The sequence below is a fragment of the Spirillospora sp. CA-142024 genome, assembly GCF_050942325.1.
In the GTDB taxonomy this organism is placed as follows: domain Bacteria; phylum Actinomycetota; class Actinomycetes; order Streptosporangiales; family Streptosporangiaceae; genus Spirillospora.
In genome coordinates this window covers 7,261,850-7,319,520 of record NZ_CP192077.1, presented here as the reverse complement: position 1 = coordinate 7,319,520, position 57,671 = coordinate 7,261,850, and the positions used below count along the sequence as shown (strand labels likewise).

Annotated in this window: 48 protein-coding genes and 2 pseudogenes (1 of these 50 cut by a window edge); 35 read left to right on the top strand and 15 right to left on the bottom strand. The window is 69.4% G+C overall.

Annotation, left to right across the window (positions count from 1 at the left end; all coding sequences use genetic code 11):
- Positions 1 to 291 precede the first annotated feature (291 nt).
- Complete coding sequence (locus ACQPZP_RS34555; protein WP_433473884.1) at positions 292 to 1,251, bottom strand: helix-turn-helix transcriptional regulator; 960 nt, start codon at positions 1,249 to 1,251, stop codon at positions 292 to 294.
- A 231-nt stretch (positions 1,252 to 1,482) separates the two neighbouring features.
- On the opposite strand from ACQPZP_RS34555, the gene ACQPZP_RS34550 reads away from it, so the two are divergent.
- The 14 genes and pseudogenes from ACQPZP_RS34550 (at position 1,483) to ACQPZP_RS34485 (ending at position 13,788) form a co-directional block, all read left to right on the top strand.
- Positions 1,483 to 2,703 (top strand): cytochrome P450 family protein, encoded by a 1,221-nt coding sequence (locus ACQPZP_RS34550; protein ID WP_433473883.1) that lies wholly within the window; start codon positions 1,483 to 1,485, stop codon positions 2,701 to 2,703.
- Between the two features lie 245 nt (positions 2,704 to 2,948).
- Complete coding sequence (locus ACQPZP_RS34545) at positions 2,949 to 4,250, top strand: amidohydrolase (RefSeq protein WP_433473882.1); 1,302 nt, start codon at positions 2,949 to 2,951, stop codon at positions 4,248 to 4,250.
- Between the two features lie 261 nt (positions 4,251 to 4,511).
- Positions 4,512 to 5,465: pseudogene (locus ACQPZP_RS34540) on the top strand (threonine synthase); the annotation flags it as partial.
- Positions 5,466 to 5,579: 114 nt separating this feature from the next.
- On the top strand, positions 5,580 to 6,362 hold the full coding sequence (locus ACQPZP_RS34535; protein ID WP_433473881.1) for an ABC transporter ATP-binding protein: 783 nt from the start codon (positions 5,580 to 5,582) through the stop codon (positions 6,360 to 6,362).
- Complete coding sequence (locus ACQPZP_RS34530; RefSeq protein ID WP_433473880.1) at positions 6,343 to 7,215, top strand: ABC transporter permease; 873 nt, start codon at positions 6,343 to 6,345, stop codon at positions 7,213 to 7,215. The genes ACQPZP_RS34535 and ACQPZP_RS34530 overlap by 20 nt, the downstream gene beginning before the upstream one ends.
- Positions 7,212 to 8,255 (top strand): ABC transporter substrate-binding protein, encoded by a 1,044-nt coding sequence (locus ACQPZP_RS34525; protein WP_433473879.1) that lies wholly within the window; start codon positions 7,212 to 7,214, stop codon positions 8,253 to 8,255. Before ACQPZP_RS34530 ends, ACQPZP_RS34525 begins: the two co-directional genes overlap by 4 nt.
- A gap of 91 nt (positions 8,256 to 8,346) precedes the next feature.
- Positions 8,347 to 8,787, top strand: a complete 441-nt coding sequence (locus ACQPZP_RS34520) for an SRPBCC family protein (RefSeq protein WP_433473878.1) — start codon at positions 8,347 to 8,349, stop codon at positions 8,785 to 8,787.
- Complete coding sequence (locus ACQPZP_RS34515) at positions 8,784 to 9,299, top strand: NUDIX hydrolase (RefSeq protein WP_433473877.1); 516 nt, start codon at positions 8,784 to 8,786, stop codon at positions 9,297 to 9,299. Before ACQPZP_RS34520 ends, ACQPZP_RS34515 begins: the two co-directional genes overlap by 4 nt.
- Positions 9,300 to 9,325: 26 nt before the next feature.
- A complete protein-coding gene (locus ACQPZP_RS34510) occupies positions 9,326 to 10,360 on the top strand; it encodes a hypothetical protein (protein ID WP_433473876.1) in 1,035 nt (344 codons plus the stop codon).
- Between the two features lie 320 nt (positions 10,361 to 10,680).
- On the top strand, positions 10,681 to 10,857 hold the full coding sequence (locus ACQPZP_RS34505) for a hypothetical protein (protein ID WP_433473875.1): 177 nt from the start codon (positions 10,681 to 10,683) through the stop codon (positions 10,855 to 10,857).
- Positions 10,858 to 11,175: 318 nt separating this feature from the next.
- Positions 11,176 to 11,877 (top strand): response regulator transcription factor, encoded by a 702-nt coding sequence (locus ACQPZP_RS34500; protein WP_433473874.1) that lies wholly within the window; start codon positions 11,176 to 11,178, stop codon positions 11,875 to 11,877.
- The gene (locus tag ACQPZP_RS34495; protein ID WP_433473873.1) at positions 11,878 to 13,329 is read left to right on the top strand and encodes a sensor histidine kinase; all 1,452 of its coding nucleotides are present in this window, start codon (positions 11,878 to 11,880) and stop codon (positions 13,327 to 13,329) included.
- A gap of 36 nt (positions 13,330 to 13,365) precedes the next feature.
- Positions 13,366 to 13,488, top strand: a complete 123-nt coding sequence (locus ACQPZP_RS34490; RefSeq protein WP_433473872.1) for a hypothetical protein — start codon at positions 13,366 to 13,368, stop codon at positions 13,486 to 13,488.
- 66 nt (positions 13,489 to 13,554) lie between these two features.
- Positions 13,555 to 13,788, top strand: a complete 234-nt coding sequence (locus ACQPZP_RS34485; protein WP_433473871.1) for a hypothetical protein — start codon at positions 13,555 to 13,557, stop codon at positions 13,786 to 13,788.
- Positions 13,789 to 14,126: 338 nt separating this feature from the next.
- Here the strand turns inward: ACQPZP_RS34485 and ACQPZP_RS34480 are convergent, their stop codons facing one another.
- Positions 14,127 to 15,056, bottom strand: a complete 930-nt coding sequence (locus tag ACQPZP_RS34480) for an ADP-ribosylglycohydrolase family protein (protein ID WP_433473870.1) — start codon at positions 15,054 to 15,056, stop codon at positions 14,127 to 14,129.
- Positions 15,046 to 17,931, bottom strand: coding sequence for a hypothetical protein (locus ACQPZP_RS34475; protein WP_433473869.1), 2,886 nt, complete (start codon positions 17,929 to 17,931; stop codon positions 15,046 to 15,048). The genes ACQPZP_RS34480 and ACQPZP_RS34475 overlap by 11 nt, the downstream gene beginning before the upstream one ends.
- Before the next feature lie 426 nt (positions 17,932 to 18,357).
- Between ACQPZP_RS34475 and ACQPZP_RS34470 the strand changes: the two genes are divergently transcribed.
- The 3 genes from ACQPZP_RS34470 to ACQPZP_RS34460 are packed head-to-tail and all read left to right on the top strand — an operon-like array spanning position 18,358 to position 21,811.
- Positions 18,358 to 20,013, top strand: coding sequence for an ABC transporter ATP-binding protein (locus tag ACQPZP_RS34470; RefSeq protein WP_433473868.1), 1,656 nt, complete (start codon positions 18,358 to 18,360; stop codon positions 20,011 to 20,013).
- Positions 20,010 to 21,581: an ABC transporter transmembrane domain-containing protein gene (locus ACQPZP_RS34465; RefSeq protein WP_433473867.1), complete on the top strand. Its 1,572-nt coding sequence runs from the start codon at positions 20,010 to 20,012 to the stop codon at positions 21,579 to 21,581. Before ACQPZP_RS34470 ends, ACQPZP_RS34465 begins: the two co-directional genes overlap by 4 nt.
- The gene (locus ACQPZP_RS34460) at positions 21,557 to 21,811 is read left to right on the top strand and encodes a hypothetical protein (protein WP_433473866.1); all 255 of its coding nucleotides are present in this window, start codon (positions 21,557 to 21,559) and stop codon (positions 21,809 to 21,811) included. The genes ACQPZP_RS34465 and ACQPZP_RS34460 overlap by 25 nt, the downstream gene beginning before the upstream one ends.
- Before the next feature lie 9 nt (positions 21,812 to 21,820).
- Here the strand turns inward: ACQPZP_RS34460 and ACQPZP_RS34455 are convergent, their stop codons facing one another.
- Positions 21,821 to 22,354, bottom strand: coding sequence for a CHAP domain-containing protein (locus ACQPZP_RS34455; protein WP_433479724.1), 534 nt, complete (start codon positions 22,352 to 22,354; stop codon positions 21,821 to 21,823).
- A gap of 99 nt (positions 22,355 to 22,453) precedes the next feature.
- Complete coding sequence (locus ACQPZP_RS34450; RefSeq protein WP_433473865.1) at positions 22,454 to 22,915, bottom strand: MarR family winged helix-turn-helix transcriptional regulator; 462 nt, start codon at positions 22,913 to 22,915, stop codon at positions 22,454 to 22,456.
- A gap of 53 nt (positions 22,916 to 22,968) precedes the next feature.
- Between ACQPZP_RS34450 and ACQPZP_RS34445 the strand changes: the two genes are divergently transcribed.
- Positions 22,969 to 23,844, top strand: coding sequence for an alpha/beta fold hydrolase (locus ACQPZP_RS34445; protein ID WP_433473864.1), 876 nt, complete (start codon positions 22,969 to 22,971; stop codon positions 23,842 to 23,844).
- Positions 23,845 to 23,857: 13 nt separating this feature from the next.
- Here the strand turns inward: ACQPZP_RS34445 and ACQPZP_RS34440 are convergent, their stop codons facing one another.
- The 4 genes from ACQPZP_RS34440 to ACQPZP_RS34425 all read right to left on the bottom strand — a co-directional run bounded on the left by ACQPZP_RS34440 (position 23,858) and on the right by ACQPZP_RS34425 (position 29,727).
- Positions 23,858 to 25,933: a serine/threonine protein kinase gene (locus tag ACQPZP_RS34440; RefSeq protein ID WP_433473863.1), complete on the bottom strand. Its 2,076-nt coding sequence runs from the start codon at positions 25,931 to 25,933 to the stop codon at positions 23,858 to 23,860.
- A gap of 72 nt (positions 25,934 to 26,005) precedes the next feature.
- Positions 26,006 to 27,826 carry a type IV secretory system conjugative DNA transfer family protein gene (locus tag ACQPZP_RS34435; RefSeq protein ID WP_433473862.1) on the bottom strand — a complete coding sequence of 607 codons (1,821 nt, stop codon included), beginning with the start codon at positions 27,824 to 27,826 and terminating at the stop codon, positions 26,006 to 26,008.
- 129 nt (positions 27,827 to 27,955) lie between these two features.
- Positions 27,956 to 28,564, bottom strand: a complete 609-nt coding sequence (locus ACQPZP_RS34430) for a hypothetical protein (RefSeq protein WP_433473861.1) — start codon at positions 28,562 to 28,564, stop codon at positions 27,956 to 27,958.
- On the bottom strand, positions 28,561 to 29,727 hold the full coding sequence (locus ACQPZP_RS34425; RefSeq protein WP_433473860.1) for an NlpC/P60 family protein: 1,167 nt from the start codon (positions 29,725 to 29,727) through the stop codon (positions 28,561 to 28,563). Before ACQPZP_RS34425 ends, ACQPZP_RS34430 begins: the two co-directional genes overlap by 4 nt.
- Positions 29,728 to 30,262: 535 nt before the next feature.
- Here ACQPZP_RS34425 and ACQPZP_RS34420 point away from each other — a divergent pair.
- The 6 genes from ACQPZP_RS34420 to ACQPZP_RS34395 all read left to right on the top strand — a co-directional run bounded on the left by ACQPZP_RS34420 (position 30,263) and on the right by ACQPZP_RS34395 (position 37,044).
- Positions 30,263 to 30,826, top strand: a complete 564-nt coding sequence (locus tag ACQPZP_RS34420) for a DUF6668 family protein (protein WP_433473859.1) — start codon at positions 30,263 to 30,265, stop codon at positions 30,824 to 30,826.
- A gap of 290 nt (positions 30,827 to 31,116) precedes the next feature.
- A complete protein-coding gene (locus ACQPZP_RS34415; RefSeq protein WP_433473858.1) occupies positions 31,117 to 31,425 on the top strand; it encodes a hypothetical protein in 309 nt (102 codons plus the stop codon).
- A gap of 74 nt (positions 31,426 to 31,499) precedes the next feature.
- Positions 31,500 to 32,525 (top strand): hypothetical protein, encoded by a 1,026-nt coding sequence (locus tag ACQPZP_RS34410; protein ID WP_433473857.1) that lies wholly within the window; start codon positions 31,500 to 31,502, stop codon positions 32,523 to 32,525.
- A 69-nt stretch (positions 32,526 to 32,594) separates the two neighbouring features.
- Positions 32,595 to 33,968, top strand: a complete 1,374-nt coding sequence (locus ACQPZP_RS34405; protein ID WP_433473856.1) for a hypothetical protein — start codon at positions 32,595 to 32,597, stop codon at positions 33,966 to 33,968.
- Between the two features lie 26 nt (positions 33,969 to 33,994).
- Positions 33,995 to 35,476: an SCO6880 family protein gene (locus ACQPZP_RS34400; RefSeq protein WP_433473855.1), complete on the top strand. Its 1,482-nt coding sequence runs from the start codon at positions 33,995 to 33,997 to the stop codon at positions 35,474 to 35,476.
- Positions 35,473 to 37,044 (top strand): ATP/GTP-binding protein, encoded by a 1,572-nt coding sequence (locus ACQPZP_RS34395; RefSeq protein ID WP_433473854.1) that lies wholly within the window; start codon positions 35,473 to 35,475, stop codon positions 37,042 to 37,044. Before ACQPZP_RS34400 ends, ACQPZP_RS34395 begins: the two co-directional genes overlap by 4 nt.
- Before the next feature lie 751 nt (positions 37,045 to 37,795).
- Here ACQPZP_RS34395 and ACQPZP_RS34390 read toward each other — a convergent pair.
- Positions 37,796 to 38,755, bottom strand: a complete 960-nt coding sequence (locus ACQPZP_RS34390) for a CU044_5270 family protein (RefSeq protein ID WP_433473853.1) — start codon at positions 38,753 to 38,755, stop codon at positions 37,796 to 37,798.
- Between the two features lie 23 nt (positions 38,756 to 38,778).
- Complete coding sequence (locus ACQPZP_RS34385) at positions 38,779 to 39,276, bottom strand: SigE family RNA polymerase sigma factor (RefSeq protein ID WP_433473852.1); 498 nt, start codon at positions 39,274 to 39,276, stop codon at positions 38,779 to 38,781.
- A gap of 655 nt (positions 39,277 to 39,931) precedes the next feature.
- On the opposite strand from ACQPZP_RS34385, the gene ACQPZP_RS34380 reads away from it, so the two are divergent.
- Both ACQPZP_RS34380 and ACQPZP_RS34375 read left to right on the top strand, forming a co-directional pair.
- Positions 39,932 to 40,357: a DUF1622 domain-containing protein gene (locus ACQPZP_RS34380; RefSeq protein WP_433473851.1), complete on the top strand. Its 426-nt coding sequence runs from the start codon at positions 39,932 to 39,934 to the stop codon at positions 40,355 to 40,357.
- Between the two features lie 95 nt (positions 40,358 to 40,452).
- The gene (locus ACQPZP_RS34375) at positions 40,453 to 40,623 is read left to right on the top strand and encodes a hypothetical protein (protein WP_433473850.1); all 171 of its coding nucleotides are present in this window, start codon (positions 40,453 to 40,455) and stop codon (positions 40,621 to 40,623) included.
- Between the two features lie 48 nt (positions 40,624 to 40,671).
- Here ACQPZP_RS34375 and ACQPZP_RS34370 read toward each other — a convergent pair whose 3' ends face one another.
- From ACQPZP_RS34370 to ACQPZP_RS34360, 3 genes are all read right to left on the bottom strand, one after another.
- Positions 40,672 to 41,610 (bottom strand): cyclase family protein, encoded by a 939-nt coding sequence (locus tag ACQPZP_RS34370; protein ID WP_433473849.1) that lies wholly within the window; start codon positions 41,608 to 41,610, stop codon positions 40,672 to 40,674.
- Between the two features lie 472 nt (positions 41,611 to 42,082).
- Positions 42,083 to 43,027, bottom strand: coding sequence for an NADP-dependent oxidoreductase (locus tag ACQPZP_RS34365; RefSeq protein WP_433473848.1), 945 nt, complete (start codon positions 43,025 to 43,027; stop codon positions 42,083 to 42,085).
- A 405-nt stretch (positions 43,028 to 43,432) separates the two neighbouring features.
- Positions 43,433 to 44,350 (bottom strand): NADP-dependent oxidoreductase, encoded by a 918-nt coding sequence (locus ACQPZP_RS34360; RefSeq protein WP_433473847.1) that lies wholly within the window; start codon positions 44,348 to 44,350, stop codon positions 43,433 to 43,435.
- Between the two features lie 324 nt (positions 44,351 to 44,674).
- Here ACQPZP_RS34360 and ACQPZP_RS34355 point away from each other — a divergent pair, with 324 nt between their 5' ends.
- Positions 44,675 to 45,319 (top strand): TetR/AcrR family transcriptional regulator, encoded by a 645-nt coding sequence (locus tag ACQPZP_RS34355; RefSeq protein ID WP_433473846.1) that lies wholly within the window; start codon positions 44,675 to 44,677, stop codon positions 45,317 to 45,319.
- 288 nt (positions 45,320 to 45,607) lie between these two features.
- On the opposite strand, the gene ACQPZP_RS34350 is transcribed toward ACQPZP_RS34355, so the two are convergent.
- Positions 45,608 to 46,552 (bottom strand): hypothetical protein, encoded by a 945-nt coding sequence (locus ACQPZP_RS34350; protein WP_433473845.1) that lies wholly within the window; start codon positions 46,550 to 46,552, stop codon positions 45,608 to 45,610.
- Between the two features lie 271 nt (positions 46,553 to 46,823).
- On the opposite strand from ACQPZP_RS34350, the pseudogene ACQPZP_RS34345 reads away from it, so the two are divergent.
- The 8 genes and pseudogenes from ACQPZP_RS34345 to ACQPZP_RS34310 all read left to right on the top strand — a co-directional run.
- Positions 46,824 to 47,119: pseudogene (locus ACQPZP_RS34345) on the top strand (transposase); the annotation flags it as partial.
- 409 nt (positions 47,120 to 47,528) lie between these two features.
- The gene (locus ACQPZP_RS34340; protein WP_433479723.1) at positions 47,529 to 48,941 is read left to right on the top strand and encodes a sugar porter family MFS transporter; all 1,413 of its coding nucleotides are present in this window, start codon (positions 47,529 to 47,531) and stop codon (positions 48,939 to 48,941) included.
- Positions 48,942 to 49,002: 61 nt separating this feature from the next.
- The gene (locus ACQPZP_RS34335) at positions 49,003 to 50,175 is read left to right on the top strand and encodes an ROK family protein (RefSeq protein WP_433473844.1); all 1,173 of its coding nucleotides are present in this window, start codon (positions 49,003 to 49,005) and stop codon (positions 50,173 to 50,175) included.
- A 375-nt stretch (positions 50,176 to 50,550) separates the two neighbouring features.
- Positions 50,551 to 52,134 carry a carboxylesterase/lipase family protein gene (locus ACQPZP_RS34330; protein ID WP_433473843.1) on the top strand — a complete coding sequence of 528 codons (1,584 nt, stop codon included), beginning with the start codon at positions 50,551 to 50,553 and terminating at the stop codon, positions 52,132 to 52,134.
- Between the two features lie 47 nt (positions 52,135 to 52,181).
- Positions 52,182 to 53,828, top strand: a complete 1,647-nt coding sequence (locus tag ACQPZP_RS34325) for a carboxylesterase/lipase family protein (RefSeq protein WP_433473842.1) — start codon at positions 52,182 to 52,184, stop codon at positions 53,826 to 53,828.
- 118 nt (positions 53,829 to 53,946) lie between these two features.
- Positions 53,947 to 55,476 (top strand): hypothetical protein, encoded by a 1,530-nt coding sequence (locus tag ACQPZP_RS34320; RefSeq protein ID WP_433473841.1) that lies wholly within the window; start codon positions 53,947 to 53,949, stop codon positions 55,474 to 55,476.
- 5 nt (positions 55,477 to 55,481) lie between these two features.
- Entirely contained in the window at positions 55,482 to 57,056 is a 1,575-nt protein-coding gene (locus tag ACQPZP_RS34315; RefSeq protein ID WP_433473840.1) for an alpha/beta hydrolase-fold protein, read from the top strand.
- A 321-nt stretch (positions 57,057 to 57,377) separates the two neighbouring features.
- Positions 57,378 to 57,671, top strand: partial view of a hypothetical protein gene (locus ACQPZP_RS34310; RefSeq protein ID WP_433473839.1) — the 5' portion only. Its footprint extends 135 nt past the window's final position; the window shows 294 of its 429 coding nt (coding positions 1–294); the start codon lies at positions 57,378 to 57,380; its stop codon lies beyond the right edge, outside the window.

Sequence of the window (57,671 nt, the reverse complement as noted above, 5' to 3'; positions counted from 1 at the left end):
TCCCTAATTGAGGGCACACCGGCGGCGAACGCCGTCCGGCACACCCTCGTTCGGCGATCTCTCCCGGGGAACGATCCATGAGGCACAGAGGACGTACAAGAGCAATGACTGACGTGACCGATTAAGGTCAAGTTCGCTGTGAGACGTTTCTCGTTGAAGCAGGTCCGACTTAACGGGGTTCCTGTGCGGATGTCACCGCAGGTCAACAGGGCAGGGGACCTGATCTTGGCGCCACCGGCCGAGCGGGCCCGGTGATAGACGGCGATGAGGCTGCCTGCACCTGAGCGGGATCTACGGGGAGGTGGGTGGGGAACTCGGGTCGCAGGACGCCGTCTCGCTGAGTCTGCGGCGGCGGAATTCTCGAGGGCTTTCGCCGTAGCGCGCCTTGAACGCCGAGGAGAACCAGGTGGGGGTGAGGCCTGCGCGGGCGGCGATCTCACTCACGCTGAGGTGGGTGCCGCCCGGGTCCTGGAGCAGGTCCCGGGCGGCTCGCAGTGTTTCCTCATTGCGTAGGTCGCGGTAGGTGGTACCGGTTTCGTGGAGGGCGTTGCGCAGCTGGCGTGGCGACCAGCCGAGCGCCTGCGCGACGGTGGCGAGCGGCAGCTTGCCGGCGCCGAGCTGCTGCCGGACGTATCGCCGGACGACCTGGGCGACCTCGGTGAGATGAGTTTCCTGCGGACGCGTGTCGTTGAGTGCGAGCATGCAGAACAGTTCGGTCATCCGGTCGCACACCGCGTGGAATTCATGGTCGGAAAGATTGTACTGTTCGACATGGGTGCTGCTTATGATTGTGCTGAGGATCCGGCCGAGTCCGGTGTTCAGGTCGAGGACGAGACGTAACGGCCTGGGTGAATTGATGTGGTTGTCTATTTCGGAGCGCGGCACCTGGAAAGCGTATGCCTGTGAAGCCGGAACGGAGAGCAGGCAGGATTCGTCCATGCTCATGGCGGAGGCGTATCCGGGAAAGGTTCGGGTTTCGTCCTGGTCATGCCTGACGGTGTACACGCCGCGTTGCGGCACGACGATCCAGTAGTGCTCGTCGGGAACTCTGCGGATGTGCGACGGCGTGCGGAGGGCGATCCGGTCTCCGTGCTGATCCCAGTGGAGCAGCCGGTAGTTGCCGCTTTCCTGGGCGGTGAGGTCCGCACGCCAGCTTCCCGGGGTCGGGAACCGGTGGTCCATCGGGAGGATGCTGTTGCTGAGATCGCGCCAGGCGTCGGTGTCGTCGGTGGTCCAGGACTGATACCTCATGGGCTTACCTCCGCCGCGAGCACACCCGTCGCTGGTGGCCACCGTGCCTGTCCACGACGCACGTCAAGTTTCGCACGCCGGCCCGGTCGAACCTTCGTTTTGTGACGTCCGACTTGTGGTTCGGGGCAGGATCGCCGGCCGGACCTACCCGGCGGGGCCGAGCCGGGCGAGACTCGGTGCCGGCCCACCCCAACGAGAGCCGCTGACAGGCGAGACACGAAGGGGAATCCGATGACGACAAGCCTTCCCGCGTTCCCTGCCGCAGGCGAGAGTCCGCTCGACACCTGCATCCGGCTCCGGGAGATCGCCCCCGTGGTCGAGGTGGAGTTCCCCGGTGGCGTGCCGGCCTACCTGGCGCTGACCCACAACGCCGTGCGCGAGATCCTCGCCGGGGACAACAAGACCTTCGCGCGGGACCCGGAACACTGGCCCGCCTTGTACGACGGATCGATCCCGCAGGACTGGCCGCTGCGCACCATCGTCCAGGGCGACCATCTGTCCACCAAGGACGGCGACGACCACCGGCGGCTGCGCGGCCTGGTCGGCAAGGCGTTCACCCCCGGCCGGGTGCAGGCGATGCAGCCGCGCATCCAGGAGATCGTCGACCGGTTGCTGGACGGCGTCGTGGTCGCCGGGGACGGCGTGGACCTGGTGCCCGCCTTCACCGAAGCGCTGCCGATGGCGGTGATCTGCGAGCTGTTCGGCGTGCCGGAGCCGGAACGGGCCCGGCTGCGGAAATGGACGGCCACTCTGCTGGCGCACACCACCCCGCCCGAGGAGGCGTTCGCGACCCAGAACGCCCTCATGGCGTACCTGCACGAACTGGCGGAGCGCAAGCGGCGGGAACCCGGCGACGACCTCACCTCCGGCCTGGTCCAGGCCCGCGACCGGGACGACAGGCTCACTGCGGACGAGCTGGTCGCCGTGCTGTGGCTGATGCTGGTCGCCGGTCATGAGACCACGGTCCATCTGCTGGGGCACGCCATCCTGGCGTTGTCGGCGCATCCCGACCAGCTGGCACTGGCCAAGGCCGAGGACCGCTGGGCCGATGTGGTCGAGGAGACCCTGCGGTATCGCCACTCGGTGATGATGACCAGCTTCCGCTTCACGCTCACCGACGTGGCCATCGCGGGCGTGACGATCCCCAAAGGCAACGCGGTCGGCGTGATGTACCAGGCGAGCGGTATCGATCCGGAACAGTACGGCGAGACCGCGAGCCGGTTCGACATCACCCGCGAGCAGATCGGCGGCCTCGGTTTCGGCCACGGCCCGCGCTACTGCATCGGCGCCCCGCTGGCGCGTCTGGAGAGCAGGCTCGCGCTCGCCTCGCTGTACCGGCGACTGCCGGATCTCAGCCTCACGATCGACCGGGGGGACGTCCCCTACTCGCCGTCGTTCTTCACTGTCGGCCCGCTGTCGCTGCCCGTCCGCCTCGGCACCGTCCGGCCCTGAACGGCCGAACCTACGACGGATGCCCGAGGGGGTGCGTGCACGAAGGAGCGATGGAGGCCCCGCCCCTGCTGTGTGACCGGCGAGGGGCGGGGCGGCCACCGGAACCCCGCTCCCACAGGGGGTGACCATCGGCGGCCGTGCAGCCAGCGGGGAGACCACCGATATCCCCTCAGCGCCACCGATCGCGGACATGTCACACCGTCGCCGAAAACATACTAATTTGATCGACAAGGTACGGTACGGGGATGGCCGATGTACCCGGCGGAGGCGGCCGCTACCTCGTCGACAAGCGCAGGCTGTTCCACGCGCACCCTGAGACGGCCTTCACGGAGTTCTGGACGGTGACCACGATCGCGGCGGAACTGCGTCGCCTCGGCTTGCGCACGCTGACCGGCCGGGACGCGATCGACCTGTCGCGAGCCCCGGCCCTGCCCGTCCAGGAGGAACTGGACGCGGCGGCCGGGCGTGCCCGAGCCTGGGGAGCGACCGACGCCGACCTCGTCCCCGTCCGGGAGGGACACACGGCGGCGGTCGCGGACATCGAGGGCACCGGCAAGGGCTCGGGCCCCACGGTCGCGGTGCGTGTCGACATCGACGCGCTGCCGCTGGCCGAGTCGGCCGACCCCCGGCACCGGCCCGCCCGTGAAGGGTTCGCCTCGGCCGACCCGGCGACCATGCACGCCTGTGGCCATGACGGGCACATCGCGGTCGGTCTCGAACTGGCGCGCCGACTGTCGTCCGGCGATTTCACCGGGCGGGTCCGGCTGCTCTTCCAGCCCGCCGAGGAGGGCGGACGGGGCGCGCGGGCGATGCTGGACGCCGGCGTCCTGGAGGGCGTCGACCGGCTGTACGCGCTGCATCTCGGGCTCGGCCTGCCGGTCGGCGAGGTCGCCGCCGGCACGCACGGCTTCTTCGCCAACGCCAAGCTGCGGGCGGTCTTCACCGGGCGCCAGTCCCATGCCGCCGCGGCGCCCGAAGAGGGACGCAACGCTCTGCTCGCCGCGGCACAGGCGACCGTCGGCCTGCATGCGCTGCCACGATTCGCCACCGCCGACACGCGCGTGAACGTGGGGGTGCTGCGCGCGGGCACCGCGCCCAACATCGTCGCGGGCCGCGCCGAACTGGCGCTGGAGCTGCGCGCGTCCGACGGCGACGTCTGCGATGAGCTGGAGCGCCGCGCCCGGACCGTGCTGGACGCGGCCGGGGCCGCGGGCGAGGTCGAGGTGCGCGTCGACAGGATCGGCGCGGCCACGACCGCCGTCTGCGACCCCGCCGCCGTCCGGGCCGTCGCCGGCGCCGCCCGGTCGCTGCCCGCCGTCACCTCGGTCCACGACGACCACCGGTTCGGCGCCAGCGACGACGCGACCCTGATGATGCGCGAGGTCCAGGCCCACGGCGGGACGGCGACCTATGTCGTCGTCGGCGCGTCCAGTCCCGCACCGCACCACAGCCCCGGGTTCGACATCGACGAGTCGTGCCTCGGCATAGCCGCGGACGTCCTGGAAAGGGCCGTCCGCGACGCACTACGCGACAAGGAGGGCGCATGACCTACAGCCGGTTGTCCCATCTGGAGTGCGGGCGGTGTGGCGCCCGGCATGACGCCGACGTGCCGCAGAACCTGTGCACCGAGTGCGGAAAGCCGCTGCTCGCGCGCTACGACCTGGACGCGGTGCGTTCCTCGGTGCGGCCCGAGGACGTCGCCGGACGTGCGTCCGACCTGTGGCGCTACCACGAGCTGCTGCCGGTCAGGAACCGGAAGTCGGTGGCGGGCCTCGGTGAGGGCATGACGCCGCTGCCGCCCGCTCACCCGCTACGGCGCGCGCATCGGGCTGCCCCGGCTGCTGATGAAGGACGAGGGCCTCGTCCCGACCGGCTCGTTCAAGGCCCGCGGCGCCGCGGTCGGGGTGTCACGGGCGGCGGAGCTCGGGGTGCGGCGGCTGGCGATGCCCACCAACGGCAACGCGGGCGCCGCCTGGGCCCTCTACGGCGCCCGTGCCGGGCTGACCGCCACCATCGTCATGCCGGTGGACGCGCCGCGGATCACCCGCCACGAGTGCGTGGCGGCGGGCGCTGACCTGCACCTGGTGGACGGGCTGATCAGCGATGCGGGGCGGATCGTCGGCGACCTGGTGGCGTCTTCGGGCGGCGCGGTCTTCGATGCCTCGACGCTGAAGGAGCCCTACCGGATCGAGGGCAAGAAGACCATGGGCATCGAGATCGCCGAGCAGCTCGGCTGGGAGTGGCCCGATGTGATCCTCTACCCGACCGGCGGCGGCGTGGGCCTGATCGGCATTCACAAGGCCATGCTCGAACTGCGGGAGCTGGGCTGGGTCTCCGGTCCGCCACCCCGGCTGGTCGCCGTCCAGGCCGAGGGGTGCGCGCCGGTCGTCCGGGCGTTCGAGCGCGGCGAACAGGAAACGCGGTACTGGGAGGACGCGACGACGGCGGCGTTCGGGATCAACGTGCCCAAGCCGCTCGGCGACTTCCTGATCCTGGAGGCGCTGGCCGAGACCTCCGGGACGGCGATCGCGGTCTCCGACATCGAGCTGCTGGCCGAGTTGCGGCAGGTCGCGGCCCTTGAAGGTGCGTTCGTCTGCCCAGAAGGCGCCGCCGCCTTCGCCGCCGCCCGCAGGCTCCGCGCGGACGGCCGGATCGGCGCGGACGAGCGGGTCGTGGTGCTGAACACCGGGGCCGGCCTGAAGTACCCCGAGACCGTCGCGGCCGGCGCGGCCGTCCTGGCGGCCGGCGATCGCATCGGCTGAGGTGGCGGGCCCCCAGGAGGCGATTGCCGTATTTCCTGGTTTTTTGGTAGACATAGTCTGTTATTGCACCCCGCCAGAGGAGTTGCACGTGCGAGAACGGCGAAGGGCGCCGCGGTGACACCCGGCGAGCGAGCACTGCTGGTCGACCGGGTCGCGATCGGCTACCGGCGGCGCGGCCGGCCGGTGCCCGCCGTGGCGGAGGCGAGCTTCGAGGTGCGGCGCGGCGAGAAGATCATGCTGCTCGGCCCGTCCGGATCGGGGAAGTCGACCATCCTCAAGGCCGTCGCGGGGTTCCTGCGCCCTTCCTCCGGGCGCATCGTCGTCGGCGACCGGGAGAACCCGGGTCCCGGTCCGGACCGCGCCTTCGTCTTCCAGGAGTTCGACCAGCTCTTCCCCTGGCGCACCGTGCTGGGCAACGTCGTCCATGCGCTGCGGGTCACCGGCGTGGACCGTTCCACCGCGCGGCGGCGGGCCGTCGAGCATCTGGAGCTCATGGGGCTCAAGGAAGCCCTCGACAGCCATCCCCACCAGCTGTCGGGCGGGATGAAGCAGCGGGTGGCGATCGCCCGGGCGCTGGCCGTGGACCCGCTCATGCTGCTGATGGACGAGCCGTTCGGCGCCCTGGACGCACAGACGCGAGGACGGCTCCAAGGCGAGCTCGCCGGGATCACCCGGCGCACCAACGCGACCCTGCTGTTCGTCACCCACAGCATCGACGAGGCCGTGCTGCTCGGCGACCGGGTCGTCGTCCTCGCCGGACGCCCCTCGCGCGTCGCGGAGATCGTCGACGTCTCCGGCCTCGACGGCCCGGACACGTCCGGCTTCGCCGAGGCGCGGCACCGGCTCCGGTCCCTGCTCGCGGAGGACGGTGAGGTCCTTGACGGCGTCTACGAATAGCCCCGATGTCCTCGACTCGTCCGGCGAGGCGCCGCCGGTGGCGGTGGCCGCGCGGACGGGCGGCCCCTGGTCGCGACTGCCGACCTGGCTGCGGCGCACGGTGGTGTTCGCCGGGCTGATCGGGCTCTGGCAGCTCTACGCGTCCGCGTCCGGGGTCAGCTCGTTCGTGTTCTCCGGGCCCTGGGAGGTGGCCAAGGCCCTCGCCGAGGGCGTCGCCAGTGGCGAGATCGTCACCTCCACGCTGACGACACTGCGGCTGCTGGGTGCCGGCATGGGCATCGGGATTCTGCTCACGCTCGTGATGACCGTGCTGGCGACGACCACAACGCTCGGGGACGACGTCCTCACGCTGGTCTCGTCCATGGTCAACCCGCTGCCGTCGGTGGCGATCCTGCCGCTGGCCATGCTGTGGTTCGGCCTGACCGACACCGCGCTGATCTTCGTGACCGCCAACGCGGTGCTGTGGCCGATGACCGTCAGCGTCGGCATGGGCATGCGCACCACCCCCGCCACGCTGGTCATGGTCGGCCGCAACCTCGGCCTGTCGGGCCGGCGGCTGACCCGCGAGGTCATGATGCCGGCCGCGCTCCCGCACGCCATCGCCGGGCTGAAGACCGGCTGGGCGTTCGGCTGGCGCACCATCATCGCCGCGGAACTGGTGTTCGGCGCCGCGGGCTCGGAGGGCGGGCTCGGTTTCTTCATCAACAACGCGCGCTACTACGCCCTGATCCCGGACGTGTTCGCCGGGCTCGTGGTGATCGCCCTGATCGGCGTGGCCCTCGACCTCGTCTTCAACCTGATCGAACGGCGGACCGTCGTCCGCTGGGGAATGAAAGAAGGAACATCCGCATGAGCCGGCCCCCCGTCCTGTCTCCCTTCCGCGGAACCCCCGCCGCCTCCACGGAGCCGTCCTACCGCCGGCGTGACGTGTTGCGCCTCGGCGCGACCGGGGTGGGCGCGCTCGCGCTGACCGCCGCGTGCGGCGGCTCGGGCGGATCCGGCTCCGGAAAGGAGATCGTCATCTCCCAGGGATCCGGGATCAGCTATACCGCGCTGATCATCATCCAGGCCAAGGGGTGGCTGGAGAAGGACCTGCCCGGCCGCACCATCACCTGGCGGACGGTCAGCGGCGGCAACGCCACCCGGGACGGGCTGGTGTCGGGCAGGCTCCATCTCGGCAGCAGCGGCCTCGGCCCCTTCCTGATCGGCTGGGGCGCGGGCATCCCGTGGAGGATCGTCAGTTCGCTGAACGACATGCCGCTCTGGCTGGTGGCCAAGGACAGGAGGTTCCAGAGCCTCAAGGACTTCAGGCCCGGAGACAAGATCGCCGCCATCGCCCCCGGTTCGATCCAGTCGGTCATGCTCCAGAAGGCGGCCCAGCAGCAGCTCGGCGACCCGCACGCACTCGACAAGAACATCGCGTCCATGGCCCACCCCGACGCCCTGCAGGCCCTGATCGGCGGACAGATCGCCGCCGCCTACACCGCGCCCCCGTTCCAGTTCCAGGCCGTCGAGCAGGGCGCCCGCAAGCTCGTCGACAGCTACGACCTCTTCGGCAAGCACGGCTTCAACGTCATGGTGGCGACGCAGGAGTACGAAGAGAAGAACCCGGACGTGATCAACGCCGTGCACCGCAACATCGCCAAGGCCAACGACCTCATCATCAAGTCCCCGGCGGAGGCGGCGCAGATCCTCTCGCAGGCCGAGAAGGGCAAGATCCCCGCCGCCAAGTACCGGGAGTACCTGACCTACCAGGGCATCGAGTTCACCACCACGCCGCACTCCCTGCTGAAGATCGGCGCCTTCATGAAGGAGGTCGGCGTCGTCAAGAAGGTGCCCGGCGACTGGCGCGAGACCGTCTTCGACACCGTCAAGAACGAGAACGGCTCCTGACCGGGACGCCGGGCACCAAGCGCTACAGCGGGCGGTCGCGTGGCGTGGGGGTTGGGCGACGTCGGGCCGGTGCGGTGAAAGGATGATCGGCATGGGACAAGTCGTGGTGACCGCAGAGAGAACCCTCAAGGCAGGCCCGGACCAAGTGCTCGCAGCGCTCGGCGACTACACGGGGGTGCGATCCCGCATTCTGACGGAGCATTTCAGCGAGTACGAAGTACGGGAAGGCGGCCAGGGCGAGGGCACGGTGGTGCACTGGAAGCTGGCGGCCACCAGCAAGCGGGTGCGCGACTGCCTCTTCACCGTGAGCACCCCCGCCAATGACCGCCTGGTGGAACAGGACGCCAACTCCTCGATGGTCACGACCTGGACGGTCACCCCGGCCACCGAAGGCGCGCGCGTCCACGTCACCACCACCTGGGACGGAGCGGGCGGCATCGGGGGCTTCTTCGAACGGACCTTCGCCCCCAAGGGCCTGCAGCGCATCTACGACGCCCAGCTGGTCAAGCTGGACTCCGAACTGGGCTCGTGACCAGCGCGCCGGCGGACGAGGTCTACCGGCGGCGCACCGCCCGTGTGCTGCTGGTGGACGACACCGACCGCGTCCTGCTGTTCCGCTGGCCGATGGTCGCCGGCAAGCCCGAAGCAGGCCACTGCTGGATCACTCCAGGGGGAGGCGTCGAGCCGGGCGAGACTCTGCGCGTGGCCGCCGCCCGCGAGCTGCGTGAGGAGACCGGCCTGATCGTCGCCCCGGAGGACCTCGGCAGGCAGGTCGCCCTGACCTCCGGTCACGCGGACCTCGGCTGGGCGCGTGGCCTGTTCCGGGACGACTTCTTCCTGCTCCGCACGCCCGCCCGCGATATCGACACCGCGGGGTTCACCCCGATCGAACGCGAGCATGTCGGCGCCCACCGCTGGTGGACGCTCACGGAACTGGCGAGCGCGGAAGAGCCGGTCTATCCGCTCATGCTCACGGAACTTCTCACCGGCCTCCTCGCGGGACACGCACCCTACGAGCCGGTCCGCCTTCCCTGGCACCATTGAGCGACTCGCCCCAAGGAGGACCAGCCGTGACATCCGTGAAACCGAGTGTGCACCTGTGCGGCAGCGTGCCGCTCGCCGACTCCGAGACCGTGTTCCGCACCGTGGCGTCCGCCCTCGACGGCCGGGTACGGCGAATCCCGGACGGCGAGCCGGGCGAGCGGGACAACTGGGTCGTCTGGCAGCTGCCGAAGCTTTCGGCACACCCGGATCTGGAAATGGCGCCGCCCCCCAGCCCGGAGTACGGGCCGAGCCTGCGAGCCCGGCCCAAACCCGGTGTCGACCCGGCGTCGGTGACCTTCGGGCCGTTGGGGTACTCGGCGGCCGCACTCGACTCGTGGGAGGTGTTCTCGCGCCTGCGCGCGGAGGGTGTCATCGCACCGGACGTACGCTTCCAGGTCAGCCTGCCGACACCCATCGCCGTGGTCGCCGCGTTCATCGGCGCGAACCAGGCGGAGCTGGAGGCCGCCTACGAGGCCCGCCTGCTGGCCGAACTGGACGAGATCCTGGCCGTGATCCCGCCCGCCGACCTGGCCGTCCAGTGGGACACCGCGGTCGAGTTCGCCATTTTCGAAGGGGTCTTCCCGGCCTGGTTCGGCGCCGGCTATCCGTCGCGGCTCGCCGAGATCGTGACCCGGCTGGTACGGCTCGGAAACGCAGTGCCGAGCGACGTCGAGCTGGGTTACCACCTTTGCTACGGCGACTTCGGGCACGAACACTTCGTCGAGCCTGTGGACACGTCCAAGCTCGCCGACGTCGCCGGCGGGCTCGCCGCCGGCCTCGGGCGGCGCCTGGACTGGGTGCACATGCCGGTGCCGCGCGACCGTGCCGACGACGCGTACTTCGCGCCGCTGACCGGCCTGTCGCTGCCGGCGGAGACCACCCTGTTCCTCGGCCTGGTGCACGCCACCGACGGTCTCGATGGCGCCCGCGCGAGGGTCGACGCCGCACGCCGCGCGGTGAAGACGTTCGGAATCGCCACCGAGTGCGGCATGGGCCGACGGCCGTCCGAGCAGATCCCCGCCCTCCTCACCCTGCACGCAGCAGTGGCAGACCTGCTCTGAGGGCTCGCTGCAGGCGACCCCCGCCGCAGTCGGCCGCGATCCCGTAGCGGCTGCGACGGGGGTTTGCTTATTGAACCCCCACTTGTCCTTTTTGGTGGCAGAGGTCAGGCCATTTCCCTGATTTACCGAACGAAGCCAATCTGAATGGGAATTCAGGGTGCTTCAGCCTGGACTCAGAAACATTCGTCAAGGTGATGTCGGTCGAGCCCTCGGCAGTCTGTCCGGAGGAGGAACCGATGACATCCCGCCTGGCGGTCCCTGTCCCTCGTACACAGAACCATGTCGTGGAAGGGAAATGGCGCTCTCACTGCCTGTGCTGCATGCGCGTGTGGGAGGACCTGTACGAGGCGCGGTACTGCGGCGACGCGGTCGCCTGGCACTTGGGCGGGATGCCCGTCCAGCCGCCGTGGGTCGATCCGGCCTGCCCGGGGTGCGGCAGCCTGGGAGTAAAGGTGTTTTCGGTCGGCCTCGCCGTCCGGCACGGCGCGGCGAGATGACGTGCCGGCAAGACAGGGATCAGCCGTCGTCCCTGTGGGCGCGGAAGTGATCTCGGCCGATCGCAGCGCCGTCGCCGGCTAGGCCGTCGGCCTCCCACATCAGATCCCGGCCGTTGTAGTCCAGCCAGGCCCTCGATGAGGCCGCCGGGCACCGCCTTCAGCGCGGTGCCGGCGGCCCGTTCCATGTCCGGACGTGCGGTGACCGGCTGGAAGCGGTCGTCGTCACCGACAGCGAGTACGGCGGCGGCACCTCACTTTGATTACACTGTGCAATCAATAGGTAGCTGTATGCAATGATGATGAAAAGGGCTGGGGCGTATGCGCCTGCTGATCGTCGAGGACGAGAAACGGCTGGCCAGGTCGCTGGCGCAAGGGCTGGCCGCCGAGGGATTCGCGGTCGACACGGCGCATGACGGCGCCACCGGCCTCAACCGGGCGCTGGAGAACGACTACGACCTGATCCTGCTCGACATCATGCTGCCCGGCATGAACGGCTACCGGGTCTGCTCCGCCCTGCGCGCGGCGGGCGACGACACCCCCATCCTGATGCTCACCGCCAAGGACGGCGAGTACGACCAGGCCGAAGGGCTCGACACCGGCGCCGACGACTACCTCACCAAGCCGTTCTCCTACGTGGTGCTGCTCGCCCACATCCGGGCCCTGCTGCGGCGCCGCACCCGGTCCGCCGCGCCTCTCTTCGAGCTCGGCGACCTCACCATCGACCCCGCCGCCAAGCGCGTCCTGCGCGCAGGTGTGCAGGTGGAGCTCACCGCCAAGGAGTTCGCCGTCCTGGAGCACCTGGCGGCCAACGCGGGCCTGGTGGTGTCGAAGACGCAGATCCTTGAGCACGTCTGGGACGGCGCTTTCGAGGGCGACCCCAACATCGTCGAGGTCTACGTGAGCGCGCTGCGCCGCAAGCTGGACGCCCCGTTCGGCCGCAGATCGATCACCACGGTGCGGGGCGCCGGCTACCGGCTGGCCACCAACGGGGGCGCCGCTCACCCTGGCGGGGGCGCCTAGATGCGGCGCCCGTTCAGCTCGGTGCGCGCTCGCGCCACGGTGGGCGCGACCGCCGTGGTCGCCGTTGCGCTGGCCGCCGCGGGACTGGTCGTGGTGTCCCTGCTGCGGGCGAACCTCGCCGGGCACGCCGATCTGCGTGCCGAGATGACCGCCCGGCAGATCGCCGTCAAGCTCGCCACCGGTACCCCCTACCGGCGGCTGGACCTGGACGACACCGAAGAGCGCCCGGTCCAGATCGTGGACTCCGCCGGCCGCGTACGGGCGGTGAGCGAAGACCTGCAGGCCATCAGCGGCTCAGGCGATCCCGCGACGATGCTCGTGCCGAGGACCGCGGTCCTCCTGCCGGGGGACGACGACCTGGACGAGGAGGTCCCCCGTCCCGGCCGGGTCTCCGAGGGGGTCCGGCATGCCGCGGGCCGTGCCACCGTGTACGGCCGCACCGCTCAGTACCGGTTCGCGGCGGTGGAGGCCACCACCCCCGCCGGTGAGGCCGTCACCGTGTACGCGGGCGCCGCCCTGTCCACCTCGCGCGACGCGGTCGCCGTGGTGGGCCGCGCGATGCTCGCCGGTCTGCCTCCGCTGCTGGGCGTGGTGGCGGGCGTGACCTGGCTGGTGACCCGGCGCGCGCTGCGCCCGGTGGCGGCCATCCGCGGCGAGCTGGTGGAGATCACGGCCTCGGGCGACCTGGCCCGCCGTGTCCCGGTGCCCAGGTCGTGGGACGAGGTGGCCGAACTGGCGGGCACGACGAACCAGACCCTGGCCGCGCTGGAACGATCCGTGACGAGGCAGCGCGGGTTCGTCGCCGACGCGGCCCACGAGCTGCGCACCCCGATCGCCTCACTGCGCACGCAGTTGGAGGTGGCCGCAGCGCATCCCCGGCTGCTGGACGTGGCCGAGCTGACCCACGACGTCGTCCGGCTCCAGCACCTGGCCGCCGACCTGCTGCTGCTCGCCCGTCTCGACGCCGGGGACGAGCCCGCCCCGCCGGAGCCGGTGGACATGGCCGAACTGGTGCGCGACGAACTGCGGCGCCGTCCCGCGGGCGCGCGCGATCTCGCCATCGAGGCCGACGTCGCGGACGCCCTCCGGGTCCGGGGCAGCCGCGTACGGCTGGCCCGCGTCCTGTCCAACCTCCTCGACAACGCCGAACGGCACGCGGCCGCCAGGGTTCGCGTGCGGCTCGGCCCTCAGGGCAACGCGGCGGTGCTGCGGGTCTCCGACGACGGCGCCGGGGTGCCGCCGGACGACCGCGAGCGGATCTTCGAGCGTTTCGTCCGGCTCGACGAGGCCCGCAGCCGCGACGACGGCGGCGCCGGCCTCGGGCTGGCCATCACCCACGATCTGGTCCGGGCACACGGCGGGAGGATCACCGTCGGTGACGCGCCCGAGGGCGGTGCGCTGTTCGAGGTGCGGCTCCCCACCATGCACCCCCGTCCGCCAGCGGGGCCATAGCCGGCCACGCGTGCGGCGCCCGCCTGGGCGGGGTTGATGGCGGTCCTGCTCGCACTGCTGGGGAACATGGCGACCAATACCGTGGCGGTCCATGGCAAGGGCGTGCCGCTCGTGTGGGGCGCACTGGCCCTGGCCGCGGTGGTCGTGGTGGTCAGGTAGGACGGGGCGGCGTCCGGCGAGCCGCCGCCCACGCTAGAGGAGGCCGTCCGCCGTCTCCGGGAGACCGTGCAGGTGCAGTGGCGCGAAGAGGAACGCATCCTGGGGCCGGCCAACCCGTCCCCGACGCCCCCGCGGTGGGCCCTCGCGACCGAGGTCGAGCGCGGACGCGGCCGGGCGGGTCACCCTAACCCGGTCGCCCGTCTGGACGGGACCGGCGACAACATCCCCGACCTGGCCGCGCGGTTCAAGGAGCTGCCCGGCCGGCGCCTGGTGATCCTCGGCGGTCCCGGGGCGGGTTAAGACGACCCTCGCGATCCAGCGCGCTCGTGTGCGTGCTGTGCGCCATGACGGTCGGCATGATCGCGCTTGACGTCCGGTGGTCCGACGGGCTCGTCGGCGCCGTGATGATCGCATCACCCTCACCCGGTTCCTCATCGCCATGCTGCTGGGGGCATGGCCTCCGGCGCGACGGCCGCTTCTACTGGAGGCACGCTCACCAGGACCGCCCTGGCCATCGGGCGGGGAGTCGCGGGCGGGCGGTGTTCGCCTTCGTCACGGAGAAGGAGGCCACCTGGCTGGGCTACGCACCGGTCACCGCCCGGCTGGCGCGCCGTCGCCGCCATTCTGCCGGCCACCCCTCAGGTACTCGGACCGCCCTGACCCTGAGGTGGCTTCGGGCCGGGTTGTGCCGGGTTGATCCAGTCCGGGAGCGGTTCGGCCGCTCGGCGCCAGGTGTCGGGCAGATGGTCGGGACCGAGGCCGGCGGCGACGATGCCGCCGACGATGGCGCAGGTGGTGTCGATGTCGCCGCCGGCCGCCGCAGTGGTCCAGATGGCCTGCTGATAGTCGGAGCGGTGATGGGCGGCCGCCCAGAGCGCGAAAGGGACGGTGTCGTGGGCGGCGACGGTGCTGCCGTTGCCGAGGAAGTAGGCCGCCGTTTCGGGATCGGCGATGGTCAGAAGGCGCCTGGCTTCTTGGATGCCGTCGTGGACCTTCCCTGGTGGGACGTACTCCAGGATGCGGTCGATGAACGGTCCCGGCGGGAGGTGACCGTCGGCGGCGTACGCTGCGGCGACGGCGACCGCAACGGCCCCGGCGACAGCTTCGGGGTGGGTGTGGGTGACGGTGGCCGAGAGTGCCGCTTGGCGGGCCGCTTCGGCCGGGTCGTCGGCGAAGAAGGCGCCCAGAGGGGCGACGCGCATCGCGGCCCCGTTTCCCCATGAGCCGGAGCCGTCGAACAGATCGGCGGCCAGGGCTCGCCAGTCTCCGCCGTCGCGGACCAGCCGCAGCAGCCGGTTGGTCGCCGGACCATAGCCGCGGTCGAAGTCGTGCCGATGCGCGAAGGAGGCGGCGAGCGCATCCTGGTCGATGGCGTGGTGGCCGGCCAGGATCAGGTAGACGGAGCAGGCCATCTCGGTGTCGTCGGTCCACTGCCAGGGACCGGGCGGGAGCGACCGGGCCGACAGGTGGTGACGGTTCGCGGGGACGAAGAACTGCGATCCGAGCGCGTCGGCGAGGGCGAGCCCGAGAAGGGAGGTCCCAGCGCGCTGAAGACGATCACGTGACATTGTGGGTTCGCCACCAATCGGCCGCCGCGTCCGCTGCGAGGCCGGTGCTCCAGAGGTCGGCCGGGTCGTCGGGCAGCAGCCTTTCCCGCACCGCGTCCCGCATGGTGTAGGAGAGTGTGGCGCCGGTTGTGGGGATGTCGTCCTCCAGGACCTCGGCGGGGAACTTGCAGACCGCGACGGCGTCCGCCACCCCGAAACCCGCCCGTTCCGCCAGGTCGTGGACGGTTGCGGCGGCATCGATCGGCGCGGGGCCGCGGTCGGTCAGCAACCGGATGAGCCGGACGACGCGGTCGGCGTCGCCCCAGCAGGGAACGGGGGGCCGGGCCGCCTGCCAGCCGGGCGGCCCGATCGGGTCGAACGTTCCGCCGGGCGCGTACTCCACGGCCGTCGCGATCCGGTCGCGCCGGTAGTAGTCCAAGATCAGCAAGGCGCCGTCCGGGGTACGCCAGAGCTGCCCGGGCGCCGCCTTCTCCAGTTGCTTGTCGACCAGTTGACGTTCGGCGTTGGACTGCCCCTCGCCACCCGCCGGAGTGAGGCGCAATATCCGGCAGGCTCCCGTGCCGTCGCCGATCGGAGCGTTGGCCCAGAGGCGCAGGACGTCGAGGATGCCTTCGCGCTGTGAGCCGGACGTCCACGGCAGGACGGCCTGGAGCGCGAAGCCCGCCAGGGTGTCCATCTCGACGCCCACGTAGCCGCGGGGTGGCAGGGAGACCGTCCGGACGAGGTAGGGCTTGTCGGCCGCGGGCTCGCCGGTCGTCGCCGACTCCAGCGCGCGGGCCAGAATCCGCTGGCGCACGAGCCACCTTGTCTGCGCCGTGGTGCGCGCGAAGGGGAGGTCGGAGGCCGGCGAGACCAGGGCGGGCAGTGCCGGAGGCTGGGGACGGCCGATCCGGTCGCGCAACTCGATGGCCAGCAGGAGGCACTCGACGGCCGTGCGGGCCGCTTCGAGGACGCCGTCGCGCAGGGCCGGCGCGGTCACCTCGGGCAGCACGGCCTCCAGCGCGTCGGCGGCCGCGCCCGGTCCGGTCAGCGTCGCCTCCAGCAGGCGCGCCGCACGCTCGCGGTCGAGACGCCGCAGCGCCGCCGACCCGTCCGGGTCCACCGGGTCTCGCCGCGGCCACCAGCCGGGCGGCGGCACGAGCCCGCTCTTCGTGCTCCAGACGGGTGAGAAGGGGAGCCGGGCCGTCCGGGTCCCATCGGGGGCGGTGACCGTGATCGCGCCGCGGCTCAACCGGACCTCGCTCGGCCCGGCGGCACCCGGGAACGTCACCTCGGCGGTCCCTGGTGCCTGGGGCCGTGCGGTGGCGGCGTCGGGGTCCAGGGTCAACGCGACGGTCTCGCCCGTCCGCCCCTCGACCCGGAACGTCTGCCAGACGCCGTCCTGGATTCGTGACAGGAGGCCGGTCTTGCCGTCATACCAGGGCAGCAGCCCATCGGGCAGCTGGGGAAGCCTGATCATCGGGACGTCGTCGCCGGTGACCTCCGCGTAGCCCTGCCAGGACCGTTGCGCGATGGTGAGGTATCCGAGGTGCTGGACGATCGTCCGGGCTGCTTTCAGGACCTTGGACGGCGACCCGTTGCCGGGCACGGCGAATTCGGCGGGAATGCCACCCCGCAGGGCGGCCAGCAGCGCGTCCACCGGGTCGGCGGGTTCGAGCCCGTCGGCGACGCCCGGCTCCAGATCGAGGAGACCGCCGCGGCCGGTGAGCCGCACCAGCCGGTGCAAGCCGCCGTACAGGAAGGGAAGGTCCGGGCGGCCTGCGTCGGCCTTCCAGCCGTCGACGGTTTCGCGCAGCACCTGCCGGGTCTCCGGCAGGTCCCAGAGCGCTCTCACCGTGGCCGGATAGTCGACGTTGCCGTAGTACCCCATGTCGCGGACGAACGCGTCCAGCAGGCTTGCGAAACGCTCGCGTCCTTCTGGCCCGGCTGCCACGTCCGCGGCCTGCTGCGCCACGTCGAAGCCCGGACCCCACCAGCGGGGCGAGTCGCTGGTCAGCTGCCCCTGGGGGATGATGTGCCGGTAGTCGGGAGGCGGAAGCGCCGGGTCCGTTTCCTCGCCGTACACCACCTCGGCCTTCGGAAACAGCCGATCCCCTGTCTGGTCGGCGAGCTTCAGCAGGACGGCGGCCGCGCAACCCCGTCCTGTGGTGCCGAACCACAGCGCCGGCAGGTGCGCCCCCGCCCCGCTCTCGGCCAAGGACTCCAGCCACATCTGCCGGATCTCCTCGGCGACCTCCTCGCCGCTCTCCTCCTCGTGCCGGGCGCGGTCGGGTTCGGCGGCGATCAGCAGCTTCATCAGGTCGTCGTCGCGTCCGGCCACCGCGGCGAGCGGCTCACGGGCGGCCGCCCAAACCTGGTGGGACGCGATGGGCATGAGCCCGGCGCGCAGCAGCCGCTCGGCCAGGAACGCCTCCTCGTCCCGCTTCTTGATCTTCGCGGCGCGGGCCAGCATGCGCAGGTCGGGGAAGATCCGGGCGTACGGGATGAGCCCGGCGTCCAATCCCGCGCAGATCACCTCATGGAAGCGGCTGTGCGCCTCTTCCCCCGGCAGCTCCGCGGCGAGCGTCCTGGCGTAGTCGCGCAGCGCGGCCGGTCCCACGCCGCCCGCGGGCACCAGTTCGAGGAAGACGTCCTGCACCCGGTCGAGGTCGAGTAGCGCGGGGTGGTCCTTCTCGACCTTGCGAGCCTGCCCGAACGCCCAGAACGCGAGCTCGCCCTCTCCCGCCCGCACCAGCTTCCGGCAGGCCTGCTCGAAGAACGGCGCCAGCTTGGCGGCCGGCAACGGGCCCGCGGCCTTGGTCAGCATCTTCTTGGCGCCCTTGGGCCCGGCGGCGGCGAGGTCCGCCGGTGCCGGCAACTGCGGAAACTGAGTCATCGCGTCCTTTGTCCCTGGTCTCTGAACGACCATGAAACCCTGCGACGGTCAGCCCGCGTGATCGGTTCCGCCAACTGGGTCGGCGCGGAGGCCGACGGCCTCATCGCCCACCGGCGGCATCGTGCTGCCCGGCGTTACAGCGCGATCGGACGGTGACCCAGTAATTTCCGAACTCTGAATAATCGTGTCCTCGATGCGCTGGGGGAGCGTTGACCCAAGAGCGTTGATCGAGGAGCGTTGACCACGGCCATGGGGCGGCCGCCCCGAATGCTGGAAGAATCCATCGTCTGAAGGAACCGTTGCATGGCGCAGGCGAGTACCTCTCCTTCGAGGACCGGGAACGCGGACGGCACCGTGGGACCGAATGCCGCAAGCACACTTCGCACCTATCTGGGGCCGCACCGGTCTGTCGCCGCCGTGCTCGCGGTGACGACACTGATCTACACGGCTCTCCAGGTGGCCAACCCGCAGTTGCTGGGGAGGTTCATCGACGGTGTCCGCTCCGGTGCCCCGCTGTCGTCTCTGCTGGGGCTCGGCGCGGCATACCTGTCGGTCGCGGTGGTGGCGCAGGTGATCTGGATCGTCGCCGAATTCAGGGGCGCCCGGGTGGCCTGGTCCGCGACGAACGAGTTGCGCGCCGATCTGACCGAGCACTGCCTCCGGCTGGACATGTCCTTCTATGAGCGGCATGGCCCCGGCGAATTGATCGACCGGATCGATGGAGATGTGAGCAAGCTGGCCAACTATTTCTCGCAGATGTTCCTGCTCGTGCTCTCCAACGTGCTGCTGCTGGTCGGGATCGGGGTCGCGCTGTTCATCCAGGATTGGCGGATCGGTCTGGTGTACGCACCGTTCGTCGCCGCGTCCTTCGTCCTGCTGCGGCGGCTGGTCGGCACCGCCGTGCCGGCGATGGCGGCCCAGCGGGAGGCCAACGCGAAACTGCTCGGGTTTTTCGAGGAACGCCTGAACGGACTCCCCGACCTGCGGGCCAATGGAGCCGAAGAGCACACCGTGCACGGCTTCTGGACACACGCCGGAACGTTGTTCCGGAGCAGCCGCCGCGCCGCGCTGCTGGGCGTGCGCTGGCCGGCGGCCGCGCAGTCACTGGCGTCGGCGGGTTTCGTCATGGCCCTCGGGGCCGGCGCATGGCTCTACACGGCCGGCCAGATGACCCTTGGCGCGGCCTACACCCTGGTCGCCTACGCGGTCATGGTGCAGACCCCGATGCTGGTGATCACCGCGCAGTTTCATGATCTCGAAGCCGCGCTGGGGGCGCTGCGGCGCATCCACGGCCTGCTCGGCGAGCGCAGCGTGGTCGACACCGGCGGCGACCCCCTGCCCGCCGGGGCCCCCGCCGTGGAATTCGAGCGGGTCTCATTCAGTTACCGGCCTGAAGAAGACGCGCTCAGCGATATTTCCCTCCGCCTACGGCCGAAGGCCCGGCTGGCCATAGTCGGCCGCACAGGCAGTGGAAAGAGCACCCTGCTGCGCCTGTTGTTCCGGTTCGCCGACCCCACCCAGGGGACGGTCCGGCTCGATGGCCACGACCTGCGGGAAATCTCGGTGACCTCATTGCGCGGCCAGGTCGGTCTGGTCACACAGGAGGTCCAGTTGTTCGCCGCCACGGTCCGCGACAACGTCACGCTCTTCGACGACACGGTCGATGACGCCCGAGTACGCGAGGCGCTCGCGGAGGTGGGACTGCGACAGTGGCTGGAAAGCCTGCCCGCGGGGCTGGACACCCTCCTCGGCCCAGGCGACACCGGGCTGTCGGCCGGGCAGGAGCAGTTGCTGGCCTTCGCCCGCGTCCTGATCCAGGACCCCGGCCTGGTGCTCCTGGACGAGGCCACGTCGCGACTGGACCCCGCGAGCCTGCGGGTCTTCGAGGCGGCCATGGAACGCCTGCTCGCCGGGCGTACCGCGATCATCGTGGCGCACCGTCTCGAAACCCTCGGCTCCGTCGACGAGGTGCTGCTGCTCCGCGACGGCCGCGTCGTCGAGCACGGCCGCCGGGACCGGCTGGTCGCCGACCCGTCCTCGCAGTTCTCCCTCCTGCTCGCCGCCAACGAGGCACCGGCATGAGGCCACCACGGACAAGCCGGTCGGAGCCGCCGCCCGCGGCGCCCGGAGGACGTTCCACCCGGCGATCACTGCTGATTCCGCTGCTGTCCCGATCGGCCCCCACCTACCTGGGCCTGACCGGACTGTGGGTACTGCTGCGGGGCGTGCTCCTCGCCACCGGGCTCTTGCTCCGGCTCGTCTTCGACACCCTCAGCGGGACTGAGCGGGCCGGCATGTCGGCATGGTCGCTCGTCGCCCTGGTGTCGGTCGCGGAGGCCACCAAGGTGACCGTGTGGTACGGCGTGATCCTCAGCCGGGCCGAACCGCACTTCACCTACCGGATCCGCGCGGCCCTGCAGGTCAACGCGCTGGGCGCGATCCTGCGCAAACCCGCCGGACGGGCCCTGGACCGCACCGGCGGCGACGCCGTCAGCCGGTTCGGCGCCGACACCGACGAGGTCGGTGTCTTCGCGATCTGGTCGGCGTCCAACCTCTCCCGGCTGATCATCGCCGTGGGGGCGTTGATCGTCATGCTCGGCATCGACGCCGTCGTGACCTTGGGACTCGTCGTCCCGGTGGTGGTCATGGTGGTGGCGAGCCGGGCGCTCGCCGGGCCGCTGCGCGAGTACCAGCATGCCGGCCGCCGGGCGGCCGCGGAGGTGAGCGGCGTCGTCGGGGAGGCGGTCGGCGGGGTTCAGGCGATCAAGGTCGGACGTGCCGAGGAGCGGTTCACCGCGCGGCTGCGGCAGGCCAACGCCGTCCGGCTGCGGATCGCCGTCCGCGAGGTGCTCCTGACCACCGTGCAGACGTCCCTGTTCAACGGCACGGCCGCGCTCGGCACCGGGTTCGTGCTGTTGCTGGCCGCGGCGAGCATGCGCGGCGGTGACTTCACCGTGGGCGACCTGGCGCTCTTCGTCTTCTATATCCAGTTCATCACCGAGGCGGTGACCGCGCTGGGCATGTTCTTCGCGCGGTCCCAGAAGGCCGAACTCTCCGTGCGCCGGGTGGCCGAACTCGCCGGCGAGGAATCAGCGGTGATCGCCCGCACGAAGACCCACCTGCGGCGCGAGCCGCCGCGGCCGGCGCCGCGCGAAGACCGTTCCGCGCCGCTACGCCTGCTCCAGGCCTATGGCCTCACCTTGCACCACCCGGACACCTCACGCGGTATCCGCGACATCGATCTCCACCTGCCCGCCGGCACGGTCACGGTCGTGACCGGCAGGGTCGGTTCAGGCAAGAGCACCCTCCTGCAGGCGCTCCTCGGGCTGCTCCCCGCCGAGCGCGGCACCGTCCTCTGGAACGGCGTGCCCATCGACCATCCCGGGACGTTCCTGGTCCCACCGCGGTCGAGCTTCGTGCCACAGGTCCCCCGGCTGTTCAGCGGCACGCTCCGGGAGAACATCCTGCTCGGCGCCCCCTCCTCGCCGGCGGAGGTGGCCGAGGCGGTGCGCCTCGCCGTGCTCGAAGACGACATCGCCGGTTTGGACCAGGGCCTGGACACTGTGATCGGGCCGCGGGTCTGCGCCTGTCCGGCGGCCAGAGGCAGCGGATCGCCGCCGCCCGGATGGCGGTGCGCCGTACCGACCTGATGGTCTTCGACGACCTGTCCAACGCGCTGGACGTCACCACCGAGCTCCGGTTGTGGGACCGGCTACTGGACCACGGCGGCGCCACGATTCTGGCCGTTTCGCACCGGCCGTCCATTTTCCGCCGAGCCGATCAGATCGTGGTACTCGTCGACGGTGAGATGGCCGCCGTCGGCACCCTGGACGAGCTGTTGGAAAACTGCGCCGAGATGCAACACCTGTATGGTCGTTGAAGGCAGGCCTTAGAAGAAATGGATATAGCCGTCGGGGTTGTTGCGGCTGATCGTGCGCTTGCTGTAGGCGTTGCGCCTGACCTTGTTGTACTCCTCGACCACGATCTTCGAACCGTTGACCCTGGCCACGTAGGCCACGTGACCGTGCGCCCCGTCGTTCCACACGGCGATCGCACCCACCTTCGGGCTGCGGTTCACCTTCAGCCCGACCCTCTTGGCGGCGTTGTCCCAGGTCTTGGCGTCGCCCCATTGGCCACCCCGGTAATTGTTCTTGAACTTGACCTTGAGTCGGTCGTTGATCCGCCAAGCGGCGAAGGAGGTGCACTGGCCGGCATAGAAGCGCCATGGGTCGACCGAACCGATGCGGTTCTTGTACGGGTAGTCGTCCTTGATCTTACGGTTACAGGGTTTTTCGCAGGCGGCGCGCTGGACGAGCGCAGGAACCGCGGTCTGCACGGATTCGGGAGAAGCCGATGAGGCAGCGGACGCGGCGGCAGGAAACAGGCCGGCGGCCGCCGTTACGGTGATGGCCGTAGTGATCACCCAGCGCAACAATTCATCTCTTTTCGTGTAGATGGAACATGATCACGCTACTTCGCCGATGGCACCGCCGAGACTCTCCCCATCGGCATGTGACCCGGGTCAGCCTGGTTGTGGGGCCTCGGGGATGTGGGAGTCATAGAGGCGCCGCAACAGGTGGTTGAGCCGCGCACGCTCGGTGGCGTTCAAGGCGTGCAGGAATTGGTCCTGTTCGACGGCCGCCGCGTCAGCGACGGCGGCAAGCAGAGCGTTTCCCCCGCCGGTGAGGGTGATGGTGCGGCGTCGGCGGTCGGTGTCATCAGGACGCCGTTCAATGAGGCATCCGGCGGCCAGTGAGTCCAGGACGGGCACGATGTTGCGTGCGTCCATCGCAACGAGTTCGGCCAGGCGCCGCTGGCCTACCGGTCCGTGCTGTTGGAGCGCGACGAGAACGGTGTACTGCGCCTGGGTCAGCCGATGCTCGGTCAGGAACGCAGTCCAGGAACGCGCCGTGAGCGAGCCCAGGCGTGCCAGCAGGAAGCCGGTACCGCGTTCGTAGGCGGGCCGTTCGTTGTCGCCGGTCATGGCCGCCAGCCTACGCGATAGACATGTCACATGTCGTTTGGTAGACATGTTTCATGTCTACCGACCTGCGTCACTCCAAGGTGACGATCGGCGAACTCGCGCTGCACGTCGTCGAGTCCGGGCCGCCCGAGGGGCGACCCTTCTTGTTCCTGCACGGCTGGCCGGAGTCGTGGCGGACATGGCTGGACGTGATGGACGCCGCGGGCGCCGGGCGGCCCGACGCCCGCATCATCGCCATCGACCTGCCCGGCATCGGCGGGTCCGCCGGCGGGGCCGGCGGCGGGTCGAAACTCCGGCTGGCCGAGACGATCCACGCCCTCGTGCGGCACCTGGACCTCACCGGCGTCACCCTGGTCGGCCACGACGCGGGCGGGATGGCCGCCTACTCCTACCTGCGGCGGTTCGACGACGCCGAACGCGTCGTCATCATGAACACCGTCATTCCAGGCGTCGATCCGTGGAACGAGGTCCTGCGCAATCCCTACATCTGGCATTTCGGCCTGCACGCCGTCCCGGACCTGCCGGAGGCCCTCGTCCAGGGACGCCAGGCGGAGTACTTCGACTACTTCTACGACGTGCTGTCGGCGGACCCCAGCCGGATCTCCGCCGCATCACGAGCGGCCCACGCCGCCGCGTACGGCAGTGATGCCGCGCTGACTGCGGGATTCGACCTTTACCGGGAATTCCCTCAGGACGCCTTGGACAATTCCGCGTTCGCCGAAGCAGGTGCCGTCGACATCCCGCTGCTGTACGTGCGAGGCGACCGTGAAGGCGGCGACATCGACGCCTACGCGCGGGGCTTCCACGACGCCGGAGTGAAGAACCTGACCACCGCGACGGTCGCCGACGCAGGCCACTTCGCTCAGGAGGAACAGCCCGCCGAGGTCTGGCGGATCATCCACGACTTTGCCTATACCTTCGCGAGCTGACCGGCGTCGCGGCTCAGCCACCCCGCCTGCCGCGGTGGGTGCAGACGGGCTCGGCGTAGGCGACCCGGTCGACGTCCACCACGGCGACGACCGTCATGCAGTACTCCACGCTCGGGTTCAGGGCGAGGATCATGGTCTTCGTCGTCCCCGCCGGCACGGTGGCCAGAGTGGTCGGTGGGCGACCGGCCGGGCCGCCGACCACGTAGTACGCCGCCTTGCCCCCGCTGGCGTCCTTCCAGCTGATCTCGATCGAGATCTGGCCGTCGACGATCCGCACCTGGCTCGGCTTGTACCTGTTCTGCGGCTTTACCGCCGTCGGGCTGGACGTGGGCGTCGGCGAGGCGGGAGCGGACGCCCGAGGAGACGCCGCCCGAGGCCGCTCGGCCGTTCCTGAGTCCGCCCACAGGGAGACCGCGCCGAGCACCACGGCGGCGAGCACGAGCGCCAGCAAGGCCAGCAGCGTGATCCCGGGACGTCGCGAACTTTCGGGCACCGTCTCCTGGTGCGGGAACAGCGCCTGCGGTTCCGGGAACAGCGCCTGTCGTTCGGGGAGCAGCGCCTCGGGGGACTGCGCCTGAGGCTCCGGGAGCAGCGCCTGAGGTTCGGGGGGCTGCGCCTGAGGTTCCGGGAGCAGCGCCTGTCGTTCGGGGAACAGCGCCTGTCGTTCGGGGAACAGCGCCTGCCGTTCGGGGAACAACGGCTGAGGTTCCGGAAACAGCGCCTGAGGTTCTGGGAAATGCGCCTGCTGCTCCGGCAGTGGATCGGGTACCGGCGCCGCCTCCTTCAACGGCGGCCCCGGCGGGCTTTCCTGGAGCCCTTCCTCCAGCGCATCGACGAACGCCCGCGCCGTCGGATACCGGTCGGCGGGATCGCGCGCCAGCGCCTTTTCGAGAGCGTTCCCGAGCCACTCCGGCACGTCGTCACGCGGCACCCGGGGAGCCGTTTCGTCCAGGGCCCGTTCCCCATCGGCTGCGAAGGGGGCACTCCCGGCCAGCAGGCTCCAGAGGGTGGCGCCGAGCCCGTACACGTCGGACCGCACGGTCTGCGGCTGCTGCGACAACGCCTCCGGAGCGGCGAATCCGGGATCGACGCGTTCCCGGGGGACCGGATCGAGGACGCCCGGCGCGGCGGGCGCCGCCAACCCCCGTGCGGTGGCCGTACCGGTGAGCAGCGGTCCCGCCTCGCCACGCAGGATCCGGCCCGGACGGACGTCGCCGTGGACCAGACCCTCGTCGTGCAGCGCCTGCAGAGCCCGGCCCATCGAGATCGCGATCCCGGCAGAGTCTCCGACCGGCAGCGGCTCCGGCACGTGCGCGCCGCCGGGGCAGTACACGGACGCCGTGTACCGCTGCCCGGCCGTGGTGCGGCCGCTCTCCAGCGCGCTCACCATGTGATCGCTGCGGGAGGCGCGTTCGAGGGCGGCCAGTTCCTCCATCGGGGTCTCGGAACCATCGAGCCGCACTCTGACGGCGACCACGGTGCCGGACTCCTCGTGCACGGCACGGTAGGTCACCGAGCCGGTGCCGCGATGGACGATCGTCAACTCGCCGTACCCCGGTATCAGAGTCGACGAGTCACCGTCGCGGGCGTCGGCGCCGGTTCCGGAGGGCGGTTCGCCGCCGGCCCGCAGCCCGGACGGGGGTTCGTCGGCCGGCGAGGTGGACATCGTCGCGGCGGGGGCCGGCGGCGGTTCGGGCTGAGCGGCCGGCCGGGCGACAACGAGCAGCGCCAGCAGTTCCGCCAGAGTCAGCGGCTTGGCCGTCGCGACAACTTCCGGGTCGAAGACGTCGCCGCGCTTGGTGAAGTAACCGTGGACGATCACAGTGTGGCCGCTCGCCGCCAGCCTGTTGGCCTGGGGGGAGACACCGCCGTCGGGAAGGTCCTCGTCGAAGTCCGGCGCGAACAGGAACGCCGCCGGGGAACGGACCTCGCCGCTCTTGCCCAGGTCCCGAAGCTCGCTGGCGGAGGCGACGTCGAACACGGCCGGAAAACGTTTGGTCGCCCGCAGCCTCCTTGAGAGGTCCGGGTGCCCTGCCACGATCACGTTCGGTGCGGTGACCGTCACATCGGAGCCCACCTGATTGCCCATTCTTTCTTTCTCCACGTACGCGCGTGCCGTCAGCGTCGGTCGCGCGCCCGATCCGCCGGTCGATCAGCCCTTTCACCAGACAATGGCCGATGAATCCTCGTCATTGTCGTCCGGCACGGCCGCCGCGTCGTGAGTCGTGCCGGTTTCAGCCTGCTGACCCGAGTTCACTTTGTGAATCATCGCTTCGGCGGCCGCCTTGCCCTTCGCGATGGCCTCCCGGTCCTTGCGCTTCCACCAGGGGGTGAGCCACATTTCGACGGGACGGGCGGTGCCGGCGACGACGGCGGCACGGCCGAAGGGCATGGTCCGCAGCTCCTCGGGGGTGAGGATCTGCCTCCCGTCGTGCTTGCCGACGAGGTCGGAGAGGTCGGAGAGGTCCTTGGCCGTACCGGAACCCCCCGAGATGATCTTGACCGTGGCATTGTCCCACAGGGAGGCGGCACCGTCCGAGCCCCACACCCGGCGAGCCTCCGCCAGCGACGTCAGGTAGACGTGCAGGCTGATGGAGTAACCGCCGGACTCCCCCATGTAGGTGGCCAGGCCGCCGAGGGGGCAGATGTCGGCCACCTGGTTCAGTTCGAAGGTCAGCGGCGGGTCGAGGCGACCGGTCGGGTTCTTCATCGCCGTGCCGCGCGCGCTGCGGAAGTACTGCTCGATGATGGTCGTGACGACGGGGGCGATGCCTCCCCAGTCGCTCTGCTTCTTGGCGACGAAGTAGAGGGTGTTCCGGCCCTGGAGGAACTTCCTGAAGTCGAACTCCTCTCCGGGGTCCGGCGTGCAGTCCTCCAGCACCTCGGGCTGCGAGAAGCACGACATCACCTGGATCACTCCGGACCACAGGCGCTCGTCCCGCATGGTGAACGCCAGCGCCCCCGGATATCCGGGGGCGGTCCGCCCCTCGCGCTCCCCCTGGCGCAGGATCTCCAGCGCCTCCTCTCCGTTGGCCTCGTTGACCCAGCGCATCACCTCGCGGAAGTTGAGCCTGCCGATCGCGCCGGCGTGCAGAAGGCAGCGGATGATGGTGATCACGCCGCTGAGCGCGCTGCCCCCATCCTCGCTGATGTCGAAACCGCTCGACTGGACGAGCGTTCCCGACCGGACCGCGCACACGTTCGGGTCCTCGCAACCCTGCAGTGGCGACCAGCGCATCCGGTTCGGCCATCCGGTCCAGTTGTACGGGTCGAAGACGTACACGTCACCGAACTCCGCCCGCACCATGGCGGTGTTGATGAACGTCTCCCGCCGGCTTGAGGTGACGATGCAGGGGCCGGGTGCGTCGATGGTGAACGGCGTGACGAAATGCACGTCCTTTCCCTGCCGCGGCGCCGCGACGACGATCGCGGTGTCCTCCAGGGACGCGTACAGCTTCCGCCGGGACCTGATGTCCCTCCCGATGTAGAACCCGACTTCCTCGGGCTTCACCGCGCGCGTGGGACGGCTCTGCGTGGACGGCCGGACCTGCGCGGCCTTGCTCTGGACGGTCCGGGCGCTCAGCAGCTTGCGGACCTCCCAGCCGGAGGCGAACCCCAGGCGCATCCGCCGGAAGGGCCGGTGACGCCGCCAGTTCAGCAGGAGCCGGGCCAGGAGGTAGGTGCCCAGGGCCGCCGACACGAGGAACACGGCGAGCAGGGTGAAGAAGACGGGGGCCGACCCGAGGGCCGCCGCAGCCGCGGGCGGCCACGCACTGCGCGGATCGGTGGGGTGGCGCACGAGGTTGTAGGTGACGTGCAGGCAGTCGGAAGGGCTGGAATCCGGCCACCCGCCGCCCGAGAGGAGGCCGGAGAACTGGCCTGCCAGCCACGTCAGGAAACTGCTCGCCCCACCCACCAGGGCGGTCACCAGGCCGATACCGATGATGGCCACGTACACGTCATCGTCGTCGTTACCGGCCATAGAGCCTCCTCATTCGTGATGTCCCGATGTGCCGGGATACGCCATAAGTCGCGGAAGTGGAACGCGCGGGAGCGACACGTCCGGGCCCGGGCCGTGGCGGGCGCCGGTGCTGCGAGGACCGTCCATGGGTCATGCCGTGGTGACCTCCGAGACCCACCAGGCGTTCTCGGCGTCGCGGGTCAGGGTGACGAAGGCGATCGCATGGGTGGACGGTCCCTTCCAGCCGTCCCGGCCGATGGGGGTGACGGTGACATCCCACTGGCGATGCGCGGTCCGGGCGTTGTCCGGGGGCACCCCGTCCTCGGGCGTCTGGGGCGCAAGGCGGACGCGGGCGTAGGCGCGGTGGTCGCGCCAGACCGAGGGCACGGCTCCTGCCGGCTGGGCCTCCGACCGCGCGGCGTACGCGGGAGTCAGGTAGGGCCGTGCTCGCCGGTAGGCGTCGCCCTGGCCGCGGTCGGTCGCCGCGTCGACGGTCCACATCACCTGGACGGCGGCTCGCGACACCGCGGTCGCGTCCTGCCGGTCGACGGCCTTCGGGTCGGGGAGGCCGCCGCGGGGAGTGGCGGTCGGTGCCGGAGGAGTCGAAGGAATGGCCGCCGGTGGGGACGTGGCGGCGCCGCCCGTCCTCTCCTGATGCGGCAGTCCACAGCCCGGGACGAGCAGCAATGCGGCGACGGCCAGAACGCCGGGCCGACGGCGGCGCCCGGATGGGCGTTCCCGGGGAATTGCCCGCGTCATGCCTTCACCGTCTTCGGCGCGGTGAACCGGACGCCGCCGCTGAATTCCTTCTCGTCCATCGGGCCCACCTTGACGACGGTGCCCGTGTACGGCGCATGAAGCATCTGATTTCCGCCGACGTAAATCCCGACGTGATGCGGTACGGCGCCGGGAGTGGAGGAGAAGAAGACCAGATCACCGGGTTGGAGATTCGAGCGGCTCACCCTCGTGCCGCGGGAATCTTTTATCTGGTCCCCGGTGTAGTGCGCCAGTTGGATCTTACCGCCGGTGGCCTGGTATACCGCGTACAGGGTCAGGCCCGAGCAGTCGAAACCTCCGTTGCTGGGGCCACTGATATTGCCGCCGCCCCACACATAGGGGGTTTTCAGCCAGCGCTTGGCATAGGAGATGATGCGCTGGCCGAGTGCTGACGGGGCGCCGCCGCCGAACGAGGCGCATGACATTCCGGCATTGTTGGCGGAGGCGAGGGAGAATCCGTTGCCCGCGTAGCGCTGGGCCCACGACAGCACCAGGTTCACGTAGTCCCAGGAGTGGTTGTAGGCGTAGATCGCTTTTCTGGTCTGGGCGGGTGCGCCGCTGGCGTGCAGGTAGTTGGCGGCACTGAAGATCGCATCCGCCGGGTTGTAGCGATCCTTTCGGCCGTTCTTGTCGCCGTCGACCGCGAAACTGTCGAAGGTGCTCTGCAGGAACTGCATCGGACCGCCCGCACCGGCGTAGTTCGCCCCGGAGTGGACGCCCGGCAGGGTGGAGCGGCCGTGGTCGGTCTCCACCTTTCCGATTCCGGCGAGCACATACCAGGGGATGCCGTACTGCGGTCCAGCGGCCTTGTAAAGCCTGACGTAGTTGGCGGGGATGCTGTTCGCCGGGGCCTTGGCCGCCGCGGCGACGTTCTCCACGGCCCCGGAGGCGAGCGGTCCTCCGCCCGGAACACGGTTGTAGGCCGCCGGTGCCACGGTCGGTCCCTTGGTTCCGGGACTCGGATTAGGCGCGGGACTCAGGAGCCCGGGACCGTCGTTGTTCGACGGTCCGCACACATTGGTGATGCCATTTGAGAGGACGTTTTGAACTGCCACGAACAGGACTGCGACCATGAGTGCCACAACGGCCACCGACCCGATGCAGCCTGTCCTGAGTATGAACTTTCCCAAGCTGAAAGTCAGCATTGGAAACTATTCTTGGAACGGTTGATGACATAGCCTTTCAAGATCGGCACTGACGTCGCCGCTCCTCCCGCTGGGTGGCGGAACGCCGGGCCATCGGCGTGCTCTTCGGGCATGTCCCACCTTCCTGTGACCCGCCGACCAAGACAGTGCGGTCAACGCACGGTGATGCAACGTGCATCCTGCGGTCGTGCACGTCCCGGCCCGTGCGGCCGGGCGATCAGCGGCGAACTGCGGACCGGTCCGCGTGTCCGGCGCGGTCCGGCACGGCTTGCCCGGGACAGAGCCCTGACCTGGCCCGCACGATGAACGTGCCGCCGCGGGATGCGGTGGGCGTGAAGCCGGGCATGGGGCGGTTGACGAGAACGACGGCTCGCGGACGGTTGATCCAGGAGTAACTTTGATCCCGCTAGCCCCAGAGCTAGTGCAATCCAGAGCAGAGCCGCTCGCGACTTTCCCGGAGGTGGGCACCGCGGTGCGGGCATCACAGAGCGGCGCCCAGTTGGGCGGGGGGACCGGTCCCGAGGTTCCGCCGAACATGCCGGGCACATCGGCCTATACGGCTCAGCAGGAACACCCCCGGACCGGGGGGTTCTCCGCGCAGGCGGTCATACCAGCGGATCAAGGACCCGCGCCGAAGAGCACGCTCGGGGTGGTCACGTACCACGGCCGAGCCCCAGGACTTTGGCTCTCCTCGTGCCACGGGGGAGCCGGCGCCTCCACACTGGCCGCTCTCATCACCAACAGCGTGAGCGCAGGACGCTACTGGCCGACACCCGCTCCCGCGGGACGGTCCCATGTGCTGCTGGTCGCCAGGAGCCACGCGGCCGGCCTGTGCGCCGCTCAGGCCGCCCTCCGGCAGTGGGCCGCGGGCGTCCTCCCGAGCGTGCATCTGCTCGGTCTGGCGGTGGTCGCGGACGCTCCCGGGAGGCGTCCGAAACCGCTGTCGGACCTCGTGCATCTGATCGCCGGCGGCGTGCCCCGGCTCTGGGACCTGCCGTGGGTGGAGGACTTCCGCCTCGGCGATCCTCCGGAAAGGGTGAAACTTCCCCCCGCCTACTCACGTCTGGTCCGCGAAATGAGCGGCATGGATCCCGCCTGATAATGGCGACCGGCTCGAAGCCGGGTGCTGCCTGATCTCACCGGAGTTTCTGTCGATCGGTGCTTGACGATCACCTTGACTCCCGGACCGTTCAGTACAAAGTGCATGACTGCGCTCGGAAGTGCCTCGTCGGTTCAGCCCTGACCGGCGAGCAACCCCTTCTGAGCGGGGCTCATCGATCATGCGGGTGGCAGACGCGATGCGACGCACCTCGGTGAACCCCGGCCAAATTGCCGTCCGCCTGCGCACGGCTGGTCAGAACCTCGATCGCATCACCTCGGAGGACGTTCATGCTCGACGCGACGATCACATGGGCGAGCCATGTGCTCGACCATGCGGCATACCTTGCCAGGGACATACCGAACCCTGGGCAGGGCGAAGCGCCGCCGTTCGCGGACAAACTTGAGAAGTTGCTCGACTGGGCGGCTTGGGGTGGACTTCTGGCCTGTGTGGCGGGTTTCGTCATCATCGGCGCCAGGATGGGGATCCAGCACAAGAAAGGTGAGGGGGGAAGTCACCTGGGAAGCATGTTCATCGTGGGATTCGGCTGCCTGCTCATCGTGAGCGCGGGATTGATTGTCAGAAATCTCGCCTCTTGATGCCGGCATCCCGACACCTCCGCACAGCACGCGAAAGGGGCCGCCGCCAGAGCCGGGTTCCCCCGCGCCGGCGCGTGTCCGTCCTGTCCGCAGCCCTCCTCACGCTGGGCGCCGCCCTGCTCGTGATCAGCCTTCTGCCTGCTCCAGCACCCGAGGTCGTCCTGAGCGGGCAGCGCTCGGCGGACCCGTCGCAACGCTCCCAGCCGGCCGATCCGCTCGCCGCCGGCCCGACGCGCCTCGCGGTCGAGACCGTCCCGGCCGTTCAGGGACCGGGCCAGGCGGGGCCCGCCGCCCTCACGGCGCTGGGAAGCCCCGTCGACTGGGACAAGACGGAAGACATCGAGACCATCGACACCGACCCGGGCGGCAAGCTCCAGTTCGACCCTGCGACCGGTCGGGTGAGAGCCTGCGACGCCAACAACGACGGCCACCTGGTGCGCGGCTACGCCCTCGTCGACGGGAACGAGGTGACCCATGTGCGCGCGGCCGGAAAAGGCAAGTGCGATGAGGTGGGGATTCCCGGCTACAAGCGCACCAATGATTCGAAATACCAGTTCAAGGTCTGTCTTCGCAGAAGCGATTCGGATCCGGACGGTTACTGCAACACCAGTAACAGTGCTCAGTGGCCGCGCGAGGACAAGAAGAACGACTCCTGTTGGGATCTGAAGACCGATCAGGAGAAGATCGACTGCGTAGGGGGGGTGGAGGAGTTCTGCAATCAGTGGCAGCAGCCCAGCGGGATGTACCCGGATCAGTGCGTCAAAGATCATTCTGAGAAGAAGACGACCGCACTCAAGCCCCCTACCGGAAGAAAGCCGAATATAGACGCCAGGCCCGACGCGTCGCTGCCGCGCGGCAACGCGAAGGGAGCCGACAGGGTCACCGAACCGGTGGAGCCATTGCTTCGCTGGTTGCTCTGGACCGCTCTGGCGGGATGCGTACTGGGCTTCATCCTGGTCGGTGGCAATATGGCGCTCAAACACAGGAAGGGCGAGTTCGGAGCACAGGCCGTCGGTCTGGGATGGGTGATGATCGCATGCGTCATGGCGGGCTCAGGGCTGGCCATCGCCTTCGTCAGCCTTCTGGTCGACCCCTTTTGAAAGAAGGCCCATCGTGCGTGAGTCGAGCGACTTCGTGGTTCCCGTTCCGCGCTGTTCAGGTGGTTCCTAGTGGATGATATCCTCAATGAGGCGTGGGCGTGGCTTGTCGGCAAACTGCTGGATTGGGCGCTGTCGAGTTTTCAGACGTTCCTCACCTGGTGGATGAGTGACAGTGCCTTCAATGTGCAACTGACCGGGGAAAAAGGCGGAGTGCTCTACATGCTCCGCGAGTACACCAACTGGCTGACTGCTGCGATGGCGTTCGCCGGTTTCCTCGTCGCGGCCTTCCGGATCGCGGTTCAACGTAAGGGCGAACCTTTCCGGCAGGCGATGTCCCAGTTCTTCGAACTGGCCGTCATCGTCCTGACGCTGGCTACGTTGGTCAATCTGCTGAACATTGCCGGGGACAGGTTCTCCGAGTGGATCATCACGGGCATGAGCCCGAAGGACGATGCCTGGGTGGCGAACTGGAAGAACGGCATCGATCTTCTTGGGGGCAACCAGGACGACACGTCCTTCATCCTCGCCTTCTTTGCCCTTGCCGCGGCGCTCTCCTCTGCGATCCAGTTCGTGTTGATGCTTTTCCGAAGCGGTGCCCTGATCATCCTGGTAGGGATTCTCCCGACCGTTGCCGCGGCCAGGTTCACTTCCTACGGAAATACCGCTTACAGGCGATGCGTCGGCCTGTTGGTCGCCTTCATAGCGGTCAAACCGGTTATCGCGGTGATCGACGGTGGCGCCCTGAAGTTGATGTCGTCCGAATACGAGGCCGATCGCCTTTTCGGCCTGGCCCTTGCCGCCGGGTCGGTGTTCGCCTTGCCGGCGACCCTGCGCGCCGTGATGCCCGCGGCCGAGGAAGGCAACAGCTTCTTCGGCATCCGCCAGGTCGGTCACTTCACGTTCGGTAGTACCGCCGTGACCATGCGCAGGTCTGCGACCGGTCTTTTCACGGGCCTGCTGGGGGGCGGCGGCGGTGCGTCGACTCCCGTGCGGAGCAACGGATCAGGTGGAGGCTCGGGCGGCGGTTCGGGCGGCGGCGCGTGGCCGGTCAGGGGCTCGGGCGGCGGCGCGGGCACTGGCGCGGGCAGTGGCTCGGGTAGTGGCACGGGCGGCGGCGCGGGGCCGGGCAATGGCCCGGGCGGCGCGGGGTCAGGGAATGGCTCGAGCGGCGGCTCGGGCGGCGGTACGCGCGAGAGCAGCGGTGGAGGCTCGGAGGGGCCCTCGGGTTCCGACCTTTCTTCCGCCGTTCCCTCGGGATCCGGCTTCGAGGTTCCCGAGCCCGATTTCTCCTCTATCGGAGGTAGCGGCAGCGAGGTGCCCAGCTACCGGCCCCCCGAGCCCGATTTCTCCTCCGGCGGAGGCACCGGGCGTACACCTCCGCCCCTGAGCGGTGACCCAGGCGGCAGCGGCGACGGTACGGATGGACCAAGTGGCAGTACGTAGGCCGAAAGGAATGAGGTGGAGCTGGCATGGCGTCCGACTATCGTGAACCCACGTACGGGAACTGGCGGAAGCCGGTCTCCCCGGGAATAGGGCGGCTGGGACTGGCCGGCACGCTGATCCTCATGGTCGGGCTGATCTTCATCACCCTGATGGCGATGATGTCGCTGGTGTTGAGCCTGCTCGGTGCCGTGGTGCTGGGGTTGGTCATGCTGCCGCTGATCATCCAGGACGCGCACGGGCGGACCGCCCTCCAGTCGCTCACGGCCCGGCTGACCTGGTGGTCAGGCCGTTCCCAGGGATGGCACCTCTACCGTTCGGGACCGTTGAGCGTCGTCCCGCACGGCGCGTGCCGGCTTCCGGGGCTGCTCGCCCAGTCCCGTCTGGTGGAGGGCCGCGACTCCTACGGGCGCCCGTTCGCCCTGATCGTGATCCCGTCCACGAGGCACTACACCGTGGTGTTCGAATGCAATGCCGAGGGGGCGGCGCTGGTCGACCAGAGCCAGGTCGACACGTGGGTCTCCCACTGGGGGCAGTGGCTGGCCTCGCTGAGCTACGAACCCGGGCTGGTCGCCGCGAGCGTGACCATCGAGACGGCCCCGGACACCGGAACCCGCCTCCGGGAGGAGATCTACGCCAACGCCGATCCGAACGCGCCCGAGCTGGCCCGGCAGGCTCTGGACGAGATCGTCTGGAACTACCCGGTGGGCAGCGCGCGGGTCTCCACCCGTATCGCGGTCACCTATGCGTCCCTGCCGCAACTCGGAGGCAAGCGCCGTGACCAGGACGCCATGGTGCGGGAGATCGGGATGCGCATCCCCGGGTTGATCTCGGGGTTGACGATGACCGGCGCCGGATCCGCGCGGCCGTTGACCGCGAAGGAGCTCGCCCGCGCCGTGCGGATCGCCTACGACCCGGACGCGCAGTCGCTCCTGGAGGCCGCCGAGGAACAGGAGACGCGCTGGGAGGACGCCGGGCCGGTCGCGGCGCAGGAATCATGGGATCACTACGTCCACGACAGCGGCTGTTCCATCACCTGGGGCATGTCGGAGGCGCCGCGGGGCGAGGTGCTGTCCAGCGTGATGACCGGGCTGGTGGCCCCGCACCACGACATCGCCCGTAAGCGCGTCACCTTCCTCTACCGGCCGCACGATCCGGCCTCCGCCGCCCGGATCGTGGAACGGGACCGCAGGGACTCGCGTTTCCGCCTCGACGGTTCCGCCAGCGCCGCCCGGAACGAGATCGACGTCATCAAGAGCGACCAGTCGGCCCTTGAGGAGGCCAGGGGAGCCGGATTGGTCCGGTTCACGGTTCTCGTCACCGCCACCGTCCGCTCGGCCGAGGAGCTCCCGGTGGCGGCGGCCGCCGTCGACACTCTCTCCGGCCCCGCGCGACTGCGGTTGCGGCAGATGTACGGGTCGCAGGCGTCGGCGTTCGCGGCCGCCCTTCCACTGGGGATCGTCCTTCCCGACCACCTTCAGGTTCCCGCGCTGGTGAGGGAGTCCCTGTGAACGGCCCTCCGGAATCAGTCCTCGGCGGCGCGGCCGGAGGGCCTCCCGCCGAACAGGACGGCGGGAAGGGCAAGAAAGGCAAGAAGGACAAGAAGAAGGGCAGGCCCGAGCTCAAACCCGGATTCAGGGGGTTCACCCGCCGGGGCGGGGGCCGGGCCTCCTTTGTGGAGATGCCTTCGGAATGGCGCGGGACCACGGTCCAGGTGTGTGGCCTGTGGCCGTTCGGGGCCGGATCGGGGACCCCGATGGTGGGAGTGCCGCTCGGCCGGGAGCTGACCACCGGCGCCGCGCTGTGCTGCGATCCGATCTCCTGGTTCCAGCGCGCCAACCTGATCCACAACCCGTCGGCCCTGGTGCTGGGCAAACCAGGGCTGGGCAAGTCGACGCTGATCCGCAGGATGGTGCTGGGGCTGGTCGGGCAGGGAGTGTTCCCGATGGTGCTCGGCGATCTGAAGCCCGACTACGTCGACCTGATCCGGGCCATGGGCGGGCAGATCATCAAGCTCGGCCGCGGGCTGGGCTCACTGAACGTGCTCGACCCCGGCGCGACGGCGGAGGCGGCGGCCAGGCTTCCGGAGCAGGCGCGGGCCAAACTGATCGCCGACGCGCACGGCCGGCGGCTGAACATGGTCGCCGCGCTGCTCACGCTGCTGCGCGGGTCCCCGATCGCCGACACCGAGCGCACGATCCTCAACGCGGCGCTGCGGGTGCTGGACGAGCGCCACACCGGCGTGCCCGTCCTGCCCGACCTCATCAAGGTGATCGATGACGGGCCGGAACGGCTTCGCGCGGTGACCCTGGCGCGCGGCGACGAGGCGCGGTACCGCGCGGCCGTCGACCCGTTGCACGCCTCGCTGCTCGGGGTGCTGGACGGGCCGATGGGCGAGACGTTCGCGCATCAGACCACCACCGCGATCGAGCTGGACAATCCGGGGGGCGTCTGCATCGACATCAGCGGGATCGACGACGCCGACGCCGAGTTGCAGGCCGCCGTCCTGCTGGCGTGCTGGTCGGACGGGTTCGGCTCGATCGAGGCCGCGCACGCGCTGGCCGACGAGGGCATCGAACCGCAGCGGCACTTCTTCGTCGTCCTCGACGAGTTGTGGCGGGTGCTGCGGTCCGGGCGCGGCCTGGTGGACCGGGTCGACGCTCTCACCCGCCTCAACCGGCAGCGCGGCGCGGGCCAGGTGATGATCACGCACACCATGGCCGACCTGCTGTCGCTGAGCGACCAGGCCGACCGGCTCAAGGCCAAGGGCTTCGCCGAACGCGCGGGCATGGTGATCTGCGGCGGGCTGCCGCAGGCGGAGATGGCGATGGTGAACGAAGTGGTGCGGATGTCCTCCATCGAGGAACGCATGATCGTCGACTGGTCGTCGCCGCCGTCCTGGAACCCCGATCTCAAACAGGACAGCGAACCTCCGGGACGCGGCAGGTTCCTGGTCAAGGTCGGCGGCCGCCCGGGCATCCCGTTCAAGGTGGAGCTCACCTCCGTCGAGAGAGACGTCAACGACACCAACAAGCGCTGGACCAACTCGACTACAAGACCCCCCACCGAAGCCATATAACCGCGCAGACCTCGATCCTTCCCCGAGCGGCAGAGGGCTAAGGCTTGGGCGGCGACGGGAAGTGCTGCGGCGCGCGTCGTGTGACACGCACGCCGCAGCCGTTTCCGTGGGGTGAACGGGGCTCGGGTCTTGCTCTCTGCGGGCGATGAACGGGCGCGGGTGCGGGTCTTCGCCGACGCTGCCGACCGTCCAAACACCGCCACCGGGGATGGCGGCCACCGACGAAAGCGTCCCAGTGCAACACGAGCGGACGGCGGGGTTCGTCGCCGTCGGGACGGAGCTTGGTCCACCCGGTCACCCAGACGTCGTCGGCGGCGAGGATCCGTACCGACGTGAGCCGCTTGGTCCACTGATCCGAGGCCGGTTCCGCCGACCGTTTCCAAACGCGGCCGTTCCAATGGAGCAGAATCAGGCGTTCGGGGTGCTGGTCGTTGCCGCTGTAGTCCACGCCCGCGGTCAGCGGCTTGCGTCTCTCAGCACGCAGCGGCATCCGTGCCCAGCGGCCGACCGATTCGGGGCCGGTGTCGGGGATCGTGAACCCTGCGGCCCACGCGTTGTCCGTGCCCATCGCCGCGACGCTGGTGAGGGTCGCGTCCTTCCTGCACAGGCGCCTGGTAGGGGCGCCATACCGACGAGTGGGCGGCGGCCGACGCGGCGGAGTTGGTGGGCGCCCCGGACATGAGAGCCGCTCCCGGCACGATCGCCGCCGTGGCCAGGCCGCCTGCGACGGCCGTCCTGCGCTCGGAGATGATCACCGTTGGCCCGCCTTGTCCACGACCTTCACGGTGAGCAGGGTCAGGGAGTAGGTGACGGTGCCCGGCGGCACCGCGAAGCGGCTGTCCACGCCGCCGTTCTTGGACTGCGGCGCGTTCCGTCCGTTGCTGACGGTCCGCTGCCCCACCACCTGGTACGTGGCGGGATCGAGGAGGAACTGCTCACCGAACCCGCGCGAAATCGCTATGGCGGGACGGCCCGCGCCGTCCTTGACCTTGGCGTCCACGCGTACACCTGGAATCTGGGCGAGCACACGGTAGAGCGCGGCCTGGGTTTTGGGCGCAAACCCCAGCGGCGCATCCCAGAGCATCTGGGCGGCCGTCCGGAACGCCTCGCCGTCGCGGTCGGGACCCTGCCGGTCGCGCTGCGGGATGGCGTCGATCTCCTTGTAGATGACAGTGCGGAGCGCGCCGGGGCTGGTGGGGAGCGTCCCGAGGCGCGCGTACCGGCGGCTCACGGACCCCGCCACCTGTTCCAGTTGCCGGTGCACCACCAGCTTCCCGTCGTCGAACCACGCATCCTGCGTACCGTCCATTCGGGTCCAGGTCTCCTGGACCGCCGGCCGCTCGCCGTGCCCAGTCGCGACCCCCTGCTCCAGGGTCTTGGCGTATGCCCACTGGTCGGGACGCGGGCGCGTCTCGGGCCGGGCCTGCGCCTTCTCGGCCGCCCGCTTCAGCACCTGCGTCGCGCTCGCCAGCCGCAGCTCGGACGGATCCGTCGTGCCTGGGCCGCCGTCGCCTCCCACCATGCCCGCCCCGGTCGTCACGGAGGCCACGACGGTGGCGGCGGCGACCGCGGTCACGGCCGACACGGAGGCCGTCCGGCGCCGCCGCATCCGCCGCCGCCCCTGCCGCACGCCCTCGTCCACCAGATCCGAGACCTTGGGGGCGACCGACTCGGCCGTCCGGCGCAGTGCCTCGGCCAGTTCCTTTTCCATGTTCGTTCCCTCGGTTCTCTTCGTCATCGTGCGAGCAGCACCAGTTCGTCCCCGAGCACCTCGCGGAGCCGGTCCATCGCACGCATGCTCCGGTTGCGGACGGCCCCGCTGCTCAACCGCATCGCCTTCGCCACGTCGGCCACGCTCTGGTCGTCCCAGTAGCGGAGGATCAGCACTGCGCGGTCCTGCGGCTGCAGGCTCGCCAGCGCGGTCAGCAGCGTCACCCTCAGGGCGTGGTCGACCTCGGGTCCGGCCGCGTCCGGCAGCCGTTCCCTCGGTGCCTCGCGGCTGCTGCGCTTGCGCATGTGGGACAGATAGGTGCGTGTCAACACCGTCCGCGCGTACGCCTCCGGACTGTCCGCGCGCTGAACCTTCCGCCAGGACGCGTACAGCTTGCCCAATGTCGTCTGCACCAGGTCTTCCGCCAGATGCCAGTCGCCGCACAGCAACCACGCGGTGCGGAAGAGGCCGGGACCTCGCACAACGGCGAACTCTTGAAACCCATCCGGTTCCTTGACCATCGGCCTTCCCAAAACGTCGTCGTTCGCCTTCCTACACCTCAGACGCCGTGGCAGGCCCAGCACGTCACACAACAAATGACCGGGTGTCGCTGCGGGCGGCTCCGGCTCGTGGACGAGCGCCGCTCAAGCCCTAGCCAAAACAATTCCTTCGCTTTCGAGCCAGGAAACGAGGGCGCCGTCACGCAGTTGGTTGCCGATATCGCGGATGACGGTGTGGCAGACCTCGCGGACCGCCTGCCAGATGTAACCGGGCCCCGCGTGACCGAGGCCGGCTACCGCGCCGAGCCGCACCCCGACGATGAGGAACCGCTGGCGGTCCTGCGTCCGGGCAGACCCCGATTACCCCGACCCGAAGGGAACGGGAGCGCCGCTTCGTTGAGCGCGGCGAGACCGCCGCGGCCGCGCAGGACGGCCTAGAGCGACAGCCCCTCAACGGGGGCCTGACGCGGCGTCGTAACGCGGCAGACCCGGCAGGCGGTGGCGCTGTCCGGTTTGCTGGCCCGGCCGATAGACCCGGGCCGGCGTCAACCTGAGCTCCATACGCCCGAAAGCCCCGATGACATCAGGATGCTGGACCCCAGCGACAGATCGGCGAACACACCGCGGATCTACAGGTGCGCCAGGAGGCGACGAAAGGGGGCGTACGCTCCCGGGCATGGGCTGGGATCTTCTGCCGGAATCAACCTTGCGCGAGGTCGTTGACCTGGCTGTGCGACTGGTGGAGTTCGCGGGTGCTCTGATCATCTTCACCGGAGCGGCTTGGACGTTCGTGCGTTTCATCGCGTATGGCGTGGTTCGGCTGCACCGCCCGGGAGCGCCTGAGCGAGCCGGCTATGGCTTCAACCGGATCCGGCTGACCCTGGGCCTGTTTCTCGCGCTCGGTCTCGAATTCCAGCTTGCCGGGGACATCCTGCGCACCGCAATCGCCCCGTCCTTCACCGAGATCGGCCAGTTGGCCGCGATCGCCGCTATCCGCACCGCGCTCAACTACATCCTCGGCAGGGAAATCAATCAGGAGCGCCAGGAGGTCGAGCGACTTTCCGCGGGAGACAGTTCCTCTCCTCCGGCTACCGCGCCGTGAATGCGCTACTGGGGCAAGCCGCCCTTCTCGTTACCGCGTTTGGGCTGATCAGCGCAGCATGTGTCGCCGCCCGGATCCAACGTATGCGGCCCACCGTGGCGGTGCTGATGGACTTCCTTCTGGCTGCCGGCCTCATCCGCCTGGCGGGCCAGCCGTCCTGGACATCCCTCGCCATGGCCTCGGCCATAATTGCCGTGCGGCTGCTGATCAACGCTGGTCTGCGGGCGCGGCCTGAGCGGCGACCCGGGCGTGAGCACGCAGCCTAACGCTCACTCAGCACCGAGCAGATCCTCCCGGTGGTGCGAGTCCCGCGGTCAGAATGTGGCGATCGGGTTGACCGGGCTGCCGGACGTACCGGCGAAGCGGACCGGCGCGACCGCGAACTGGAAGTCCCACTGGCCCAACTCGGCGGCCGTCGTCGCGCACACCTCCAGGTCGCAGTTGTCGAGCAGCCACAGACCCATCGCGACGAGGCCCACGGTGTGAACCGGCATCGCCAGGTCTTCGTACCCCGACGGCTGAACGTCCTGGGGGGTGTCAGCGCCGATCAGCGCGACCCCCCGTTCATGCAGCCACGGCAGGCAGGACGCGTGCCAGCCGGCCTGCGTGAAACCGCTGGTCGCACCGGCCTCGTGCCGGACGCGGCCATAGCCGGTCCGCAGGAGTACCGCATCGCCGGATCGCACCCGCACACCCTGGCGACGCTCGGCCTCCTCCAGATCGTCGGGATGCACACCCTGCCCCGGTTCCAACCACGGCACATCGCGGACCTTCGCAATGTCCAGCAGGACGCCACGCGTGATGATCCCGTTCGCCGCCGCCGTGACGGCCGCCCACGCCGATCCCGTTGCGGTGTCGACCAACGAGTGCGACCGCCCGTTGTACATCGTGCCGTCCCAGAAGATGTGGCACGGCGAGTCGACGTGGGTGATGGTGTTGCCGTGGAAGAGGATGCCGAGCCGCTCGTTCGAGAAGCCCCAGTGCCGGTCGTTGCGGAATCCGGGCAGCGGCATGTTCTCGGCACCTGGCATGTCGGCGGCGCACGGGCACGTCGTCGTCGACCGCTCCATCTCCTCCGGCACGGCAATCTCCCACGCGCACGACACGCTCCTGCCGTGGCGCACGGCCCGCGCCGCCGCCAGCCGGACGTCGTCGGTGATGTGGTTCAGAGTGCCGAGTTCGTCGTCGTCGCCCCACCGTCCCCAGTTCGACAGCGTGTTGAAGTACCGGAGCACGTCGTCCTGTGTGGGCATCGGTCGCCCTGCCGTCATCCCAGCATCGACTCCTCCGGTCACGCGGTTCGAGGCACCGCAGGCAGGGTATCCCGCCCTCTCCTTTGACATGCCAAGGCCCACTGAAGTGGCGTGACACCAGATCAGCAGGCCGGCAGTCGGCCGATCCGGAGGTAGGAATCCCCGGAGGGCGTCGTTTGCATTGCTCAATGGCTCGGTCAGGTCAGGGCGACCATCGACCGATGTTTCGATCAAGACGCTGATTCTTCGGATGGCGCGGAGGAGCCCGAGTTGGGGGCGAAGGCGCATCCAGCGTGAGCCCGTCGTCATGCCCCCGGCAGCGCATCCCTGCACGGGCTGGTGTGGACGGCTGGTACTGGCACATCACAAGGGGTCTACCTGTGGACCACCGTGAGGACGGTGATTAACTGACGTGGCCGCGCGGCTGACGCTGATCCGCAAGTGGGGAAGGACGGTCGCAGTCCCTGAGTCCTCACCGACGAATGCGGATGATCGTTTTCCCATTGATCCGCTCGGTCGTGTTGAAGGCGGCGACGGCATCGTCGAGGGTCGCGACTTGGCCGATGTTCGTCCGTAGCCGTCCGTCCCTCACCCGCCGGGCGATCTCACCCAGTTGGGCGCGATCGGACACGACAACGAAGTCGACCGCCAGACCGTCGGCCGGCCGTACTTCGGGCGGACCGGCGATGGTCACCAGTGTTCCGCCGGCTCGAACCAGACCCGCGGACCGCTTTCCGATGTCACCGCCGAAGACATCGAACACCAGATCGACTCTGCCGACGTCTTCCAGCGCGTCGTTCTCAAGGTCGACGAACTCCTTCGCACCGAAGTCGAGTGCCGTCTGACGGTGGGAGGCGCGTCCGGTGCCGATGACGTGGGCGCCGGCCTCACGTGCGAGTTGTGTCGCCATAGAACCGACGGCGCCGGCCGCACCGTGCACAAGGACGCTCTGGCCGGCCCGGAGGTGGCCGTGCTCGAACAGACCTTGCCATGCGGTCAGGCCCGTCATGGCGATGCTCGCGCCCACTGTGAAGTCGACGTCGCCCGGCAGCGGCGCGAGGTTGCGTGCCTCGACGACGACATACTCCGCCAGCGTGCCGTCCCGGGTCCAGTCCGTGAGTCCGAACACCCGTTGTCCCACGGACAGCCCTGCTGCTCCGTAGCTGAGGGCGGTGACCACGCCGGCCACCTCGTGGCCGGGGATCGACGGCGTCCGGTCGCGGCCGAGGCGATCGATCCAGGTCGAGGGCCACTCCAGCTCATTCCCGGTGAATCCCGACGCATGAACTTCAACGACGACATCGCCGTAGTTGGCGCCCTCAAGACTGGCGAGCCGTGCCGCGTCCGGCTCGGGCCGCTCCGCCAGCATCATCCCAGCCGTTCCCGCGGCCTGGTCCGTCACCACGATCGCTCTCATATGAATCCCTCTTTGACAGTCTTCGCCTACCCGCGTTACGACGTAACAGGGATATCCGTTGTGTTCGCGTCCTCATGGACGAACCGGATGATCGTCTTGCCCTTGATAGCCCTAAGGCGGCGACGACATCGTCGAGGGCCGCGAGGGTGCCGATGTCCGTCCGCAGCCGACCATCCCGGACTCGCCGGACCGGCTCGAACCACGTCTGAACGCCGGACGGCTACGTCGTCATGTCGTGCTCGAACGCGGTGAGTTGCTCGTTGTGGCCCCCGGCGGTTCGTGCTGGGGTACCCGCTCTCGCGGATCTCATCCGACACGCGAGCGACGAGTTCTGTCGCCACCCGATGGTTGCGGTAGTCGTGCGAAGGCCCCAGCCATCGACTCGTGCTTAGGGGTGCCAAGTCCTTACGGGCGAACGCGGATGATCGTCTTTCCCTTGACCCGCTCGGTCGGATTGAACGCCGCAACGGCATCATCGAGGGGCGCGACGCTGCCGATGACCGTCCGCAGACGTCCGTCCCGCACCCGCTGGACAACCTCACTCAGTTGGGCGCGATCGGACACGACAACGAAGTCGATCGCCAGGCCGTCCGCGGGCCGCGCCTCCGGCGGGCCGGCGATCGTCACCAGCGTTCCTCCGGCTCGAACCAGCCCTGCCGACCGCCTCTCGATGTCACCGCCGATCACGTCGAACACCAGATCGACTCCGCCGACGTCTTCCAGTGCGTCGTTCGCAAGATCGACGAACTCCTTCGCGCCGAAGTCGAGTGCCGCCTGACGGTCGGCAGCGCGTCCGGTACCGATGACGTAGGCACCGATCTCACATGCGAGCTGGGTGACCATCGATCCGACACCGCCGGCCGCACCGTGCACAAGCACGCTCTGGCCCGGCCGAAGACGGCCGTGCTCGAACAGTCCCTGCCATGCGGTCAGACCCGAGATCGGCAGACTCGCGCCCACCGTGAAGTCGACGTCGCCCGGCAGCGGCGCGAGGTTGCGCGCCTCGACGGCCGCGTACTCCGCGAGGGTGCCGTCGCGAGTCCAGTCGGTGAGTCCGAACACCCGCTGTCCCACCGACAGCCCCGTCGTTCCGTACCCGAGGGCGCTGACCACACCGGCCAGCTCGTGCCCGGGGATCGACGGCGTCCGGTCACGGCCGAGGCGATCCGTCCAGCTCGATGGCCACGACAGCTCACCCGGGGTGAATCCCGACGCGTGAACCTCAACGAGCACGTCGTTCCCCGCAGGCTCTGGCTCGGGACGCTCGGCCAGCGTCATGCCTGCCGTTCCCGCGGCCTGATCCGTCACCACGATCGCCTTCATGCAGCCCCTCTCGGTATCCGGTCTCTGCCTGCGCGGCCTGCGCAGTCCGTTGGTAACTGGACGAAGTCGTCCAGACTAGTACGGGGTCATACTGCCCGGCAAGCAGCGAGCACCCGGCCGTGAGATCGCAGATGCAGCTACACCTGCGAGGAGAGAACGCACACGTGGTGGAGGGAACCTCTCAAGGGACACCGATCACTGACCAATCGAGACGAAATCGTCCAGATGTGCCTAGATGGCTCCATATCCACCTTCCCCAGTGCCACTGCCGGCGCTTATGCCTTGACACGGTTCGTGCGGCGGTCCCGTCAGTACCATGACGGTGTGGACGAGAGCTCGCAGACGGCCGCAGCCGCGCGGTTGACGGCGCGTGGCGCGAAGACGAGGTCCCGAATCGTCGCCACCGCCGCCGATCTGATGCGCGTGCGAGGAGTCGGCGGAACGACTTTGGACGATGTCGTCTCAGCGAGCAAAGTCAGTAAATCGCAGCTGTACCGACACTTTGAAGACAAGCCGGCGCTGGTAAGGGCAGTGATCGAGTTTGTGGGCGAGCGAACGATAACCGGTGAGCGAGAACGCCTGGAGAAGGTGAGGACGTTCGCGGGCCTGCGACGTTGGCGAGATGCACTTATCGAGCGCAACGCCTTGCAAGAGGGCCGGTACGGGTGCCCTTTGGGCTCTCTGGCGAACGAGGTTTCCGATCAGGACTCGGTCGCGCGCAGAAAGCTCCACGACCTTTTCATGGCCTGGCAAGAACTCTTCGAAGATCTCCTTCACCGGTTTCAACGGGAAGGCGTCATTCCCCAGGACGCCGACGTGGCCCAACTTGCCACGGGGTTCGTGGCGGCTGTCCAGGGCGGCTACCTGTTGGCGCAGACCTCCCGCGACGTCACGCCGATGGCTTCCGCGATCAACATGGCCATAACACATCTGCACCTGCTCGCCCACGAGCAGGTGCAGGCGTCGTAGCGGACACACGCGGGAAGTGCGTGTTCGCTCGTCCGGTTCCCCAACGCCTCGCCGACGCCGGCATCGCCCCCTCGACAGGCTCGACCGGCGACAGCTTCGACGACGCCCTGGCGGAGAACCCGTGGCCCACGCTCAAGACCGAGCTCATCTACTGGCCCGGCACCACCTTCGCCGAACATGGGAAAGAGGGCCCGGCGGCAGCCGGGCCCTCCTCTCGCGACGCCCGACCCGGGTTTTCGCAGGTCGAATGTCTTTGGCAACTTATGAGAAGAAGCGTTCTTCTCCCCGCTACCGGTTGAGTTGGTAGCGCCCGGGGGCCTCGCCGTTCCTGGCGGCGACCAGCGCCGCCAGGAACACGACGCAGATGCCGGCCGCCGCCGTCCAGGTGGGCCGCTGCGCGACGGGCAGCAACCCCAGTGCGACACCAACGGCTCCGACCGTGGCCGAGATCGGGGTTCTCAGGGTGAACACGACCCCCTGTGCCGCGGGAGTGAACCGCTTGATCGTTGCGATCACCATCGATGTCGTCAAGCCGGCCAGGGCGCCGGCGATGGTGCTTTTGACGATGACGCTCGGGGTAGTCAGCCAGTTTGTGCCCTCGAACCAGAATGCCACCGCCACAAGCACCGGGAGCGCCAAGACGGACGCCTTCGCACTCCCTGCCTGAGCCATCCGCTTCTTCGTCAGCCGGTTCATGCACGCGGTGAAGTTGAGCGTGCATGCCGCGCTGACGAGCGCGAGCAGGGCCCCGGTGAGCTGTGTGGGATCGGATTGCCACGGATGGGTGATCAAGCAGATGCCCAGCCCGCTGACAACACGGGAGACGCACTGGATCAGTACCCAGCGGCTTCCCCAGCCCGACCGCAGCTCTCTCAGGCCGAAGAGCAGAGTCGCCCCAGCGGTCAGGCCCGCCAGGCGCCCCAGCCCGATTGCGTTGAGTGCGAACAGCGAGCCGTACACACTCACGACCGATCCCACCGCCACGCGCACGATCAGTAGCCACGCCTCGCGGTCCGCCTTCCCCGACCCGGCCGCCACGTCGGTCGGCAGCGTTCGGTCGGGGATCGCTCCTATGGCGGCCAGTACCAGCCCATGTGTCGCGATGAAGGTGGGGCTCGTCGCCAGGGGTGAGATTCCCACCAGCAATGCGTTGCTGATCGACGGGACCAGCATGGAGCCGACGGCGAAGGCCAGGCCGATCGCCCAGGTACGCCAGCCGTCGTGGTGTTGCATTTCCGCTCATCTCCTTTGTTCCGCCTGAACCCGGCGTCCAGACGGCCGGCTCCGAGAGCCGACCTTTATGAGAGTACCGGCGCAGTGCCCCACGCGTGTGGCGATAGGCGGCGATTCTCGCGTGCTGTGACCTTGCTCAGAGAGCAACGCAGGAGTCGGCTGAGACAACTGGGGTAAGAGCGGGACTTCGGGAGCCATACGTATGACAGTTCTTCTGTCTCATCCCAAAGTGAGTGTCCGAGTCTGGTTTTGCAGGCGGCCACAGCGGTCTGACCTGTATGTCGCGATCCTTTACGTCGATCGCACCGGCATCCCCTGGCGCTACCTGCCGCACGACTACCCGCCCTGGCAAACGGTGTACGGCTACTCCGCCTCTGGCGCGACGAAGAGATCTTCACGCGGATCTCCGGGCTGCTGCACCGCCTGGTGCGCGTGCAGGAGGGCCGCGCCGCCGAGCCCTCGGGCGGCGTGATCGACGCCCAGAGCGTCAAGACCTCCGGCAACGTCCCGGCCTGCGACCAGAGCATCGACGCCGCCAAGAAGATCGTCGGCCGCAAACGCAGCATCGGCTTGCCGACCGGCTTCGGCCGAGCGGATCCGGGGCCGGGATCGGCCGACCCGATCGGCGATGGGAACGGTGACCGGGTCCGGCGCCCAGCCGGTCGTGTTCGCGATGAAACCGGTCAGCAGTGCCGCCGCCCTCGCGTGGGGCTCGACGGCCGGGTGGACGTCGTCGGCGTTGCCGCCCGCGTCCGCCGACATCCAGCCCGTGGTGTCGACGTACACGGTCCTGGGGTCGTTCGCCTCGGTGACCGCCGAGGCCAGAGTCGCCGAGGGGAGCGACCGTCGTCCTCCGGGAGGAAGCGGCCACCCATTGCGTGCCGCGTACGGCGAGCGATACAAGTACATCCGCAGGTCCGAGGCTCGTACGGTCCCAGGACCTGGTTTTCCCCTGCCTCGCCGGCAAGGAGGCCGCGTGTCCGCCACCCGCCGCTCCCCGGCTCGCCCGCCGGTGGCCGTCTATGCCTTCGGCGCGCTCGCCGAGTTGCTGTTCGGCTACGACACCGGGGTGATCGGCGTCGCCATGCTGTCGATCAAGAAGCAGTGGGCGATGGGCACGGGTCTGCAGGGCTTCCTGGTCAGCTCACTGCTCCTCGGCGCGGCCGCGGGCGTTTGCGTGGCGGGCCGTCTCGCCGACCGGTGGGGCCGCCGCGCCGTCATCTCCGGCACCGGAGTGGTCTTCGTCGTGGGGGGTCTCGGCGCATGTCTGTCTGCTGGGCCGTGGACGCTGGTCGCCTTCCGGTTCGTCATGGGGCTCGGGGTCGGTGCCAGCGCCTCCGTGGTGTCGGTGTACCTGGTGGAGGTGGCGCCGACACGCCACCGTGGAGCCGTCGGGGGGCTCGGACAGCTCATGGTGGTGCTCGGCATCATGCTGTCCTTCGCCGTGGGATACGGGTTGCAGCCGTACGGCGCCTGGCGCTGGATGTTCGGCCTGTCCATCGTCCCGGCCCTGGTGCTGAGCCTCGGCGCGGTGCTCCTGCCCGAGACACCGCGCTGGCTGCTGCTCCGTGGACGGACCGGCCAGGCCCGGGACTCCCTGACCCGGCTCGGTCGCGGCGCCGACGCCGACGCGGAGCTGGCGGAGATCGCCGCCGCCGTACGGACCGACGCCGCCGCTCTCAGCACGCTGTCGGTGCTGCGGGTGATGACCGGGCGGCGGACCCGGCGCGCCCTCGTCAGCGCGGCGGGCCTGGCCGTCCTGGCGCAGTTCGTGGGGACGAACGCCATCATCTACTTCGCGCCCTCGACCCTCGTGCGCGCCGGGTTCGGGGACGATGCCGCGGTCGCCGCGAACCTCGCGGTCGGCACCGCCAACATCACCTTCACTCTCATCGGCCTGGCGCTCGTGGACCGGGTCGGCAGACGTCCGATGCTCATGGCCGGTGCCGTGGCCATGGGGACGGCCATGGCGTTCCTGGGCACGTTCACCGCACTCGCCTCACCGTCCGCCGCGACGGCGTGGACGACCCTCGCCTGCATGATCGTCTTTCTCGCCTCCTTCGCGGCCACGTGGGGTGCCTGCGTACGGGTGGTGGTCTCCGAGCTCTTCCCGTCCTCGATCCGCGGGTCCGCGGTCGGGACGGTGCTCATGCTCGGCTGGCTGGCCAACTTCACGGTCAGCCAGTCCTTTCCCAGCCTGCTGGAGAGCGACCCCGCCCCGTGCTTCTTCCTGTTCGCCGCGGTCGGCATCCTTGCCCTGCTGTTCGTGTGGAAGGTCGTGCCCGAGACCGGCGGCGGGCGCGCCCTGGAGGAGATCAGCGGTGAGGCGGCAATGGTGCCCAGGGGTCCGGCGGACGCCGATAGCGTAACCCCAGCCGTAATTCAGTAAATTGTGTTGACGGAAATGTACGATAGGCCGCATGGTCACGAGACGTCGTGGTGGTGACGCTGTGCGTGAGCTTCACCGGCTGCACATTCTCCGTCTGCTGCGCGAGCGCGGGCCGGCCAGCCGCGCCGATCTGGCGCGCGCCACGGGTCTGTCGCGGCCGACGATCGCGAGCATCGTGGCCGAGTTGCTGGAGACCAGCGCCATCAGGGAAGCCGGGAAGGGCTCATCGCACACGCGCAAGGGGCGGCCGTCGCAACTGCTCGCGGTGACACCGCCACAGGGCCTGGTCCTGAGCGTGGACATCGGCCACACCCACGTCCGCACCGTCGTGGCCGACGCGTCCGGCCACGTGGTCCAGGAACGCGTCGCGACCTTCGAGCAGCGGCTCGCCGTCGAGCAGGCTCTGGACGAGGCCGGCGGGCTCATCGCGGAGGTGGCGGCCGCGGCCGAGGTGGGCGCGACGGGCAACGCCGGCGGTGTCATCGGGGCCACGGTCGGTCTTCCCTCGCCGGTCGGCATGACCGGACGACCTTTCGCGGCCCGGTTCGGAGACCTCGACCCGCTGGAGTTCCTGGGCCTCGACGCGTACACCGACCAGGTACGGATCCTCAACGACGCCGATCTCGGGGCCGTCGGTGAGGCCGCCTTCGGGGCCGGAACGCCCTTCGGCACCTTTATTTACGTCAAGATCTCACACGGCGTCGGCGCCGGCCTGATCCTGGGCGGACGTCTGTACCGTGGGCGCGGCTACGCCGGCAACATCGGGCACATCCGCGTGGTCGACGACGGTGACGTCTGCATCTGCGGCAACCGCGGTTGCCTGGAGACCGTCGCGTCGAGCGCGGCTCTGATCCGGGCGCTGCAACCGGCCCACCCGGGCGTATCGCTCGGCTTCACCGACCTGGTGCGCCTGGCGAACGCCGGCGATCGCGGGACGCGGGCCCTGCTCGCCGACACCGGCCGGACCATCGGCCGGGCGCTGTCCACGCTGGTGACGGCGCTGAACCCGGACGCGATCATCGTCGGCGGCGCGCTCGGCTCCCTCGGCGGGCCCGCGCTGCGCGGCATCCGGGAGGCGCTGGAGCGCTACAGCGAGCCCGCCGCCCTGCACGATCTCGTCGTGACGACGGCGGGCTGCGGGGTGCACGCCGAGGCGCTCGGCGGGGTCGCGTTGACCTTCGGGCTCGTCGAGGACTTCGGATCAGTGGCCATCACCAAGAACCAAGATACGTAAAATTTCTTACGTAAATGGCGCGTGATCTCGACGCATTCGGCCATTGACACAACGGAAATATCCTCCTTACGCTTTGCGCACCAGACCTGCTGATCAATACGGGTGTCGCGCGGCACCCGGCTCCACCTGCCGCTCGACCCGGACCAGCGGCACGACAACGGTTCACCAACGCCTCGGCTCGTCGCTGCGCCTTGGCCCTCCCCATCACACCCGGGGTCCGTCGGCGCGACGCGCTTGCGGGCGCCGGACCGGCTCCGTCATCTCGCCGCGCCACCCTCGAGTCCTGCGCCGAAGGCACACCACCCAAACGGGGGTTCGCCGCATGCACGTCACGGGTCTCGGAAAGCCGCGCGGCCCTCCGCCAGGGAGTTTCACGTGTCACCGACAAGACGTGTCTTCAAGCGACGCCTGGCCGCGATCGCGGCGGCCGCGCTCGTCTCCATCCTGACGATCGGCGCCTCGGGCGCCACAGCCCGTGCGACCGGGGACGCCCGTGGAGGCGACCCGGTCGCCCGTACCCAGAGCGGGCTCGTCCGTGGCGTCGCGAAGCCGAAGTTCGACGAGTTCCTCGGCCTGCCGTACGCGGCGCCCCCGGTGCGCGAGTTGCGGTTCGCGCCTCCGGCCGCGCCCGCGTCCTGGGACGGCATCCACCCGGCCGGCCGGCAGTCACCGGCGTGCCTGCAGTTCCAGCCCAGCGGGGTCCGTGAGGAGCAGGCCACGAGTGAGGACTGCCTCTACCTGGACCTGTACCGGCCGAGCCACGTGGCCAAGAGCGCGCGGCTGCCCGTCATGGTGTGGTTCCACGGCGGCGGCAACACGCAGGGCACCGGCGTCATCTACGGCGGCGGCACGATGGCCGACAAGACCGGCACCATCATCATCTCGATCAACTACCGCCTGGGTGCGCTCGGCTTCCTCGCGCACCCGGCCCTCAGCGCCGTCACACCTGGCGGGTCCGGCAACTACGGGGCAATGGACCAGCAGGCCTCTCTCCGGTGGGTACGGGACAACATCGCCGAGTTCGGGGGCGACCCGAAGAACGTCACGATCTATGGCCAGTCCGCGGGCGGTGGGGGCGTCTGCAACATGTTGGCGATGCCGTCGGCGCGGGGCCTGTTCGCGAAGGCGATCGTGGAGAGCTCGGCGTGCATGAGCGATCGGAACTCACTGTCGGCCGGCGAGCAGAGCGGTCTGAAGTTCGCCGAATCCGTGGGATGCAGCGACCGGGCGACGGTCGTGAGCTGCCTCCGCAAGGCGTGGCCCGGGACGCTCGTCGCCAACCAGGCCAACTATCTCGGCGGCCCCAAGGTCGGCGGCGCGCTGCTCCCGAAGTCGCCTAAGGACGCGATCACCCAGGGCACCTGGAACGCGGTCCCCGTCATGACCGGCAGCACGTACTCCGAGAACCGCCTCCTGGACACCGCTCTTGCCGGGATCACCGCGCAGGGCTACGTCGAGCTGGTCGACAAGACGTACGGCGACAAGGCGAAACGCGTCCTCGAACTGTATCCCCTGAGCAGGTTCAAGAGCCCGTACGACGCCATCACGCAGGTGCACACCGATGCGGGCAACGCATGCAACGTCGAGCTGACCGCCCGCGCGACCACGGCCAAGGTGCCGACCTACCGCTACGAGTTCAACGACCCGACCTCGCCGACGCTCTACGGGTTCCGCGTGCCCGGCGAGGACATGTCGAACGGGCACAGCGCCGAGCTCGCGTACCTCTTCGACTTCACCTTGGGCGAGCGGCCGCTCACCACGGAAGAGGAGCGGCTCTCAGACCAGATGATGCGCTACTGGGGTGCCTTCGCGCGGAGCGGAGACCCGAACTACCGAGGTGCCCCTGCGTGGCCGACCTACGGCGCCGACCAGAAGGTGATGCAGCTCCGCTCCGGTGGAGCCAGCCAGGTGATCACCTCGTTCGCGGCAGAGCACAACTGCGCCTTCTGGCTCGGCTGACACCGCCGTCCATCCCCAAAAGCCTGACAAGCAGAAAGAAGGCAACGATGAGACGGACGAGACGACGTACGGGCGCGGCCATCGCGATCGGGGCCCTGATCGGCATCGGGCTCATCTCCCCGGTGGCCGCGGCGGCCCGGCCCGAGGACTCGCCCCGGCCCGCATCGACCCTGGTGGAGACCTCCAACGGCAAGGTACGCGGCGGGAGCCAGACCGGGTACGACACGTGGCTCGGCATGCCGTACGCCGCGAACCCGACCGGCAAGCTGCGGTGGGCCGCGCCTCAACCGGCGGCACGGTGGGACGGCGTGCGCGACGCCACGCAGTTCGGCCACCGCTGTGTCCAGGGCAGCGGCTGGGATCCCGGCTATGAGAACCCCACTCTCACCGAGGACTGCCTGTCGCTCAACGTCTACGCGCCGCACCAGACGGAGGGCCGGCGTCCGGTACTGGTGTGGATCCACGGCGGCGGCTTCACGGGCGGTGCGGGCCAGGACACCGACCCCCGCAAGTTCGTCCAGCAGGCGAACGCGGTCGTCGTCACCATCAACTACCGGCTGGGCGCGCTCGGGTTCTTGAGCCTGCCGCAACTGCGGCAGGCGAGCGCCGACGGTTCCGGCAACTTCGGGCTGCTCGACCAGCAGGCGGCCCTGCGCTGGGTGCAGGCCAACATCGCGCGCTTCGGCGGGGACCCGCGGGACGTCACCATCGCCGGTCAGTCCGCCGGCGGCTCGTCGGTCTGCGACCAGGTGGCCTCGCCGACCGCCAAGGGACTCTTCTCCCGGGCGGTCATCATGAGCGGCGGCTGCAGCACGCAGTCCACGGCTGACGGGGACAAGTCGAGCCTCGCCTTCGTCCAGGCGGTCGGCTGCTCGAGCGCCTCGGACGTGCTCGCGTGCCTGCGCGGCAAGCCGGCGGCAGACATCCTCGCCGCCCAGCAGAAGGCGGGCGTACGGCCCGCGCTCGGTGGTGCCGCCTTCCCGACCGACCCCGCGGTCGCGGTCCCGTCGGGGAAGTTCAACCACGTTCCGGTCCTGCTGGGCCAGGTCAACAACGAGCGGGCGCTGTTCACGTTCCAGAGCTACGACTACCTGGGCAAGCCGCTTACCGCGGACCAGTATCAGACGCTCGTGAAGTCGACGTACGGCGCCAACGCCGACAAGGTGCTCGCCGAGTATCCCGTCGGGAAGTTCGACTCCCCGGACGCCGCGTGGACCAAGGTGCAGGGCGACTCCGCGTCCTACACCCGCCAGTCCCTCTACGGACAGCTGTCCCGGTATGTGCCCACGTACGCCTACGAGTTCGCCGAGAGCGACACGCCGCAGTTCGCCTCCATCTACCTGATCCAGCAGAAGAGTGAGGCGGCACGGAAGTTCCCGTTCGGCGCCACCCACGTCGACGATCTCGGTTACATCTGGGACTACCTCGGTCAGACGCTGCCGTACAGCGATGACCAGCTCGAGCTGTCCAACCAGATGATCCGTTACTGGGGCAGGTTCGTCGCGTACGGCGACCCGAACGGCGCCGACACCCCGAGCTGGCCGGCGTACCGCCCGGAGACCGACGCGATGATGTCGCTGTCCGCCTGCCACACGTCGCCCGCCACGGGCCGGCCGCCGGCCGCATGTTCGCAGGTCACCAACCAGTTCAGTGCCGAACACAACACGGCGTTCTGGAAGAACATCTCGTCCTGAGGTGGTGGCCGTGCAACCGCCGGTGTCGTGTGCCCCCTGACCACCACATCCGCTATCTCAGCGAGTCAACCGGAAGCAGGCAATGATGAACCCAACGAGACGGCGTGGCTGGAAACGGATGCGCACCGGCATCAGAGCCACGCTGACCGCCACCGTCGCGGCAACCCTGATCGTGGCGGTCGTGCCGACCGCCACGGCCGGTACGCCACATGGCCCGGCGAAGAACCTCTCTCCGCAGGTCGTGCACACCGGCACCGCGCCCACGGGGTACAAGGTGACCTTCCGGATCTACGACCCGTCCGCGACACGGATGCGGATCAAAGGCGAGTGGTCGTTCTCATCGGCCGCCGACATCGCCGCGGACCCGACCAACCCGAACCCGCGATATGGCGATACCTGGCGGGTCGGGGACTTCCCGCTGGCCTCCCCGAACGCCGGTTCGGCCGCGAACTGGCCGGTCACCGACATGGTCAAGAACGGTGCGACCGGCGTGTGGTCGTTCACGACCTCGCTGCCCTCAGGCGTGTTCAACTACGCCTTCTACCGCGACTGCGACGCGGCTGCGCCGGCCCTGACCGGCTGCACCCCGGCGGCCGACCCGTCGAACCCCCCGTGGAACACCAGCGGCTCGGTCGAGGCCGACAGCCAGGTCTACGTTCCGTCGGACCCGAAGTTCCACACGACCGACTACTCCTGGCAGTCCGAGGCTCCCGCCCACCAGCGCGGCACGCTGGCCCACCTCACCTACAGCTCGCCCGGCCACGCGAATCCGGCGGACAAGAACTACCTCTCCGTCTACACGCCTCCGGGTTACGACCCCCGCCGCGCGACGCCGTACCCCACCTTCTACCTGATCCACGGCGGCGGCGGCAACGAGATGGACTGGAGCACCCAGGGGGACCTGAACAACATCATGGACAACCTCATCTCCCGAGGCCTTGTCCAGCCGATGGTCGTCGTGATGCCCAACAACCCCACGACCGCTGAGACTCTCGACGACATCATCCCGTTCACGCAGCAGCACTACAACGTCGACACGAGCGCCGGTGGGCGCGCCCTGGCGGGACTTTCGGGCGGTGCGACGGTGGTCCAGGACATCCTGTTCCACCGCACCACATCGTTCGGCCACTACGCCGTCTGGTCGGCGCCCCGCGGACTTCCGACCGCCGGCGAGGAGACCAACCCCCAGCTCAAGCAACTGCTCGGGCTCCACATCGGAGTCGCCGTCCAGGACCTCGGCGGCCTGGCGCAGGGCAACACCGCGGCCGAGCAGTCGCTGCTGAAGACCGCGGGTGTGCCGTTCGCGGCCTACAACATCAACGGCGGGCACAACTGGTCGTACTGGCGGAACGCGCTGCGCGACTTCCTGACCAGGGTCACGTTCCGGGCTACGACCACGACCGTCCACGCGACGCACCGGCCGGGCGGCGTCCAGCTCACCGCGCGGGTCACGTCCGCGACCGCGGAACCGGTGAGTCCGACGGGCAAGGTCCAGTTCTCGGTAGACGGCAAGGCCTACGGCGCACCGAGGCCGCTGCACAACGGCGTGGCCACGATCGTCGTCCCTGCGCGTGATGCCGGTTCCGCGTACGCGGCGAGCTACGGCGGCGGCCAGTACTACAACGCCTCAGCCTCGACCAGTTCCTGATCACCATGAAAGGCAACCCAGTGCGCATCTCCCACCGGGCCGCTCTCATCACCCTCGCGACCACCGGCCTGGCCATGTCGGTCGTCTCGGCCGCCACGGCCGGTACGCCACATGGCCCGGCGAAGAACCTCTCTCCGCAGGTTGTGCACACCGGCACCGCGCCCACGGGGTACAAGGTCACTTTCCGGATCTACGACCCGTCCGCGACACGGATGCGGATCAAAGGCGAGTGGTCGTTCTCATCGGCCTCTGACATCGCCGCGGATCCGACCAACTCGAACCCGCGCTCGCCGGATCAATGGAAGCCCGGCGACGTCCCGCTGCAGTCGCCGGTCGGACCCAACGCGAACTGGCCGGTGGCCGACATGGTCAAGGATCCGGCGACCGGCGTGTGGTCGTACACCACGCCACTGCCGTCAGGTGTGTTCAGCTACCGGCTCTACCGCGACTGCGACGCGCCCGCGCCGGACCTGACCGGGTGCACTCCGGCGGCGGATCCGTCGAACCCGCCGTGGAACACCCGCGGCTCGGTCGAGACCAGCAGCCAGGTCTACGTGCCGTCGGACCCGCGGTTCGGCACCGCCGACTACTCGTGGCAAGCCGATGCTCCGCCCGGCCGGAGGGGGACGCTCACGGACGTGTCGTACCCCTCGGCGCTCTCGACGAGCCCGGTCGGAAGCCACGACCTCGCGGTCTACCTGCCGCACGGGTACGACCCGCACCGCGCCACACCGTACCCCCTGTTCGTGCTCAGCCACGGCGGCGGCGGGGAACAGGAGGTCGACTGGTCCACGCAGGGCCGGCAGATCCAGATCATCGACAACCTCATCGCGGCCGGAAAGATGCAGCCGGTGGTGGTCGCCATGACGAACTTCATGAACCTCGACGGGGCTGAACCGGGCTATGCGTCCGATGTCCGCAACGCGGTGATCCCGTTCATGCAGCAGAAGTACAACGTCACCACGAGCGCGAGCGGCCGGGCCTTCGCAGGCACCTCCGGCGGCGGCACGCGGGCGAACGTGATGCTCTTCGACAACACCACGGCGTTCGGGTACTACGGCATCTGGTCAGCCCCCCGCGGGCTGCCGGCCCAGGGGAACCCCGCCCTGGCCAACCCCGACCTCAAGAAACTGCTCGGGCTGCAGCTCGCCGTCGGCAACCAGGACGTCGGCGGCCTGGCCGGGCCGAACATGGCCGACGAGCAGTCGCGGCTGACAGCGGCCGGGGTACCTTTCGAAACCTTCAAGATCGACGGCGGCCACACCTGGTACTTCTGGCGCAAAACGCTGCGCGACTTCATGACCAAGGTCGCCTTCCGCACCACCTCGACCACGGTGCGGGCGACCTCCACCCGGGCAGGCGTCATACTGAAGGCCAAGGTCACGCCGGCCACGGCGGAGCCCGAGGCGCCGACCGGCAAGGTCCAGTTCTCGGTCGACGGCAAGGCCTACGGCGCACCGGTGCCGCTAAGCGACGGGGTGGCCCGGATCGTGATCCCGGCACACGACGCAGGCTCCGCCTACTCGGGGAGCTACGGCGGCGGCCAGTACTACAACGCCTCGGCAGGGGCCGATTCATGAGAGGCGGATCAACGCGTTTCGCCCGCGGCCGCCCAGACCGTCCGGGCCGGGCGTTCTCTCTGAGACCACTACGCGGCACATTCCTCGGCGCTCTCGTCGTAGGAGCCGTGGCATTGACGGCGACCTCGGCGGCCGCCGCCGTCGAGGGCCCGTCTGCGCCGTCCGGCGCGGCAGGCGCCGTACTGTCACCCCAGGTCGAGCACACGGCCAAGGCATCGACCGGCTACACGGTGACGTTCCGCGCTGGCCGGAAGCTCGGAGACCGACGTCGTGCAGACGCCGGGTCGCGTCCCGTCGCAGTGGCAGCCGGGCGACGTCCCTATGGCATATCCGAACTCGACCGCCGCGAACTGGCCCGTCGTCGACATGACGAAGCACGGAGATGTGTGGACCTACACCACGCCGCTGCCGTCCGGGGTGTTCAGCTATGGCTTCTACGTCAACTGCGCCGGCCCGAAGCAGGTGGGGTGCTCGGAGGTGGTCGACCCGAGCAACCCGCCGTGGAACGTGAAACGCACCGGTGTCGAGGGATCGGTCGAGCCGGTCAGCCAGGTCTATGTGCCGTCAGACCCCAGGTTCCGCACCCAGGATCTGTCCTGGCAGGCGCCTAACAGC

Bases quoted from the DNA above. Each gene is read 5' to 3' on its own strand.
- ACQPZP_RS34555 (WP_433473884.1), bottom strand. From the start codon at position 1,251: ATGAGGTATCAGTCCTGGACCACCGACGACACCGACGCCTGGCGCGAT.
- ACQPZP_RS34550 (WP_433473883.1), top strand. From the start codon at position 1,483: ATGACGACAAGCCTTCCCGCGTTCCCTGCCGCAGGCGAGAGTCCGCTC.
- ACQPZP_RS34545 (WP_433473882.1), top strand. From the start codon at position 2,949: ATGGCCGATGTACCCGGCGGAGGCGGCCGCTACCTCGTCGACAAGCGC.
- ACQPZP_RS34525 (WP_433473879.1), top strand. From the start codon at position 7,212: ATGAGCCGGCCCCCCGTCCTGTCTCCCTTCCGCGGAACCCCCGCCGCC.
- ACQPZP_RS34520 (WP_433473878.1), top strand. From the start codon at position 8,347: ATGGGACAAGTCGTGGTGACCGCAGAGAGAACCCTCAAGGCAGGCCCG.
- ACQPZP_RS34505 (WP_433473875.1), top strand. From the start codon at position 10,681: ATGCGCGTGTGGGAGGACCTGTACGAGGCGCGGTACTGCGGCGACGCG.
- ACQPZP_RS34500 (WP_433473874.1), top strand. From the start codon at position 11,176: ATGCGCCTGCTGATCGTCGAGGACGAGAAACGGCTGGCCAGGTCGCTG.
- ACQPZP_RS34495 (WP_433473873.1), top strand. From the start codon at position 11,878: ATGCGGCGCCCGTTCAGCTCGGTGCGCGCTCGCGCCACGGTGGGCGCG.
- ACQPZP_RS34490 (WP_433473872.1), top strand. From the start codon at position 13,366: ATGGCGGTCCTGCTCGCACTGCTGGGGAACATGGCGACCAATACCGTG.
- ACQPZP_RS34480 (WP_433473870.1), bottom strand. From the start codon at position 15,056: ATGTCACGTGATCGTCTTCAGCGCGCTGGGACCTCCCTTCTCGGGCTC.
- ACQPZP_RS34475 (WP_433473869.1), bottom strand. From the start codon at position 17,931: ATGACTCAGTTTCCGCAGTTGCCGGCACCGGCGGACCTCGCCGCCGCC.
- ACQPZP_RS34465 (WP_433473867.1), top strand. From the start codon at position 20,010: ATGAGGCCACCACGGACAAGCCGGTCGGAGCCGCCGCCCGCGGCGCCC.
- ACQPZP_RS34460 (WP_433473866.1), top strand. From the start codon at position 21,557: ATGGCGGTGCGCCGTACCGACCTGATGGTCTTCGACGACCTGTCCAAC.
- ACQPZP_RS34450 (WP_433473865.1), bottom strand. From the start codon at position 22,915: ATGACCGGCGACAACGAACGGCCCGCCTACGAACGCGGTACCGGCTTC.
- ACQPZP_RS34445 (WP_433473864.1), top strand. From the start codon at position 22,969: ATGTCTACCGACCTGCGTCACTCCAAGGTGACGATCGGCGAACTCGCG.
- ACQPZP_RS34440 (WP_433473863.1), bottom strand. From the start codon at position 25,933: ATGGGCAATCAGGTGGGCTCCGATGTGACGGTCACCGCACCGAACGTG.
- ACQPZP_RS34435 (WP_433473862.1), bottom strand. From the start codon at position 27,826: ATGGCCGGTAACGACGACGATGACGTGTACGTGGCCATCATCGGTATC.
- ACQPZP_RS34430 (WP_433473861.1), bottom strand. From the start codon at position 28,564: ATGACGCGGGCAATTCCCCGGGAACGCCCATCCGGGCGCCGCCGTCGG.
- ACQPZP_RS34425 (WP_433473860.1), bottom strand. From the start codon at position 29,727: ATGCTGACTTTCAGCTTGGGAAAGTTCATACTCAGGACAGGCTGCATC.
- ACQPZP_RS34420 (WP_433473859.1), top strand. From the start codon at position 30,263: ATGCCGGGCACATCGGCCTATACGGCTCAGCAGGAACACCCCCGGACC.
- ACQPZP_RS34415 (WP_433473858.1), top strand. From the start codon at position 31,117: ATGCTCGACGCGACGATCACATGGGCGAGCCATGTGCTCGACCATGCG.
- ACQPZP_RS34400 (WP_433473855.1), top strand. From the start codon at position 33,995: ATGGCGTCCGACTATCGTGAACCCACGTACGGGAACTGGCGGAAGCCG.
- ACQPZP_RS34390 (WP_433473853.1), bottom strand. From the start codon at position 38,755: ATGGAAAAGGAACTGGCCGAGGCACTGCGCCGGACGGCCGAGTCGGTC.
- ACQPZP_RS34385 (WP_433473852.1), bottom strand. From the start codon at position 39,276: ATGGTCAAGGAACCGGATGGGTTTCAAGAGTTCGCCGTTGTGCGAGGT.
- ACQPZP_RS34380 (WP_433473851.1), top strand. From the start codon at position 39,932: ATGGGCTGGGATCTTCTGCCGGAATCAACCTTGCGCGAGGTCGTTGAC.
- ACQPZP_RS34370 (WP_433473849.1), bottom strand. From the start codon at position 41,610: ATGCCCACACAGGACGACGTGCTCCGGTACTTCAACACGCTGTCGAAC.
- ACQPZP_RS34365 (WP_433473848.1), bottom strand. From the start codon at position 43,027: ATGAGAGCGATCGTGGTGACGGACCAGGCCGCGGGAACGGCTGGGATG.
- ACQPZP_RS34360 (WP_433473847.1), bottom strand. From the start codon at position 44,350: ATGAAGGCGATCGTGGTGACGGATCAGGCCGCGGGAACGGCAGGCATG.
- ACQPZP_RS34350 (WP_433473845.1), bottom strand. From the start codon at position 46,552: ATGCAACACCACGACGGCTGGCGTACCTGGGCGATCGGCCTGGCCTTC.
- ACQPZP_RS34325 (WP_433473842.1), top strand. From the start codon at position 52,182: ATGAGACGGACGAGACGACGTACGGGCGCGGCCATCGCGATCGGGGCC.
- ACQPZP_RS34320 (WP_433473841.1), top strand. From the start codon at position 53,947: ATGCGCACCGGCATCAGAGCCACGCTGACCGCCACCGTCGCGGCAACC.
- ACQPZP_RS34315 (WP_433473840.1), top strand. From the start codon at position 55,482: ATGAAAGGCAACCCAGTGCGCATCTCCCACCGGGCCGCTCTCATCACC.